Below are 57671 nucleotides of genomic sequence, written 5' to 3'. Positions count from 1 at the left end.
TGCGAGCTGTTGTAAGCACAATGGCTGACCCAACCAACCTGCGCCCAATACTATTAATTGGTCTTTATTTTTACCCGCCACGTAACATCACCCTTACAATTAAATAGAAATTTGTTCACTTCTCTCATCGCACACAATAGCGATTAAGATAAAGATATGATTAGATAAGAGTGCTTACTCTACTAAATAATAAGAATGTGTGCACTTATGTTACGAAATCTATCATTACGAAAAAAAATCCTGTTATTAATTGGTGGCACTATCAGTGTGCTGTTACTTATTGCCTCGGCTTACTTTGTGAACCATATCGCCGCCTTGTCTCGTCAAAGTATTGAACGTGAAGCATACAGCTACTTACAAAGCGAACAGCTGTCAATGCAGAGCTATTTTGCTCAATATGGCAAAGTTGTAGAAACTTTTGTGAATAATCCTCATCTCGTTAACTGGTTTGACGCATGGGATAAACGCGACCAAACACTCCAAGGCGCGCCAGGCTACGAAGAAGTAAATCAAGACTTTATACGCATTAGTGGCAATGATGAAAATATTCTCTCGGCATTTTTTGCCTCCGCCAAAACCGGTGAATATTTTAAAGAGCATGAACGTACTACCCACTATAATGGCCAGCCGTATTACGCTTATAAACGTGGTTGGTGGCAAGATGCATTAAAAATTAACCGTTTATATGTCGGGCCCATTTCAGTTGATTTAACCACAGGTAATGCCTCTGCGGTTGTGCAACAGCCTGTTTATAATAAGCAACGCGAACTAATTGGTTTTGGTGGCGTCGATTTACAACTGAATAAAATCAATAAAATGGTCGAAGATATTCGTTTTAACGGTCAAGGTTTTGGCTTTTTACTCGATGGCGACCAAAAAGTGGTGCATTTATCAAAACGTACCAACCATAAACTTTCAATCACCGATGAAGGTCCTAACGGTAAAGAGGGGTTAGAAGTACTTGAAAAACAATTTAGCGACACGCAAGGCTTCAGTTCGCTCAACCAGCAAATGAAAAATAACGTCGCTGGTGATGCCAAGGTAACCTTACAAGGACAAGAGTACTTTGTGGTTTATAACCGCTTACAATTAGAGCATCCTTATCTAAACTGGTACGTGGGTATTTTAGTGCCACGCACTATGATTGATGAGCCAGTAAATGACGCGGTCATGACCACCACCAGCTCGGTCATTATTATTTTATTAATCATCATGGCAATGATTTTGTGGGCTACAAAAATGATCTCACAGCCGATCATCACCTTGACCCATATCATGCGCGATATTGCTTCTGGGGATGGCGATTTAACCCAAAAAATTACTATTGATAGCAAAGATGAAGTTGGCCAGTTAGCTCATCATATGAATACCTTTATTGATAAGTTGCACGTTATGATGCTTAATACCGCAGCACAGGCTGAACAACTTACCGATGCGGCGGCACAATTAAAATCGGTTTCGCAACAAACTAATGACGAAATTCAACAAGAAAAACAGCAGGTTGATAGTGTTAGCGCTGCAGTAACCGAAATGGCGACCACGGTTATGGAGATCTCGCGTAATGCACAACACACCAACAATGCAGCTGAGGAAGTCCAACAGATCACCGCAGATGGCGCCACTCGCTCGCAAAATGCACAAAGCGTGATGACCGCCTTAGCTGACCATATTGGCGAAGCTGCTAAAGTGGTCGCAGGCCTAGAGCAAGAAAGTGGTAACATCGGCGCCGTAGTTGATGTGATCAATTCCATTGCAGAGCAAACCAATTTGCTGGCGCTGAACGCTGCAATTGAAGCCGCCCGTGCTGGTGAGCAAGGCCGTGGCTTTGCGGTCGTAGCCGATGAAGTTCGCTCGTTGGCCAGTCGCACACAAGAGTCAACTGATGATATTCGCAACATGATCTCACGCTTACAGCAAATTGCACAGCAAGCTTCAACTATGATGCAACAAGGACAAGAGCGCGCGCAAAGCTCGGTTACGCAAACTCAAGAAGTACTAGATGCATTGCAAAACATTGCTGACTCAGTGACTAAAGTACAAGATCAAAGTCATCACATTGCCACCTCAACCGAGCAACAAACGGTGGTTGCCGAAGATATAAATAATAGTTTAGCGGCAATTAATCACTTAGTGAACAGCACTGCAGATCATGCCCTTGAGCTTGCTGATGAAGCCAGGGACCTTAACGAGCTTGCCAGCTTACTAAATAAAACCGTTAATCAGTTTAAGCTTAAGTAAGCCAATATTGATAAGCAAAAGAGTGCTCCGGCACTCTTTTTTGTTGTAGATCAATATTCCCTCGACGCATCCTTTTTATACTAACGAAAATGATATAAAAGGTGCGCGTGATGATTAATTTACCCAAATGGGATCAAAGCTTAATAAATAAGTACAATGTGTCTGGACCAAGATACACCTCCTACCCCACAGCATTGTCGTTTAATGATGGCTATCAACAACAAGACTTGATCAGTGCAATTAACTCATCAAACAGTCGCAGCTTATCTTTATATATCCACATTCCGTTTTGCAGTCAGCTTTGCTATTACTGTGGCTGTAATAAAGTAATAACCCGCCATCAATCAAAAGCTGACTTATACCTAGATTATCTTGAAAAAGAAATCATCGCTCAAGCGCTGCTATTTGATAGCTATCAAGTACAGCAACTGCATTTAGGCGGTGGCACGCCCACTTTTTTAACAACCAGCCAAATGAGCCGTTTAATCGCGCTACTTGAGCTGCACTTTAAGTTTGCTCCCGATGCGGAGCGTGGCATTGAAATAGACCCTCGCTCACTGGCAACTGACATGCTCAGCCACTTGCGTAGCCTTGGCTTTAACCGTGTATCATTTGGCATTCAAGACTTTAATGATGATGTACAGCTTGCCGTTAACCGTCCACAAAGTGCTGATGCAGTAAAAAGTTTGATTGGTGAAGCGCGTGAACTCGGCTTCAAATCAATCAATGCAGATATGATTTATGGCTTACCACTGCAAACCCCTGAGAGCTTTAAAGAGACTATTGAGCAATTAATTGCCCTTAGTCCTGATCGTGTATCGGTATTTAATTACGCGCACTTACCGGATCGCTTTGCCGCTCAGCGAAAAATTAAGGATGCAGATTTACCTAGCGCTCACGATAAGCTCACCATGTTTAAGAATACCTTAGAACAAATGAGTAACGCAGGTTATCAGTTTATTGGTATGGATCACTTTGCAAAAACCAGTAATGAGTTAGCTATTGCACAAAATAGTCAGCAATTACATCGTAATTTTCAAGGCTACACCACTCATGGTGACTGTGATTTACTGGGTTTAGGGGTGTCATCAATTTCACAAATTGGCACTGCTATTTTGCAAAATCAAAAAGAGTTAAAGCATTACTATCACGCGATTGATAATCAGCTTGGCAGTGCAATCAGCAAAGGTATGAAACTTGATAATGATGACGTTATTCGCGCTGATGTGATAAAACAGCTTATTTGCCACTTTGAACTGAATATGCAAAGTATTGCTAATAGCTATCAACTCGACTTTAAAGATTACTTTGCCAGCTCACTGCAAGCTCTTGAGCCGCTAATAGCAGATGGCATGGTAACTATCAATGCAGACTTAATAACCGTCACAGCACGCGGCAATTTGTTTATTCGTATCATTTGTATGTGTTTTGATGCTCATTTACAAAAACAGATTAACGCGACTCGGTTCTCTCGGGTAATTTAATCTGAGTGCACAAGCATAAAAAAAGCAGACCGAGGTCTGCTTTTTTATTGATACTATAAAATTAGTTAAACACGACGTTTTCGCTACCAGGGGCTGCTTTAAACTCTTCAATGATTTTCTCACAGTCAGCTTTAATTTGCTCTGCATGAGTTTCTTCAGCACGCCAGCGAGCGCTGTCTTGTTTAAATATTTCTTTTTTCGAATATTTTTTACGAGCGTCATGAGTTGGCATTTCTTTTACCACTTCATACATCGCAAATATGCCTGGATAACGCCCTGGAAGGTCTTCGTCATCCGTAAAGCTGTATTGCGACATTAGCACCCAAATACGCAAACTCCCTTCTGAGAACTCACATTGCTCTTGGTGCATAGCACGGGCGATTAAATGAATGCTGTCTGCGAGCTTGGCATTTCGCTCTAAGCGTGACTTAGCTAACTTAGCTTGCTGCTTTACCTGCTCTTTCGCGATCAGTTTTTTTTGCGCACTGAGTTTATACAGTAATTGGCCAGCATAAAATGCCAGCCCCGCAATGATCACAGCGCCAACACTCAGAGCCAAGATCATTATGTTCATTATTTATCGTCCTCGTCATCTAACCATTCATTGGCTAAATCATTCGACAAGTAATGATCAAAGTCACTATTAGCTTCTTCGCTAAACTCTTCATCATCAAAATCGTCAGCTTCGTCTTCAATACCAAGCAATTCACATAACACTTGATGACGTGCAATACGGCTGTTGAAGTATTTAGCATCTTTACCTGTTAATAACTGGCCACTTTCATGTAACTCAACCAGCTTCAATAAGCGCTCATCATTTTCTAGCGCTTCTAATTCTTGCTCTGGTGAAAGTTCAGGCTGAACTACTTTTTTCAGTTCAACTTGTGGCTTCAAGTTACGTTTAAGCTCAATAACTGGTTCAGCTGCAACGGCAATTAAAGGGATTGGTTTTTTACTACCAACACGTTTATCTTTATGTTGCTGATTACTATTACTCTCAGGCTGTAAAGCGTCTATCGAATTACGTGAACCTGGCTTTGCACCTTTGGTCTTTTTAACGCGTTGTTCTTTCAATGCACGCATTTCTTTAAGCTTATCTTTGCTTAAACGAACAGGACCGTTAGACGGGATTTTACGTGACTTTTTAGTTCTACTCATATCTTGATCATCTCACTTAAGAGGTTTTGAGCAACGCGCATTTTAGCGTTGCGATGCTGGCCTTGCCAGAAGAATTCGGTTTGTGCGGATTGAGGTTGGGTAACTCGACTACTTGCGCACTTTCTATACATTTAAGTATAAACAATGGCTATTGTAACAGGACAAATAAAAAGGCGGTAGAGAAAACATCTCTACCGCCTGCTAATCTGAGCGCCATTTAACTGGACACTTCTCCCTTCGACTTTTTAGTCTTTATTATTGTTATTATTTTTGTTGTTCCATGTTGTTATTATTTTTACCTTCCGTGTAACATTCCATTTTGTTTTTATTTTAAACTTCCGTGAGATTTTATTATTCTCGGTCTTCATTGACTCTTTTTTAATATTCCTTCGGTGACATCAACCGATGTCTTATCCCCGATAATCACGTCACACTACTTTCCGTGTAGTTTAGTCCATTTTGTTCTTATTGTTTCAGCGACAGGGGTTAATTTACGCATTAATAATTTTGTTACAACTAATTTATATAATTTTTCTTACGCAATACAAATTGCAACATAACCAAAACATTAAATTACAATGAGTTATAATAAAAACAAAAATAAAAATAGGATTTGGCTTACAGCAGGATATGGTCAATGTCTTACAAGGAAAGAGGTAATATCGACAAAACAAAAAATACAAAAAAAGCAGCCTGAGCTGCTTTTTGTAACCACTATAGATTTTAGGATTAATAATAAAATTAATCTATACTACTTTAGTGTAGTCCACCTAAGTACTTAGAAAGCACTTCGATATCTTTGTCAGTTAGCTTTTTGGCAATATCTTGCATCATGCCATTTAAATCATTATGACGCACACCATCACGGAATTTCTCAAGCTGTGACTTGATGTATTCTGGATGTTGAAAAGAAATTTTTGGAAACTTAGCTAATGATGAGCCATTACCACGTGGACCATGACATGCTGCGCATGCTGGAATACCACGTTCTGCGTCACCTGCTTTATAAAGCATGGCGCCAACGTCAACGATATCTTTAGGTGTCTCACCTTCAGACATGTTAAGTGACGAAAAATAAGCAGCCAAATCTTTCATGTCTTGATCGTTCAATGGCATTGCCATCGCGCTCATGACTGGATCCATACGACCCTCTTTACCACCTGAAGTCATACCTAACTTCAATTCAGTAAGTTGCTTATAAATATAATCCGCGTGTTGGCCTGCAAGTTTTGGGTAGATATTAACCGGCGCATTACCGTCTGGGCCGTGACAAGCCGCACACGTTGCTGATTTTTCTTTACCTGCGTTTACATCGCCATCAAATGCTGTTGCGTTGCTTGCTGACAACGCACCAAGCAATATAGTTAAAGATAGTGCTATTTTTTTCATGGTGAATTCTCTGTTTCCGACCCTGTATCATCTACAATATGGATGTTGTGATTTATATATTCTACACGATAATAAATTCTCTGGCACGTTTTCTACTCATATTAAACTTATAAATTATAGGGTTTTGACCTAGATTAAGCTTTGACCATATCATTTTAGTTGATTTTAGGCTGTTATCTTAGTCCAAATGCGCTTTTTAATAGTGTAGTAATAGTATAAAATGCGCCCCTTAAGTGAACTTTAATTAAGTAAAGTTTACTCGCTGTAATACTTAATTAAGTTTCTAGGAGAGCCTGTGCTCAAATCTCGTATCAAATATAACACTGCATCGTTCGTTACCAGCGCTCCAGATATCACTAAATTGCCTGCTGATACGGGAATTGAAGTTGCCTTTGCTGGCCGCTCCAACGCCGGTAAGTCTAGCGCCCTAAATGCATTAACTGACCAAAAGCTGGCACGTACTAGTAAAACCCCTGGCCGTACGCAACTGATCAACACATTTGAATTAGCCGATGTTGATGATATGCGTCTAATCGATTTACCTGGCTATGGTTTTGCTAAGGTACCGATCGAAATGAAAAAGAAATGGCAAAAGTCATTAGGTGAATACCTGCAAAAACGTCAAAGTTTAAAAGGTATCGTGATCTTAATGGATATTCGTCATCCTCTTAAAGATTTAGACCGCGATTTAATTAATTGGGCAATTGGTAGTGAAATTCCAGTATTGGCACTATTAACTAAAGCCGACAAACTAAAGCAAGGTGCACGTAAAGCACAGGTGCTGCAAGTTCGTCGCGAGTTAAGCAGCTTAGAGGGTGATATTACCGTTCACGCGTTTTCATCTTTAAAAGGCACAGGATTACCTGAAGTTGCTAAGAAATTAGATGAATGGTTCCTAGGGCCAATTGTTGCAATACCACCTACTGATGTTGAACAAACGCCTGAATCAGATGCTTAATCACACGTTTAAGTAAAAACGCTGACCCGCAGATTGAATGAAATAGCCTTGCTTATCAGCTTGTGCTATTTCTGCCCACTGATAAAACACACTTCTTGATACCCGAGCACTACAGCCATACGGTAACTGTAAATACGGCACATCATTGCCCTGATAATCTTGTACTACTAAAGGTTGTTCGCAGGTTACTAGCCAAGTTCGCTGTAAATTATCCACACAACATAACACTTGCCCTTGCTCTGTCATTTCAAAGCGCCAATTTACGATTATAAAGGGAGCATCATGGACAGTAATAGCTATTTTTTCGATTGGTGTTTTTAAGTAAAAAGTATCCTGCTCTTTGCAAAGAACTGAGGCAAACAGCTTAACCATAGCGATACGAGTAATTTTACTGCCACCGTATAACCACTCACCTTGCTGATTGATGATAATTGGCAGCTCGCCACAATGCTGCGGCTGCCATTGAGAAAATGGCTTGCTTGGCTGCTCAAGTGCAGTGGCAAGCTCATTCAAAGAGTGCATTATTTAAGCTTGTTCATCGTTAATGAAAAACTAACAGGTACTGCCGTTGCTATCGATGGTAAACCTGCTAACTTTTGCAATTGCATAATGCCATCAATGACAGCAAAGTCTGCGCCATTTATGATAATTGGGCTCATTGATGAAACGCTGATATCCCCTTGCGATGACAAGTTGGCTATAACATCCAGTGTAATCTCTTTCTTAGCACCATGAAAATCAAGTTCAGCACTAATACCTTTAAATACATGTTGGCCAGGCTTAAGCGCTTTTAATTGCGTGCTTAAATTAGCTGTTATGGTTGCGGTTGGAAACTTCGCTGTTTCAAATAACAACTTGGTCATGCGTTCATTACGGATAGGGATCATCGTTTCAACTGAGCTCAGATCAATATCAACTGAGAAAGAGCCATCTTCAGCTAAACTACCTGACACATTTTTGAAGTGATGCACTTCAGCAATACTATTTGACTTAATAGACACAAAACTTACTTTGCTTTGATCATTGTTAACCTGCCAATCAGCACAGGCAACACCAGAGACTAATAGGCTTGATAACGAAAGACCTAATATCGCAATTGATTTAACCATCACGCATTCCTTTCAAAATGAAAATGAGATTCAATGGTATCACTTGTTCTATGAAGTGCAATCAATAGCATAATAAATAACAGAGACAAAAAAACGACCCAACAAATTAATGCTGGGTCGGTATAGCAAACTGGGGAGAAGCTATCAATACGAGCACTCTTTCGAGTGCATCATCAACAGGATGTCCTACAGGATGAGGACGACGCGGACTTTACCAAACTAACCATGATAAATAAACTAAATACAGGTACTAACTAGTCGAATTGATAAACATATAACTAATACTACAAATTGCATGTTAATTTAACTTAATATTAACATTGAATTTCAGCTCAAAATTTGCTCTATTAACTAATTAGAATAAAAACTCCACACACTTTGTCTGTAAACAGCAGTTCAAAGCGTGATCAAACACACACAATAAAAGAGCACTGATCATGAAAAAAATAACCACTCTATACTTATGCTGCCTGCTATTTATCTTCAGTAATAGCGCTAATGCAGGCTATACCCAAACTAAATACCCAATTGTATTAGCACATGGCTTGATGGGTTTTGACGATGTATTAGGTGTCGATTATTTTTATCGGGTACCAGCAAGCCTCAGTCGTGATGGCGCACAGGTTTTCGTCACGGCCGTATCCTCGCTGAATAATTCTGAACAACGAGGCGAGCAGTTACTACAGCAAGTTGAACAGATTATTGCACTAACTGGTACAACAAAAGTAAATCTCATTGGTCATAGTCAAGGTGCGCAAAGTATTCGCTATGTTGCCTCACTACGCCCCGACTTAGTTGCCTCAGCGACCAGTGTTGGCGGTGTTAATTTTGGTAGCCCTGTTGCTGATGTGGTGCGCCAAGGACTGACTCCTGGATCTAAGCTAGAAGGTATAGCTAAAACAGCCTTTGATGCATTTGGCGGGTTAATCGCATTACTCTCTGGCAATAGTCAGTTACCACAAGATGCGCTTGGTGCACTGGAGAGCTTAACCACTGAGGGCGCCCTGGCCTTTAATCAAAAATATCCAGAAGGCCTACCTGCTGAGCAATGCCAGCAAGGACCTATGTATGCCAGTAATGGCGTATATTACTTTTCTTGGAGTGGTACTCGAACTTTAACAAATATATTTGACCCATCAGATGCAGCACTGGCGATCACTGCAATACTGATCCCAGGCGATGACGATGGCTTAGTCTCTCGTTGTAGTAGCCATTTAGGTTATGTATTAAAAGATAATTACCGCATGAATCACCTTGATGAAGTGAATCAACTGATTGGCTTTCATCATTTATTTGCAACCGATCCACTGACAGTCTACCGTCAACATGCTAATCGCTTGAAAAAATTAGGCTTATAAACAATGAAGCAGTTGCTCATTTTAGTGTTAGTGATATCTATCACTAGCACAGCTATGATTTTTTTACTCAGCGACGATAAGCTTACAAGTGCAACGCCACCACATGTCGATCAACCGATGGCAATCGATAGCATTTTTGAACACGTTATTTTAGCTAGCCAAGAGTCCGGTGAGTTTAGTGCTTCGCAGGCTCTAAAACAGTGCGAAAAGTTAGCTGCATGCGAAATCAATAGTGAGCTATTTAATCGCTACCTCAGCTTTAAAATAGCGCTGGCAGAGCTGCAGCAACAACTCGCTCATTTGCCGCTAAGCGAACAATTAATTGCAATGATCGCTTTTCAACAACGCTACTTCAATGCAGCTGAAATCACTCTTTTATTTAACGATGATAATGAGTGGCAGCACTATACAATTGCCAAGCTTGAAATTAATCAGAACAACCATATTAGTGACGAATTAAAGCAACAATTGTTATCTAATTTAGAGGGCGAGCAACCTGAGCGTATTACCCAGGCACTTAAACCTAGTAACGATCTAAAAGCTTTAAACACTGAGCTAAAAGATGCCCTGCAACAACAAGACTACAATCAACTGGCAGCGGAATTTGGCGATGCTGCGGCAACAAGGTTAATCGCTCTAGAGCAGCAGCGCCAGCAATGGCAAACATTGAGTGAGCAACTCAAACAACAAATTAAACAGTTAAAACAACACTATGAGCCACAACAAGCAGAGCAAAAAATTACCCAGCTACTTGATGAGCATTTAACCACAAATCAAAAGCGACGGTTTTTAGTGTTATATCCATTGCATTAAATGAGTGACCTACTATGGCGTTAAGAAAGTAGCCGAATGGCCACCTTTTAAAAAACTGACTACCCTATTCACAAACATAAAAAAGCGCGGCTTCACTCAATGCAGCCGCGCTTATATGATTTAAAAAGCTCAGTGATTAATGGGCTTGTTGCCAATTATCTCCGCTATCAGCTTCAACCACTAATGGCACATCTAATTTCGCAGCATCAGACATTAACTGGCAAATTTCTGCGGTGTATTGCTCAACACACTCAGTTTTGATTTCAAATACCAATTCATCGTGTACTTGCATCAGTAATTTAACCGTATTCGGTGCTTGTTCATACACCCATTTGTTGACTGTTAGCATGGCTTTTTTGATGATATCAGCAGCGGTGCCTTGCATTGGTGCATTAATCGCAGCACGTTCGGCTCCTTTACGGCGCGCGCCATTACGGGCGTTGATCTCTGGTAAATGTAAGCGCCGACCAAAAATAGTTTCAACATAGCCATTTTCGGCAGCTTTCTCACGGGTTGATTCCATGTACTCAAGCACACCAGGGAAACGTTCAAAATACTTATCAATGTAATGTTGCGCTTCATGGCGCGGTACATCAAGTTGACGTGCTAAACCAAATGCTGACATCCCATAAATTAAACCAAAGTTAACCGCTTTAGCTTTACGGCGCATATCCGTGGTTACATCTTCTAACTCAACACCAAACACTTCCGCAGCAGTTGCACTGTGTACATCAAGACCATTGGCAAACGCATTTAACAAGCCTTTATCTTGCGATAAGTGCGCCATGATACGTAGTTCGATTTGGCTGTAATCGGCAGCCACTATTTTATAGCCATCTGCAGCAATAAAAGCCTCACGAATACGGCGTCCTTCTTCTGAACGAATAGGAATATTTTGCAGATTAGGATCGCTTGAACTTAATCGGCCAGTTGCCGTTACCGCTTGATGATAAGAAGTATGCACACGCTTCGTTTGCTCATTAACTATCAGTGGTAATTTATCAGTGTAGGTTGATTTAAGCTTAGATAAACCCCGGTGCTCAATAATAACTTTAGGCAGCGGGTAATCGTGAGCCAACTCTTGTAGTACTTCTTCAGCTGTAGAAGGTGCGCCTTTTGGCGTTTTTTTAATAACTGGCAGTTCAAGTTTTTCAAACAACAATACTTGCAATTGCTTTGGTGAGCTTAAGTTAAATGGTTCACCAGCAATCTCATGCGCTTCTTTTTCCAGCTCAATTAAACGCTCACCCAAACGCTGGCTGTGCGCGGCAAGCATTTTGCTATCAATCGCAACACCGGTACGCTCAATATCTGAAATAACGCTGACAAGCGGCATCTCTATATCTTCAAATACCGATTTAAGCTTTTCATCGGCTGCAAGTTTCGGCCATAATACTTGGTGTAAACGAAGCGTAATATCCGCATCTTCTGCGGCATAAGGTGCAGCTTTATCAAGTTCGATTTGATTAAATGTCAGCTGCTTTTTACCTTTACCAGCAATGTCTTCAAAACTGATATTTTTATGGCCTAAATATTTTAGCGCCAACGAGTCCATATCATGGCGAGTACCAACACTATTAAATACGTAAGATTCAAGCATAGTATCGAATTTAATACCCTTTAGCTCAAAACCGGCATTAGCCAATACACTCTTATCATATTTTAAATTTTGACCAACTTTAGCTTTGTTTTCATCAGCTAAAATTGGCCCGATCTTCGCCATCACCGTCTCTAAACTTAACTGTTCAGGCGCACCAGGATAATCATGGGCAACCGGTAAATACACGGCTTCGCCAGCTTTAACAGCAAAGCTCATCCCGACAAGTTTAGCTTGCATGTAATCAAGGCTGGTTGTTTCAGTATCAAAGGCAAATAGTTCAGCGGCATTTAATTGCTCGACTAAAGTATCTAATTGCTCTGTTGTCAGGATTGTTTCATAATGAGCATCAGCCACTTGCGGTAATTCATTCGCTTCACTAGGGATAGCCAAGTGAGTGTCTGCATCTTTTGGATTATCTAATAACTCAGCTAACCAGCGACGGAACTCACACTCGCCATACAAGGCAATCAGTTCATCGCGATTTGGCTCTTGCAATTTAAAGGTATCTAAGTCTGATTCAACTTCAACATCGCATTTAATGGTAGCCAGTTCATAACTTAGCGGTAAATGATCGACTGCGGCGGCAAGCTTTTCGCCGATCTTACCTTTGATCTCACCGGCATGATCAAGCACACCTTGTAATGATCCGTATTTTTGTAACCACTTAACCGCCGTTTTAGGGCCGCATCCATCGACACCTGGGATATTATCTACTTTATCGCCCATCAAAGCTAAGTAATCGATGATCAGTTCAGGACCAACGCCAAATTTTTCAACCACAGTGTCTGGATCAGAAATACTGTCGGTCATGGTATTGATCAAAGTGACATGCTCATTCACTAACTGAGCCATGTCTTTATCACCGGTTGAGATCAATACATGGCGCTGCTGCTCTGAAGCAATACGGGCGAATGTACCAATTACGTCATCAGCTTCAACACCCTCAATACTAATAAGCGGAAAACCCATCGCCCTAATAATATCGTGCAGTGGCGCTATTTGCGTGCGCAAATCATCGGGCATTGGCGGGCGGTTGGCTTTGTACTCACTGTACATATCATTACGGAAAGTTTTACCTTTAGCATCAAAAACCACCACCATATGGCTTGGATCATACTGTTTGATCAGGCTTTTCATCATGTTAACAACGCCGTAAATAGCGCCTGTTGCTTCACCTTTTGAGTTAGTTAAATGCGGTGGTGAATGATATGCACGGAATAAGTAGGAAGAGCCATCGACTAAAATAAGTGGATTTTCAGGGATCTGAGCCATGATGTAATTGGATCCTAAATGAGAGAAAACGAAATATCTGTAAGCATGCCATAAGGGCACGCATAAAACGACTGTGAATTAAGCTTTGTTTAAACCGTTAAATAAGAGTAAGTTGTGGATAACTATGTAGATAACACCCACAAGCTATTCCTCCAAAGTAATTTAAAACTACTTAGAAACAAGTTAAGTGTATGTTTTGTTTTAAAAAGATAATACGAGGTTCTTTTTTTATTATTTTTATCACAATGTGGAAAAACATTTTATTGCTTTGCTTGATTGTGGCTTTTTACAACTAAAAAACGGTTAATTCATTCCTTATAAATAACCGGACGAGCATTCTACCACAATGGATCAAAGATCATAGCGATCCTTTATAATTTTTTCCTATTAGCCAACTTTAAAAAAAGCATATAGCGCGTTTTTGCTCTGCCTCGAGTGGATTGATCAAATAAAAATAATCTTTAACTCATCATTATTGATGATCACAAAATGATCTTAATAAGGCCATAACAGTCAGCAAAAGTCATGCTAAACTTACTTTATGAATAATAAATAAGGGCATAGTATATGAAAAAAATAGCTGTAATTTTAGCAGGTTGTGGAGTTTATGACGGTGCAGAAATCAACGAAGCCGTATTAACGTTATTACATATTGCCAAAGCCGGAGCAAGCTACCAGTGTTTTGCCCCTGATATTGAGCAATTGCACACGATCAATCACCTGAGTGGGGAACAAATGACCCCTAACCGGAACGTATTAGTCGAAGCGGCACGCATTGCCCGTGGCGATATCAAAGCGTTAACACTGTTAGATGCTAATGACTTTGATGCTTTGATTGTGCCTGGTGGATTTGGCGCAGCTAAAAACCTGTGTGATTTTGCGATCAATGGTTCGCAAGCACAATTAAACCCTGAAATGCTCCGTGCTGCTAAAGCATTTGCGAATGCCAAAAAACCAGCAGGCTATATGTGCATTGCTCCAGCAATGATCCCATTGATCTACAGTGCTGGCGTAAAAACCACTATTGGTAATGATGTTGATACTGCTAACGCACTACAAAGTTTAGGCGCTCAACACATTGATTGTGCCGTAGATGATATCGTAATTGATGAGCAACATAAACTCGTAAGCACTCCAGCTTATATGTTAGCGCAGTCAATTTTAGATGCTGATGCAGGTATTGAAAAACTAGTCGCTGCGCTTTTGAAAATGAGCTAATTAGATGCTACAAAAACCGCAAATCAGTCATTCTAAAGTAGCTGCTTTGTTGCGCTGACGCAAAAAATAGTGTTTTTTCATAAGAAAAATACATCGTAGCGTTTTATAAATTGCGGCTTAGCGTTATAATCGTTCTAAATTCCGTCATCTATCGTGATTGATCACGTTCAAATCGAAGTGAGCAAGGCAAAATGAAAAAACTATCAGCAGCATTATTATTGCTAGCAACCACCGCATACGCACAGCCATATGATAACTCTATGACTGAAGATGCGATCAAAAAACGTATCGCGCCTATAGGTGCCGTTTACTTTGAAGGCGATAAAGCAGCAGTTGCTGAAGTGCCAACAGGTCCTCGTACCGGTGAACAAGTTTACCAAGCGGCGTGCTTTGCATGTCATGGTACTGGCGCACTTGGTGCACCAAAATCAGCAGATGACTGGGCTCCACGCTTAGCTAAAGGCGCAGACACTCTATTAAACCATGCAATTAATGGCTTTAACGCAATGCCACCACGCGGTACATGCATGGACTGCTCAGATGATGAAATAAGCGCAGCTATTGATTTCATGAGCAAAAAATAATACTTAATTCTGTACTTTTTTTTATAAAGGGCTGATTTTTTCAGCCTTTTTTATTATACAAATAAATATTAACCTACCTTTATCACTATTTATTATTATCATTTTCTAATACTATTGTCCGCTTGACGATTCAGCAAAAAAGTGAAAATATAAGACCAATAAATATACAATAATAAAAATCGGTTTAATGTCACTGGAAGATATAACAGCTTTACTACATAAGCTGGAGCATAAAAATAATCGTTTAAAAGCTCTAGTCCAAAAGTATAAGCAATCCCACCACTTACAAAATGCCCTGATCCAATTATCAGAGCAAGCTAGTTCTGTTGCCGAATTAACGCTACTTTACCCTGCGATTCATGATATTTTGCAAGATTATATGCCAAGTAAAAGTTTTTACGTGGTGCTGTTAAATCAATTTAGTAACACCCTTGAACTATCTTACTTTGCTGATGAAAAAGATGGTATCTCTGTGCCACTTAATCAAGATAATAATTTTATCCAAGGTGTCACTGGGTATGTGTTTAAGCAAGGTAAAACCACCTACTTCCAAGGTGATGAAATGCAGGCTGCTGCCAACAAGGGGTTATTTAAGTTACTTGGCACACCAGCAGAACATTGGGTAGGCGTCCCGGTATACCGAGAGCAAAGTATTATTGGAGTGCTAGTCGCACAAAGTTACGATAAACAACAAAGCTACTCTGAACAACAAATCGAGCTATTAGAAGTAATGTCGCTCTATTTATCAACAGCTATCGAACGAGTAAAAAAACGCGAACTATTAGAGTCTGAAGTAAAAATAAGAACTCGTGCATTAACACAGAGCAATGAAGCGCTTAACCTCGAAGTAGAACAACATAAAAAAACCCTCGAACGCCAGCATATTTTGTTTAAAATTTCAGAGTTAGCGACGCAAACAAAGCATATCAATGAAGTATATCAACAAGTACATGAAATAATAAAATCAATAACTTACGCTGAAAACTTATACATTGCATTGTATGATCGCGAAACAGGTTGGTTAAACTTTCCGTACTGTGTGGATGAATATAGAGATAATACCCAACCGCGTCCTTTCGCCAAAGGTTATAGCGAATTAGTATTACGTACCGAACAAACTCAGCTTATTGATTGTACTAGAGCACAAAAACTACTCAAGTCAGGCGAAGTCGAGCGACTTGGACAAGTCTCTGACTCAAACTCAGCAACCAGCTGGTTAGGTGCACCATTAAAAACTGCGCAAGGTGTAATTGGCTTAATAACTTGCCAAGCCTACAACCATAAGCATATTTTCAATCAAGACGACTTTGAATTAATTACCTTTGTATCACATCAGATAGCGACTGTATTACAAGCACATTTGGCTGCTCAAGCCTTAAAACAAAGTCATCAACAATTAGAGTTTCGGGTTGCTGAAAAAACCAAAGAGATCCGCCAAACCAATATGCATTTACAAATGCAAATTGAAGAGCGTAAAAAAATAGAGCAACAGCTGTATCATGATGCCCACCACGATCCACTTACTGGCTTGCCTAATCGCAGTTTATTTTTAACCCAATTAGAAAAAACTCTACAGCATTATCAACGTTACCCTGAACAACAGTTTGCTGTGCTGTTTATTGATTTAGACAAGTTTAAGGATATTAACGATCAACTTGGTCACCAAGCTGGTGATCAGTTTTTAATTAGCGTCAGTGAGTCTTTCTCACAATGTATTAGGGAGCACGATTTACTTGCGCGTTTAGGCGGCGATGAGTTTGTTATTTTATTAACTCATTTAACTGATCGTCAACAAGCCGAAGATGTTGCTAAGCGATTAATTGAACTAATGAAAAAACCATTTTGCATGAAAGGTATATGTGTACAAAGTGGTGCCAGTGTCGGTATTACCTATTCGAAAACAAACTACAAGCATACGGATGAAATTATTCGTGATGCTGATGCTGCCATGTATTATGCAAAAAATGCCGGTCGCAGCCGGTTCGAGTTTTACCATCCACTGCTTAGTGCCGGCACCAGCCCGTATGAGTTAGAAACCAGTCATCACTTAGACTCTTTACCAATGCATTTTCGCTGCTCTGAAATTATTACACTTGATGAACAGCATCAGTCAGAGTCGCTACTTGAAGCATTTGGTGAACACCCAGTACTTGGTAGCACTAGTTTTGAAATATTAAAGAAGTTTGCCGCTGATAAAGCACAACAACTGGAAGTGGAATTACAGTTATTAACTAAAGCGTGTCAACAAATCCAAACGGCACAACTGCAGATGGTGTTATTCCCTTGCTCGGGCTTATTACTGGAAAAAATTGAATTCCAGGCGTTATGCCAAACAATGCAAAACCACAACATAACGAAACAAATTTGTTTATTGTTTAATGAACAAGAGATCCGTTACGCCTCAGCGGTACAAATTAGTAATTTAAAAGTATTGAGTAAACAAGGCTATTCGATTGGCTTAAATGATTTTGCTAAAGATCGCTGCGAACTTAATTTACTATGCGATATTAATTTCGATTATTTATTACTTAGCTCTACCTTTAGTAAACGAGTGTTACAACAACAAAGCTTTGATTTACAACTACAAGGTGTACTAGCAATAACTAAGATAAAACAAATAAAAGTAATCGCGAAAGGCCCTTCAATATTAAATTATAGAGCCTTACTAGACACTCATGGTTTATCACTATTTATTGGTAGGCAGCATGCAATTAGTTCTACAGCAACACTCCCAGCTGACTCTTCGAACGAGCAAATTTTAAATTAACGATATGCGTCGCGGATAACCAGTTTATTATCCGCAGCTCAGATGAACTACTCAGGCTTTTTCAGCATAGCACGTAAATTAGCAACTCTGGCTTGGCCCTTTTCCATTCGTTCGGCTTGCGTATTTGGCGCTTTTTTATTTTCAAATGCTAAATCATCTTGCGGTAGCTCTTGTATAAAGCGGCTCAACTCTGTTTGTGATGTTTCGCCAAATTGACGACGAATTTTCGCATAGGTCATGGTCAGCTCTTGCTGAGCACGAGTGATCCCCACATAAGCTAAGCGACGTTCCTCATCAACGTTTTCTTCATCAATACTTACTTGATGCGGTAATAACCCCTCTTCCATGCCTACCATAAATACGTAAGGATACTCTAAGCCCTTAGAGGCATGCAGCGTTAGTAATTGCACTGCATCGGCTTCATCTTCTTCTTCGTTACGTTCTAACATGTCACGCAACGTTAACTTACTCACCACTTCAGCAAGCGTCAACGGCGGATTATCCGCATCACCTGTGAGCATATCGGTGATCCAACGGTACAACTCAGAAACATTCTTCATGCGCATTTCTGCAGCTTTCGCACTCGGTGATGACTCGTATAAATAAGCTTCGTAATTTATTTGTCTGACTAAATCTTTTACCGCTTCAAGGGTATCACCACGTACCGCATTATCTGACAGCTCAACCACCCAACGTGCAAATCCCGCTAACGAGTTTAAACCGCGACCTTTTAAGCGATAACCTAAGTCATTATCAAAACAGGTGGCAAATAAACTGGCATGTTTTTCATTGGCTAGGGTACCCAACTTTTCCAGCGTAACTGTGCCTATTTCACGGCGCGGAGTATTCACAATACGTAGAAACGCATTGTCGTCATCTTGATTCACCAATAAGCGCAAGTACGCCATTATATCTTTGATCTCAGAGCGTGAGAAAAACGACATTCCGCCACTGATCTTGTAAGGTATTCGGTTACTCATTAACGACTTTTCAAAGCCACGCGCTTGGTGATTACCACGGTATAAAATAGCATAATCTTTATAACTGGTGCGTTTCATAAATTTATGCGAGATGATCTCAGCGACGACCCGCTCTGATTCATGCTCTTCATCACGACAGCCAATCACTTTGATCGGCTCGCCATTTTCTAACTCACTAAACAGTTTTTTATCAAATTCATGAGGGTTATTGGCAATCAAGATATTAGCAGCTTTTAAAATACGCTTCACACTGCGATAGTTTTGCTCAAGCTTAATGAGCCGTAAACCTGGAAAGTCTTTGCTTAATAACACTAAGTTTTGTGGTCGAGCACCGCGCCATGAATAGATTGATTGGTCGTCATCACCTACCACGGTAAAACGCGCACGCTCACCCACAAGCAACTTAACTAATTGATATTGACTGGTATTGGTATCTTGATATTCATCCACCAGCAGGTAACGGAAACGTTGTTGCCAACGCTCACGCGAGGTTGCATTATTGATCAGTAATAAGGTGGGGATCATGATCAAGTCATCAAAATCCAAAGCATTATAGGCGCGTAACTGGGTTTGATAACGCGCATACAATTGCGCAAATAGCGCTTTTTGTGGCTCTCGCGCTTCGCGAATCGCTTGCTCTGGTAAAATAAGCTCGTTCTTCCAGCTGCCTATTTGCATTTTTAATAGATTGAGTAAATCTTTGTCTTTTTTTAGCTCTTCTTCAGTTAAGTCAGCAATTAATTGCCCAGTATCTTGATCATCAAATAATGAAAAGCCAGGTTTAAAACCCAGCGTTGTTAGTTCTTTTTTAATGATTTCAAGGCCTAAGGTATGAAAGGTAGATACCCACAAGCCTTTTGACTCTTTTTTACCTAACGTTTGAAAAACTCGCTCGCGCATCTCTTTCGCCGCTTTATTAGTAAAGGTCACCGCGGCAATATTACGTGCTTGATACTCACATTTTTGTACTAAGTAAGCGATTTTATTAGTAATTACACGAGTTTTTCCTGATCCCGCCCCCGCCAGCACTAGGCATGGACCACTAATATATTTTACCGCTTCATCTTGTTTAGGATTGAGTTTCATATCGACCAAAGAGATTGCATTAAAGACGGGCAATTTTAACGTAATCACTACAATACGCCTAGCCAATAAGGTAACATTAGCCATTATCATTTACGCGACAGTAAGGGACAGACATGATCAACCCAGCAAAACTTGAAGAAATTGCCAAACAGATTTCCAGTAACATGCCGCAAGGCGTTAAAAACCTTGCCGATACGTTTGAAGCGAAAACCAAACAAGCTATTCAAAATAAGCTTGCTGAGATGGACTTTGTCAGCCGTGAAGAATTTGATGTACAAAGCCAAGTACTAATTCGCACCCGCGAGAAGCTCGTTGCATTAGAAGCGAAAGTTGCACTACTTGAGCAACAACTCAGTAGTAATAAGCAAAGCGAGCAACCCGAATAATACCGTTTTAGTTATTACTTCAGGCAGCTTCGGCTGCCTGATTTGTTTTACGCCTTGCATACACGCGAACACCTATATACGATACGTATACGTTTTATATATAGGCACTGTTATGGGTATCGTAAAAATCAGCGATCAACTGCACGAAGAGATCCGCAAAGCCAGTACCACTATGGTACGATCTATAAACTCTCAATCTGAATACTGGATAAAGATAGGCATGCTAGCTGAGCTTAATCCAACCATGACCTACTCCGAAATAATCAAACAGCAACTTGCACAAGCCGATGTAACAGCTGGAGAATCTTTGCATGAGTGAAATAATTATTAAAACTCCCGCACAAATAGAGCTAATGCGTGAGTCTGGTCGCCTACTGGCAAAGGTGTTTGCCTATTTAGATCAACAGGTCAAAATCGGCATCACCACAATGGAGATCAATGATTTAGTAGAGCGCTATATTGTTGATGAACTTGCTGCACGTCCTGCCAGCAAAGGCCAATACGATTATCCTTATGTGTTAAACAGCTCAGTAAATGAAGTAGTCTGCCATGGTTTTCCAGACTCTAAACGCGCATTAAAATCAGGCGATATCGTCAATTTAGATATTACCCTTGAGAAAAATGGCTTTATTGCCGATTCAAGTAAAATGTATATGCTTGGTGAGGTGTCACCGTTGACCAAGCGCTTAGTCGAAAAAACTTATCAAGCAATGTGGCAAGGCATCAAGCTCGTAAAACCGGGAGTGAGGTTAGGCGATATTGGCAACGCTATCGCTAATTTTGCCCATACTAATGGCTATAGCGTTGTACGTGAATACTGCGGACATGGTATTGGTGAGCAAATGCACGAAGAGCCGCAAGTTTTACATTATGGTAAACGCAATACCGGCGTTGAACTTAAAGAAGGCATGACCTTTACCATTGAGCCGATGATCAACCAAGGGGCGGCAAAAGTAAAAACTAAACCGGATGGCTGGACTGTGGTTACTCGTGATAAAAAGCTTTCTGCGCAGTGGGAGCACACTATTGTCGTCACCGCTGACGGCTATGAAGTACTGACTTTACGCGAAGAAGAAATTGCCATTGCGACGATATAAGTCAGGTTAACACCATGGCCATTTTATTAGTAAATGATCCATTGCCCCATTTGAGCTTTCAAAAATTCGCACCCGATCAACGCTTAACTGATTGGGTGCAGTGTTATTGGAAAATAGGTTCAACAACCACACAAACAACACAGTTCTTTACAGAAAAGCTCTACCCTGATGCAGGCGCAAGCCTAACAATTGATTTTAGCAATGCGACACCCGTTATTACCTTCGCATTTAATCGTCAAACGCAGGCAACAACTTTCAGCAATCAGGATTATTTAGTCAGTATTCGTTTTGCGCCTACTGGTGCTTATCACTTATTAGGTATAACGCTACACGAGTTAGCTGAAGAAAATTATCTACTCGGTGAAGATTTTACCCCAAGCTGGTATCACAGTTTAATAGCATGTGTTGAACAAATGCAAAGCAGTCCACTAACCAGCCAACTGTATTTACTCGAGCAGTGGTTACTCAGCCAAGCAATCAACAATCAACTCGTAAAAAGCAATACCATTAAAGTGATCAAGCAGCTTATTCAACTCAATAATTCCACTAGCTGTATAGGCAAACAACTTGGCCTGACACGACGTACTCTTGAGCGTCGCTTAAAAAAAGAAGCCGGGGTTAGTCCAACTCAATTACAGCAATTTTACCGACTAAAAGCCGCACGCATGCTACTTGCTGACAGCCAAACACCGATAACAGATATAGCCTTACAATGTGGCTATTATGATCATGCTCACTTTTGTCATGCCTTTCATAATTCTACTTTTGAAACACCACTGCAATATCGCAAGCGAAAAACACCGAAAGTATAGAGGGTGTTTTCACCATATAAAAAAGCCAAATGAAAAAAGCACATCGACTTAGCCTTTAAAACTAAGATTACAATTATTGAAGGTAGCCGCCGCCCAGATAGGGCGCAGTGCTTAGGTTACGTACTTATTCTACTACGTAACGTTCAAATACTTTAAGCCCTGAACTTTTATAGTTAACATCAACTTCATCGGCACAAGTTACTACTGACTCTAAGTCGTGTAAGTGACCATTTGCAAGACCATAAACCCATCCATGAATAGTCAACTCCTGACCACGTTGCCATGCTTCTTGGACTATATTAGTACGGCATACATTGCGTACTTGCTCTATCACGTTCAATTCAATCAGGCTATTGAGGCGGTCTTTCTCAGCGAGTGCATTAATCTTTGAGGTGTATTTCTCTTTTACATCACCGACGTGACGAAGCCAGTTATCAATTAAACCAAATTTAGCATCGTTAAGTACAGCCTGAACCCCACCACAACCATAGTGGCCAACAACCATAATATGCTTTACTTTCAACACTTCGACAGCGTACTGCATCACTGACAAACAGTTATGATCGGTATGCACCACTACATTCGCTACATTACGATGAACAAATAGTTCACCTGGCATTAGATCTACAATTTCATTAGCAGGTACACGAGAGTCAGAACAACCAATCCACAGATACTCGGGGTTTTGTTGCATGGATAGGATTTTAAAAAATTCCGGATCATCTTTACACGTTCGTTCAGCCCAGCGTTTATTATTTTCAAATAAGTTTTTTAACTTTCTCATTTCATCTCTTTTCTGTCTTTGGCGGTAGCTTGGATCAGGATATTACGTGGCGTTAATTGTTTTTCGCAAAACGTCTGCACACTGACTTGGTAACCTTGTTGTTGCAAATATAAAGCACGATCGAGCACAAGCCAAACCTCAATTGCTCTTCTAAACACATGACGGACCAGTTCGATGCGTTCAGTGACTTTTTTGCGCATTTTGCCTTTTATTAAAAAGTATTCATAATCAATACCTTGCGGTATATCTAGTGCCTTTTTATCTGCTGCCCATGCACAAAAAGCTTTAAATGAATCTGAAAAAATAGCTTTATTAACTGAGGGGACACTGACATAATTTTGTTCGCTGGTGAAGCTTTTGCGCAAAGCATCAAAACCCAATCGCCATTGCACTTCAGTTTTACGAACTTTATCTACCCGAGAAGGCGCTGTCACCGTTTCTTGTAGTGCTAATTTTAAATCACGATGCGTTAACTGCAGTTGGCTACGCTTACCGGCATCGCTCATAGCTTGATAATCATTCGGGGTGAATAAGTGATAGCAACACGGCGATAGACTGATTTTTTGCGTTTGCGCGCTAGCCGCGTTACTCATAAACGTCTGATGTAATGCCCCGCAGGCATGCAGCGCCACTGCATGTTGTGATTGTTGAAAATACCCAGTTACATCATCTTTGAGCACATCGGCTTGACTAAAGTGCATGGCTAACCCTTGTAGCTGAGCACTTTGCTGGCCTTGCTCACATAAATGTTGTTGCAATTCGATGCTGTGCACACTCGGCGCACGGTTAAATGCCAGCATACGTCCTAAATGGCCTTTACCCGCACACCATTCTAATACAGGTAATTGTGATTCTTGGCCAAGCGCACAAACAAAATCTTGCAGCTGCGCAAACTTGCGCCCTTTAATACCATTGCTGATCCAAAACGGATATTCGCTACGCGTAGTGGAGGCTTGAGGTAAGTAACACAATGTAGCTAAGTTATTGACTACGGGAATATACGGGCTAAAAAATTGATACAAGGCATCTTGATTGCTATCGAGATCGGCAACTTGTTGATCGCTCAACAGCGTTAATGGTTGTTCTAATTCAGGCCATGGCAGCTGATCAAAATCGAATGCAGTGCATTGCCAATAATGGCGAGTTCTATGTAATAAGTTATCTAGGGCTGTAAACTGCTCAGCAAGGATCATGTGATTTTAGCGATGGTCATTTCATTTATGCATTATACGCTTTTTCTGAACATCAAGCGTAAATAAAGTGGTATAGATAACAAACTAATTATAATTGCCGCAATAAGCATCCACGACATTTTAATTTGTTCAGGTTCAACATACTGGTAAATAAAGCCATCTTGCGCCTGATTAAATTCGTCTTGCTCAATCCCGTATAGGTCAGCAATCAACCGCCATTTCGCTATCGACATAGATCCTAAATTAGTGCCAGGTGGTAAAATATAATCACTCAATACTTCAGCTTCATAGGCAAGCTGAGAAAAACTTTTATTGGGTGCGTATTGGTGTTGAGTTAATGCAATTGTTTCATCCATATGCATCATTGCATAGCGCCAGCCCTTTAAGCTGGCCTGATAAAATGCTTCAACTGTTTGCGGATGTTGTTCGAGCATATTCTCTGTGGTGTAAAGAATATCGCTATACACATTAATTCCATACTTCTGCGGGCAAATAAGTCTATAGTCGATGCCTTGCTCACGCATAATATACGGCTCATTAGTCACGTACACTTGCATCGCATCAATACTCCCAGCTAACCAATCCGCACTGCTGTTACCACTTTCATAAGAAGGTAAATTATTCGTTTGGATACCACTGCGTTCGAGCATTACCAATAATTCGGCATTTTCTTTGCGGCTGATACTGCTGAGACGCTTATTGACAAAATCCCGAGGATGAAAAATATCGGAGCTTTTTTTTACCATCCAACAATAAGGAGAAAATTGTAAAATAGCAGCCATTGCCACCAAGGGTTTACCTGCGATCCGTTGCTGTAAAATACCTGAGTGCCCGACCCCGAAGTGAGCTTTGCCCGCCAACACTTTAGTGAAGGTATCTGGGTTATCAGGATCTGCCGGTAAAATAGTGACGTTTAACCCTGCCGCTTTGTAAAAGCCTTGTTGCTGAGCCATATAGTAACCAGAAAATTGAAATTGATGCGTCCACTTTAGTTGTAAAGTCACATCCGCTGACGCAAAACTTTGCCCGCTGAGTATAAGCAAAGTGGCATAAAGCTTAAGTTTCAGTCCTTTAAATGACAAATCGTGATCTAATAAGTTAGCTAATATTGCTATAACTATAGATAAGATATTCGATTAACCCAAGACTTTAAGTTTGCAAAGAGACAAAAAAACACCTCAATTGAGGTGCTTGCTTATACTAAAACCACTTCAAGATACATAATTCGTATCTTGAAGTGGTTTTAGTATATATCTTTAATTATTAACCGCTTTCACCCTATCGATGGGACGTTGAGTAGTTAAAAATTGGGTAAAACACGGATTCAGTGTTTCATCTTGCACACTGTAACCTAAGCGATTTAAATGCTCGTTGAATACCTCATACTGACTAGGCTCAATCGCAAACCCTGCTAATACATTGCCCATCGAACCACCATGATTCCGATAATGAAACAAAGTAATATTCCAATTGCTGCCTAAAGTATCTAAAAAGCGCGCCAGTGCGCCTGGATATTCAGGAAATTCAAAGCGTAATAACCGCTCATGCATCTGCTCAGGTGCTTTACCACCAACCATATAACGAACATGTAATTTAGCCAGTTCGTTATCTGATAAATCACAAAATTGATAGCCATTGGTGGTTAAATCAGCTGTGAGCTCATCTAACTCTTGCTGACCTTGGCGCAGTGCAACACCAACAAATATTTGCGCTTCACCAGGGCCTGCGTAACGGTAGTTAAATTCAGTAATAGCGCGACCACCTAATGAGGCGCAAAACTGTTTAAAGCTGCCTTTTTCTTCATTGATGGTTACTGCTAACAACGCTTCGTTTTTCTCTCCCAGCGCAGTACGCTCAGCCACATAACGTAAGCGGTCAAAGTTTAAGTTTGCGCCAGATAACACAGCTGCTAAATGCAGCCCTTTTTGGCCTGTTTGCTGACACCATTTTTTCAGCCCAGCCGTTGCCAGCGCACCTGATGGCTCAGCAATCGCACGGGTTGAAACAAAAATATCTTGCATCGCCGCACATATTTCATCACCGGTTACAGTGACTACTTCATCACAAAACTTTTGCGCTAAGCGAAAGGTTTCGGTACCAATAATTTTTACCGCAACACCATCGGCAAAACTGCCAACCCGTTCAAGCTCGACGGGTTTGCCTGCTGCAAGTGCAGCTTGTAAACAGGCACTTTCATCAGCTTCTACACCGATTACTTTGATATCTGGGCGCAATGACTTTATATACACGGCCATACCAGCAAGTAAGCCACCACCACCAACTGGAATAAATACCGCATCAAGTTGATTAAGCTGCTGCATTAATTCACGTGCAACCGTGCCTTGCCCTACAATCACATCAGGATCATCAAATGGAGGAACAAATATGCCGTCGCGCTGCTCAGTAAGTTCCAGTGCATAAGCTTTGGCAGCATCAAAATGATGACCATGCAAAACCACTTCGCCACCAAGCGCACGTACCGCATTGACTTTGATTTCAGGGGTCGTCACTGGCATTACAATCGTTGCTTGATGCCCTAAGTGTGATGCACTGAGCGCCACCCCTTGAGCATGATTACCAGCTGAGGCGGTGATCACCACTGAACCGGCTGGCAGTTTAGCCAGTTTGTTGTATGCACCACGCAGTTTAAACGAATAAACTGGCTGCTGATCTTCGCGCTTTAGCCATACTTGATTACCAAGACGAGCACTGAGTTCAGCCATTTCGCTAACCTCAGTAACTTTTGCCAGTGGTTCCATATTAGCCTGGATAATAGCGCGAAAATAATCGAGCTCTTGAGAAACCATAATTAACTAAGCTCCTCCAGTTTGGCTAAATCACGCACCGCGCCTTTATCAGCACTGGTTGCAAGTAGCGCATACGCTTTTAGCGCAGATGATACATAACGTTCACGATCGAGTGGTTTGTACGCTTGTTTACCACGAGCAAGTTGCTTTTGCTTACGCGCTTCAAGTTCTTCATCTGTTAACGCTAACGTGATTTCGCGGGTAGCGATATCGATAATAATTTTATCGCCGTTTTCAACGTAAGCAATGGCACCGCCACTGGCCGCTTCTGGTGAAACGTGGCCAATTGATAAACCTGACGTACCGCCCGAGAAGCGACCATCGGTTATAAGTGCGCACTGCTCAGCCAAACCTTTTGATTTTAAGTAACTGGTTGGGTAAAGCATTTCCTGCATGCCAGGTCCGCCTTTCGGTCCTTCGTAGCGAATAACGACTACGTCACCGGCTTTTACTTCGTCATTTAAAATGCCTTCAACTGAATCGTCTTGTGATTCATACACCACGGCGGTGCCTTCAAAGTGTAGCATTTCATCAACCACACCCGCGCTTTTCACAATACAACCATCAACAGCTAAATTACCCGATAGTACCGCCAGGCCGCCATCTTGGCGAAACGCATGTTCAACGCTACGGATACAACCATGTTCACGGTCATTATCGCCTTCATCCCAACGACATTCTTGGCTCATTGCTTTGGTGGTACGAATGCCCGCAGGTCCAGCTCGGTAAAACTTTTGCGCTGCTTCGTTGTTTGGATCAGTGGCATCCCATTTTTTAACTAGCTCTGCCATAGTCATGCCAGCAACATGATTTACCGACAGATCCACTAAGCCAGCTTTGCCAAGCTCGCGAATTATTGCCATCATGCCACCAGCACGATGAACATCTTCAATATGGTATTGCGCGGTTGCAGGCGCTACTTTACATAAGAAAGGTGTTTTACGAGATAACGCATCAATGTGCGACATATCAAAATCAACACCGGCTTCTTGCGCAGCTGCAAGTAAATGCAATACGGTATTTGACGAGCCACCCATAGCAATATCAACCACCATGGCATTCATAAACGCGGTTTTATTAGCAATGGCGCGCGGTAGTACATCTTTATTATCTTTTTGGTAATACTCACGGCATAAATCAACAATTCGTGCACCGGCTTCAACATACAGTTGTTTACGATCTTTATGAGTCGCAAGTGTAGTGCCGTTACCTGGTAGTGCGAGGCCAATTGCTTCGAGTAAACAGTTCATTGAGTTGGCGGTAAACATGCCCGAACACGAGCCACACGTAGGACATGCTGAGCGCTCTACTTGCTCTGAGTCAGCATCACTTACTGATTCATCAGCACCTTTTACCATGGCATCAACTAAATCTAGTTTGATATCAATATTGGCAAGCTTAGTTTTACCTGCTTCCATTGGGCCACCAGACACAAAGATTACTGGAATATCTAAACGAAGTGCCGCCAGCATCATTCCTGGGGTGATTTTGTCGCAGTTAGAAATACATATCATTGCATCGGCACAGTGACCATTTACCATGTATTCAACTGAGTCAGCAATTAAGTCGCGCGATGGTAATGAATACAACATACCGCCGTGGCCCATGGCAATACCATCATCAATGGCGATAGTATTAAATTCTTTTGGCACACCACCCGCTTGAGTAATGGTTTCTGCCATAAGCTCACTGAGTTGGTTAAGGTGCACATGACCCGGTACAAATTGCGTGAATGAGTTTACAACCGCAATAATCGGTTTGCCAAAATCGCTATCTGTCATTCCTGTTGCACGCCATAATGCACGAGCACCTGCGCGCTTTCGACCTTCAGTTGTTGTTGCACTTCTTAATTTAGCCATAGTTACCTCAGTGTTTGCAGTTACTTTTAATATGTAACTGACATCCTCATTCTTAAATTTTTATTGCTAGAGGGAAAGACCCAATAGCCCTGTTGATTTAGTTTTCACAGCAAACTACATTGCTTGCTGTTGTAAATTTTCTAGTGTTACTTGCTTAACGTCCACCAGCTTATTGAGCTGCGTGGTTAATAAGTGAATTGGCTTATCACTGTCGACCGTCATAGCCACATAATACTGACCATCATCCATATTCAATTGAAAATGGGTTAAATCAAAACCACGATGACGAACTACACGCAAAAAGCGCTCAACGGCGATACTTTGATTTTTTAAAGCGACTGTTAAACTGTGTTTCATTTTCCACTCTCCGTCATCATTTCGTCATTCGCGGCACCTGGCGGTACTAGCGGCCAAACATTTTCTTTATCGTCGATACAGGCATGTACTATATAAGGACCTTTACTATTTACTAATGCTGTAATTGCATCATCAACTTGGTTAGCGTGGGTGATCGTTTGCCCAGCAATACCAAATACGGCAGCCAATTGCACAAAATCAGGGTTGTCTGATAAATCAGTTTCAGAATAACGCCCTTCAAAAAATAACTCTTGCCATTGACGAACCATACCTAAACGTTGGTTATCCAAAATTAATATTTTTACCGGTAAATTGTTACGACGAATAGTGGCTAACTCTTGAATGTTCATCATGATTGAACCATCACCAGAAACAGTGATCACAAAATCATTTGGTCGAGCTACTTGCGCACCAATGGCCGCAGGTAAACCAAAGCCCATAGTGCCTGCACCACCACTACTTAAGTGGTTGCTTGGATGACTAAACTTCATATGTTGTGCCACCCACATTTGGTGCTGGCCTACATCACAACACACAACGCCTGTACTTGGCATCCGCTGGCTTAGTTGGCTTAATAAATACGGGGCATATACTTTTTCGCCCGGATAGTCATAGCGCCATGCATGTTCAATCATCATCTCTTTGGCATGATCACGCCATGCTTGTTCAGTTACAAAGCACTCTAATTGCGGCAATGAGGTTTTTAAATCAGCAACTAACGATGCTTTAGCTGGTTTACGCTTACCAATTTCAGCAGCATCTATATCTAAATGGATCACTTTTGCTTTAGCCGCAAACTTGCCTAAATTACCTGTTACACGATCATCAAAGCGCGCACCGATACATACGAGGACATCACACTCTTGTACCGCTAAATTTGCAGCTTGGCCGCCATGCATGCCCAACATACCTAAGTTATATTCGTAATCAGGTAATACACTGCCCAATGCTTTTAGCGTTGAAACCGCAGGCATTTGGGTTTTTTCTAAAAATTGCATTAGCTGTACTTGCGCATCAGCCGCCTGTACACCGCCGCCAACATAGGCAACAGGCCGCTTGGCTTCGCTTAATAGTTGGTTAGCAATAGCCACTTGCTTTAAATCTAACACCGGTAAGTAATCATCAGCCGCAAGCCAAGGATGAAAAGGCACTTGCGCCATTTGAATATCTTTTGGTATATCTACTAACACAGGGCCTGGACGACCTGATTGCGCTAAATGCATGGCTTCTTGCAGTATTTCGGCTAAATCTTCAGGACGTTCAACCATATAACTGTGCTTAGTGCAGGATAATGACATACCTAATACATCAATCTCTTGAAACGCATCAGAGCCTATGGCAGCAGTTGGTACTTGGCCTGTGATCGCAAGTAATGGCACTGAATCCATCATCGCATCAGCAAGCGCGGTGATTAAGTTAGTAGCCCCAGGGCCTGAGGTCGCAAAACACACCCCAAGTTTACCCGTGCTACGAGCAAAACCAACCGCCGCAAAACCTGCACCTTGCTCATGACGAGTGAGATAATGCTTAATTGGCGCACCATACAGCGCATCGTAAATTGGCATGATTGCCCCACCAGGGTAACCAAATACTTCTTTTACGCCGTGTTTGGCTAATAAATCAATTGTTAACTCTGCGCCTGTCATTAAATAATCCTCATTCCTCAGTGACATATCTATACTTAACTATTGCTAAACCCTGAAACTAAAAAGCCCCCCGACTGGTTAAGTGCGGGGGGCTTTTATAATGCTTTACGTATTTTTAAAGCACTAAGTAGCCCCCGCGGTAATAATAATCACCACGACGTTAATTAGGACTAGGTTTAGTGCGTTTGTAAGCATGTAATAAATACCAAAATTTGTTAGTTTACGAAGGAATATTAACTCCCCCGCTGTCTTTTTATATTAGTACCGCGATGGGAGAGCTAAGTCAACCTTAAAATCAATCTAAAAAACCGCTCGCCACCTGACTTTAAAGGCATAAAAATTCAATATGAAAGCCTATATAGATTAATTTACCTCATATATGGAACTATTGATATTTCATACCTCGTTATAACCAATTACTGGTTTGATTAATTTTTGACGAAATCACAATAAATCATTCCTTTTAAATCATCTAATTCAGGAAATGACTAGCTATCCTTAAGTGTTTCTTAAGTCTTGGACTCTACTATGCAGGTATTAAATTATTATTATTGAGTTCTCAATTTATGTTGGTAGGCCAATTTTTCAGTTCAGGTTTTAAAAAGCGCTTCTACATTACCTGTAGCGCCAATACTTTTATTATTGCATTGGCATGTTATTACTGCTTAATAATCAATATTCCTTTTATGCATGGTGCATTCAACGCAATCACCACACTGCCCTCTTTTTCATGGTTATTTTTACTCTCAGTACCGTTACTGTTACTTTGCTTACTAATTATTTTCTTTTCATTATTATCTAGCCGCTGGCTACTCAAACCAATTAATTACATATTATTGTTAAGCTCATGTGCCGCTCTTTACGGCACTTTAAATTATGGAGTAGTATTTGACTATTCGATGATTCAAAACACCTTTGAAACTGACGGTCATGAAGCGGCAAGCTATCTGAACTTGCAATTTATCATGTTCTTTTGTTTATTTGCCTTAGTGCCGCTATTGGTTTTAATTAAAACCAATATTCGTTTTAGTCCGCTAACCAAAGAGCTGGTAAGTCGCAGTAAACTCGTACTTAGCTGCTTTGCTCTAATCGCCGTAATTGTGTTGAGCTTTTATGCTGACTACGCCGCCACCGGACGTAATAATCAATTATTAAAAAAAGAGTTAATTCCATTTCAATACTTAAGCAGTGGCTATAAATATATTCGCGATCAATGGCTGGTCTCTGACGAACCATTTCAAATTTTAGACCCAACGCCAGTATTAAGTGCATCACAACACACGCAAGTAACCGTTATCGTAGTCGGTGAAACAGCACGTGCTGAAAATTTTGCTTACCAAGGTTATACACGCGACACCAACCGCTTCACTCGACCTTTCAAAGTAACGTACCTGAACAATGTAGTGTCCTGTGGAACCGCAACAGCAGTATCTGTTCCTTGTATGTTCTCACGACAAAGCCAAGCTGAGTTCTCACGTAACGAAGCTGATAACCAGCAAAACATTCTCGACATAGCCCAAAGCGCTGGCGCTGATGTGTTGTGGATTGATAATAACAGTGGCTGTAAAAATGTCTGTAATCGCGTTACTAACATTACCATCAAGGTAGATAACTCTGCACTTTGTGAACAACAGCATTGCTATGACGAAGCGTTACTAGCACCACTTAAACGTAAACTAGCTAATCTAAGCCAAGCCAATACGGTCATTGTATTGCATATGATGGGCTCTCATGGACCCACTTACTTTCAACGCTACCCAGATCAATTTAAGCAATTTACACCAACCTGCGACCGCAGTGATATACAAAACTGTAGCACTGAGCAGTTAGTTAATACTTATGACAACACCATAGCGTATAGCGACTACGTAAACTCATTAATGTTAACCGAACTGAATAACTTACCTGACAATATTGATAAAACCTTTGTATATATTTCAGATCACGGTGAGTCGCTCGGCGAAAACGGCGCCTACTTACATGGCTTTCCCTATAGTTTTGCTCCTAGTGGCCAAACACATGTCCCAATGTATATATGGGCTGCCAAAGGTAATCAACGCATTACAGAAAGTTGCTTGAAGAGTGTTGATCAACAACAAGCAGCTTCTCACGACAATATTTTTCATACATTAATAAGTCTAATAGGCATCAAAAGTAAAACTTATGAACTACCTTTAGATTTAGTAAGTAACTGTAAAACAATCAATAACAAAGTGAAGAACAATAATGAATAATTCGAAAACGGTACTCAAACGTCAAGGACTACTACGCCTTTTATTTACCTTACGCCATACTTTTAATGGCTTAAAATGGATGACGCGATTTGAAGCTGCATTTCAGCAAGAACTCGCGCTATTTTTATTACTTGGAGTGTTTGCATGGCTGGCGAATATTCCCACCAGCGATAAACTTATTTTAATTGCCAGCTTGCTGTTTGTACTGTTCGCTGAATTAGTCAATACTGCGATTGAAGTAGTAGTTGATCGTATTGGTACAGAACATCATGAACTCTCTGGGCTGGCTAAAGATATTGCCTCTGCCAGTGTATTTATAGCGATGCTAATAAGCACACTTATTTGGTGGGCTATTTTATGGGCATAACTGATAGATTTAGTGTTGCGCAACTAAAAAATAAACTCGGTCCATACTGGGTATTGCTAACATTTTTTAGCTTATCGCTAACTATGTTAACCCTGGCTCGTTTTAGCTTAAGTGTATGGCAAGGTGAGCGAGTATTTAGCTCTCATGCTTGGCTAAATATTTTTATTGGCGGCTTGCGCGTTGATACGGCTACCTTAAGCTATATTTTAATGCCGGCATTGTTGTTGATTATTATCAGCACATTAATCTCTAAACAGCACCTTATCCGTGGCATTATTAAATACTATTTACTGCTAATGGCTGCTCTGTTGATCTTCTTTGAAGTAATCACTCCGACCTTTATTAATGAATATGACTTACGTCCAAACCGCTTATTTATTGAATACTTAATATACCCAAAAGAAGTCTCTCGAATGATTTTTGCAGGGTATAAAATAGAAGTATTCGCCACTTTACTATTCTTGATCGTCGGAGTAAAACTGGCTACAAAAGTTTTTACCAGCCAATGGCGTAGCCACTGTCAGTTGCCAATCATAAAACACTCCTTATTGGTGATTAGCCTACTGTGCTTAACCGTTCTAGGTGCACGTAACTCACTAGGTCATCGACCGTTAAACCCTGCAATGGTGGCATTTTCAACCGATCATTTACTTAATGATCTTAGCCTTAACTCATTGTATAGCGTAGCCTTTGCAATTAAACAACTCGGTAACGAAAAATCAAGCCAAGACTTTTATGGTGCAATACCAGAAGAGGAATTATTAGCCTTAGTGCGCGCGAGTATGCAAAATGAACAAGCTGTTTTTAACGATGCCAGCGCTCCAACCAAAACCTTTCATCAAGCGGCGTATCAAGGGAAACCCAAAAATCTAGTCATCATTTTACAAGAAAGTTTAGGTGCTCGCTATGTAGGTACTTTAGGCGGTTTACCTTTAACTCCTAATATAGATAAGCTCTATCAGCAAGGTTGGGGGTTTGATAATTTATACGCCACAGGCACACGCTCAGTACGTGGTATAGAAGCTGTTATCACTGGCTTTACCCCGACGCCTTCTCGCGCAGTAGTAAAGCTTGATAAATCGCAACGTGATTTTTTTACCATTGCTGACTTTTTAAGTAAACAAAATTACCACACCCAATTTATTTACGGTGGTGAAAGTCACTTTGATAATATGCAAAGCTTCTTTTTGGGTAATGGCTTTCAACACATTGTAGATAGTAATGACTTTGCCAATATTGATTTTAATGGCTCATGGGGCGCCTCTGATGAAGATCTCTTTAACCAAGCGGATATTGAACTGACTAAGTTACAACAACAAGGTAAACCTTTTTTTAGCTTGGTATTTTCCAGCTCTAATCACAGCCCTTATGAGTTTCCAGATAATAAAATCACCTTATACGATAAGCAAAAACAAACTCGCAATAATGCGGCAAAATATGCCGATTATGCATTAGGCACCTTTATCGAAAAAGCAAAGCAATCAAGTTACTGGGACGATACCGTCTTTATAGTAATTGCCGATCATGATTCGCGCGTATCGGGCGCAAGTTTAGTGCCGATTGAGCACTTTCGTATTCCTGCGGTTATTTTTGGCAAGGGTATCAATGCCAAGCGTGACCATCAGCTTGCCAGCCAACTTGATATTCCGACAACATTATTATCCTTAATTGGAGCCAGTGGTGAACATCCGATGATAGGTCGCGATCTTGCGCAGCCAATCGCTGATAACAAACAACGCGCAATGATGCAATACGATAAAAACTTTGCCTACATAACCGGTAATAGTGGTCAAGGTAATAAGGTCGTAATTTTACAACCACAAAAACCAGCAACCACTTATATATACACACAAGATAAATTAGTGCCCACCAGCAACGACCCACAATTGGTGAAAAAAGCACTGGCACATGCCAATTTAGGTAACTTAGCCTATCAAAATGGTTGGTATCATTAACGCACTGATGCCTTGCTAAAGCAGCAAGGCAAACCGTGTTATTTAATTAAGTTAAGATCATGAAAATACTCGTAATCGAAGATTCTGAACCGCTTAGGCGCAGCCTAGACGTAGGCCTTAATAATCTCGGTTTTACCGTGGACGGTACCGGTGATGGTTCACAAGGTTTAAGTATGGCACTGTGTGGCGACTATGATTTAATCATTCTCGACTTAATGCTACCAAGTGTTGATGGCATGAGTATTCTCAAAGCACTGCGTAGCAGCTCGAGTCAAGCTCGGGTATTAATTCTATCCGCTCGCTCTGAAGCACAAGACAAAATAAACGGCTTAATGAAAGGTGCTGATGATTATCTAACGAAACCGTTTTCGTTTGAAGAATTACATGCCAGAGTACTGGCGTTGTCTCGGCGAGGCCAATTACAAAACCAGCAAAACACACTCTGTGTAGGTGAATGCGTGTTAGATTTGAGCTTAAAAACACTGCATTATCAGCAGCAACCCATAAACCTTACTCGCAACGAATATAAAATCATTGAGTGCTTATTTAGTGCCAAAGAACGGGTATTAGGCCTTGAGATGATCAGCGAAGCCGTGGTCGGCCAATTTGATATGCTGTCAAAAAATGCCCTAGAAGCACATATTTCAGCGATCCGCAAAAAAGTACGACTACTAGGCGGCGAACTACCAATTAAGAATAAACGTGGATTTGGTTATGTCGCTTCTCAAAACTGAGTTGCCAAAAACTAAACGTCACTCTATCAAGCGTAAACTCGTCAATAATATTAGTGCCGTACTGTCGATTATTCTGGTTACTATTTTTTTAACTGTCGATTTGAGCGTTGATTCTTGGGTTGAAAACCAATTTCATCAATCGTTAACTAATAAATCTAATTATTTAAAAACCTTAGTGAAAGATCATAATGGCAAACTAGAGTTTGATTTTGCTGGCGAATTTATGTCTGAATATGAGCAGGCTAATGCCAGCGAATTTTATCAGCTATGGCACGAACAACAGACGTTTGAAAAATCAGATTCATTGCAACTATATCAAAATATTGATTTACCCAATTTCGCTATCCCCATTAACGAATTTAAAATTATTGATTACACTTTGCCTAACGGTGAAGAGGGTCGCGCCATGATCAGCCACTTCATTGCCCAGCAAGAAGACGAAGCAGCACGCGGCAGCGGTCATTTTAAGACCATGGTTTTAACTATCGCAGCCCCTATTTCATCATTAAATAAAGTATTGCTGATCATTGATGTGGTTTTTATTCTGACCTGCATTATCGCAGTTTTTGGAGTACGTTATTTAGTCACTCGAATCGTTAATCGTGGCCTCTTTCCACTGAACAACTTAAATGAACAAATAAAATTACTCGATATCACTGGCGCCTCACAAACTATCAAAAGCGACTTTCAGGTAGAGGAAATTGAACCTATTCGTAATGAGCTGAATAAATTTATTACCACCAATCAACAGCTCTATCAAAATGAAAAACGCCTAACCAGCGACATCGCCCATGAATTGAAAACGCCAATTTCTGAGCTGATCAGCTTGTCAGAAGTGGCACTGCGCTACCCTGATGATGAGCGTATTAGCGCCACATATACCAGCGATATATTGGCTATATCTCAGCGTATGAAAACCATCGTCAATAACTTGCTGCTATTACAGCGCGCTGGTAGTAGCGCTGTAGAGCTCAATTTAGAAAGCGTTAATTTAAGTGACTTTATTACGCAATTAAGCAATGAACTGCAGTTTAAACATGCCGATATTAAGCAGCGCTTACTGCTAAATGTTGCAACTGAGCTGATGATCACCGCTGATCGATTTTGCCTGCATACCATTTTATCTAACTTGCTCGATAACGCATTGTTTTATGGGCTTAGCACCCAACCTATCAACTTACAGGTCGAACAAACTGAATATCACACCAAAATCACGCTATGTAACGCTTTAGCTAAGCCTTTAAGTGAACAACAACTAGAGGCTATTTTTGCCCCCCTTTACCAGCTTGATAGCTCACGAACGAATAACCAACGCCACGGCTTGGGACTAGCGATAGTGAAAAGTTTATGTAATCTCAATAACTTTACCATCAGCGCAAAAAACAAGCCAAACTCTCGCTTAGCATTAATTTTAACGTTACCCAATTAAGCGTATTGGTTTAATATGGATATATACCCAACCAATAAGGACAATTATGAACCTCACTCAGCGTATTAGCAGTTACTTTATTTTATCCCTTTTACTGTGTATTAGTTTTGCTAGCCACAGTGAACCTGGGTTGTGGCAATTAGAAAAAAATGGTGTTAAATCATATTTGTTTGGCACTGTGCATGTCGGTGATGCCACCATGAAAGGACTACCTAAAAAAGTAACCGACGCGCTTGATGCCAGTGATAAAGTAATTGTTGAAGTCAATGTTAGTGCAATTAGCCCGATGGAAATGCAGCGCCGCTCAATGCCTTTTATGATGCTAAAAAATGGCAAAACACTGCAAACTGAGCTTTCGGAACAAAACTATAAGAAGCTTGACCAATACTTCAGCAACAAATCAATTGATATTGCGATGTTTAACAATATGGCGCCATGGGCCGTAATGGTTACTATGTTGCAAATCGAATTTCAAAATATTGGTTTTTCCGATCAATATGGCATTGATAAGCAAGTACTTGCCTATACAAAAACCAACAATATACCAGTTGGCGAATTAGAAACTCTCGAATATCAAATGGAGATGTTTAATAATCTATCGTTGTTAAGTAACGAAATGATTGAAGAAACGTTTGAACAGCTTGCCGACGTTGAAACCTACTTTATTAGCTTAGTTAATGCATGGAAAAATGGTGATATGGCGACCTTAACTAAGTATTACAATGAAAGCTTTGACGACAGCAACTACGGTGAGATCAGCGAACAAGTAATGCTGATTGAACGTAACAATAATTGGGTAAGAGAGCTCACGCCTCGCATCGGTAAAGAAAAACTATTTATCGCCGTAGGCGCCCTGCATTTGCCAGAACAACACGGTTTGTTAAAGCAATTTCAAGATCAGGGATTTAGCGTAACTCGCTTATAAATAGAGAGATACTCAATTTATTTTTGCTGCTTGTTAAGTATTAGTAAATATAACTTCCTTAGCAGATAGACAGGTCTTTCTGCTAAGGTTGTGTAGCTGATATCTGACCTTACTATTTGGTTGATAAATGTAGGAACGTTTTTTTCATTTCTAAATTCAACATGTCGCAATCATGCACTTATTCAAAATGGGTAAGGCTTTTATTTGAATACATAGATAAGTTGAGGCTGATGATGATGTAACTGTTAATCTTGTCATCACGCTATTGATAAATACTCCCCTTTAGACATTAGGTCGGTTAAGATGATGTTGGATTATAGTAGCAGCAAACTAAATACTTTAAATAATGCGATATACTTTTTTAGATTTTGAATTCGACAGTAACAACTTAATACTCAGCAAAAATGGCGACGATATTGATATTCGTCCTAATGAAGCTAAGCTATTGGCGTTACTGCTTTCTGATTCCACACAAGTTTTTAGTAAAGATGCTATTTTAACTAAGGTTTGGCACGATAAAGTGGTGTCTGAACAGGCTGTATTTCAAAATATTAGCCATCTAAGAGCTGTTTTTGGTAATAGCGCGATTAAAACTTTCCCTAAGCGTGGTTATCAATGGCAATTGAATACAAGCCAAATACAAACAGCAGTAATAACTGAGCCTCGATCTGTAAACATTACGACTACTACAATTAAAGCTAAGCCAATTGCAACTATGCCATTGACACAAAAAATCGGTGCTAACGCAACGTCTGACATAAACTCAAGCGATATATTTAAAGTTGGCCCTGCAGAAAAAAAGCCTATGGGATTTTATGCTTTGCTCACAAGTTTACTGGTTGTTTTCGCCACAGCAATCTTAATCCTATTCCCACATAGTTCTGATAAAGTCGCCGCACCTGCTGCAATTGGCATTGCTTATATACCTTTTACTCAAAGCCTTAGTAACAACACTATAAAGCTCGCTGATGATGAATTTTTTGATTTTACAGAACTACCCCAACTAAGCCCTTTGCACTTTGAAACATCGATTGAGAGTGAATATCCAAAGCTTGCTGATAAGCATCCACTGATACTAACCGCCAACGTACGTACCTATAATTCACTCACCTATCTAGATTTTATCTTGAAAGGTCCTATTACGGACTGGCGCGGACAATTAACAGGTTCTTCCAATCAAGCAGTGATAAGCAAGCTAATACAGCACTTATCACAAGATTACATTTATGACTTATTAATGTCACCACAGTCACTTGAAATAAGGCTGGCTAAGTTATCTATCGCCCATAAAAGCAAACCTAACGACTTAATTAACTTAGGCAAGTTGGCGATGCTTTATATTCAAATGGAAGAGTTTGAAAAAGCCATGGTAATGGCTGATAAACTTGCTAATTTTGCTATTGAAGCACAAAACACACAACAATTAGGTAACGCCCTATTACTACAAAGTGAAATTTTAACAAGAAAAGAATTGTTTGAGCTCAGTTCAGAAAAACTCGCCAGCGCAATTTCTCAATTCAAAAAGATTAATGATGCTAAGCGCCTAGCAGATGCCTGGTTTGCTCAATCTTGGTTAGATCACCAAAATAAAAACTACAATGCGGTGAAAGCAAGTTTGCTCAAATCCGCGCAATTATCACTGCAGGTTAACGATATACTGCGTGAATTAGATGCTCTCACTTACCTTTCAGTTTTAGCTTATAAAAATAAGCAAGCAACAGACCAATACCTTTATTTACAACAAGCTGAACGTAAAATGAAAGCGTATAACTTGCCACCATATCACTTTGCTAAAATCCCCTTTCATTATGCTATTTTTGCCCAAACGCCAGCAGACAAAGAACCTCATTTTAAACAAGTACTCGACTTTACCAAATTAACGCCTGACCACTGGGTTGCGCAAAGTAGCCGCAAGAGTTTGCTACAATATTACCTTGATGAAAATCGCTTGGCGGAAGCCAAGGCATTGATTGATAATTTATCTGTAACGACTACATCTATTGATAGTCCACAAAACTCTTATCTAAAAACTTTATTTGCCCAAGCCAGTAAACAAACAAAGGACTTTAATCGCTTAGCAAAACGCACCTTTGAACAAGCGCAACTTTCTGGTGACAGAAACCTGAGTTTGGATGTTGCGTTGTTATTATGTAGTGATAACAATGACCCTGAAAATTACGACTTCTATTCTCAATATATTACTGAGCATGCGGGTGAGAATTGGCGACGTTATAATAAAGATAAATTACTTACGCTTAATCTTTAAAAACGCTATTTAAAAATTTTTTTGCTCTTTTTTATCGAGCTAGTAAGGGTAGCAAGCATATTTCAAGAGCCACGCTAAAAAGCTACCCAAGTAGTTTTTGCTTTTTCTAACTAGGTATTAACTCGCTTTCAAGGATAACCAATTCAGTTTCCAATTATTGTCGCGAGATTTTAGGGTTAGTGTATTCTTACCTTGTTTCAACTTAACCAGAGAGCCTTGCTGAATTTGCCATTTATCGTAACCGCCGGTTTTAAGTACTGGGTTTTCAGCCAATTTTTTTTCATTACTATAGACGTCAAATCCTTTGGTATCTCGTTCGGCTGCAACACGATATTCAAGTTGGTAAAACCCTGCTTTGGCGACATTAAGCTGATAAGTAATAACAGCGTTTTTACCTATAGCATCTGGCCCCGTTAAGACGCTACCAAAGCGCTCACCATCAGAGCTAAAAGAAATTACACTATCACTAAATTCGACTGCCCATTCAGCTTCTACTTTACCGGGAACACTTATCCAACCTGGTTCAATGGTTATCGGCTTACTGTAGTGACTTTGCAGATGCTGTTTAACAGCCACCACGGTATAGTCATATTTATGTTGCCCAATATTTTTATCTGTAAACGTTGTTTGAGTCAGGTTGCTTGCAAGTAACTTAAACATACCACCAGAAAGTAAATTGCGATAAACACGATAGCTATCGACATCACTGTCCTCACTTTTATCCCACGTTAGCGTTACCGAATCGTCTGTTTGCGTTAATACAACATTAGTCACTTGGGCTGGAATAGCAGGCTGATTATCTCGGCGCTTTTGCTCTTGTTGTTGAGCAAAAATTAACTCACGTTGAAATTTTTGACTGCTTTTAGCTAGTTTGGGGGCGGCTCCATCAAGTGCGAGTCTAAAGCCATCAACGCCGCCAGCAAAATCTTCTGGAATAGCGCCTCGACTAAATAGCGGACTATGACTCCAATGCCAACTACCACCTCGAGCAGCACGCAGCTCACACTCGTCACTTACGTAAGCTGAACCATCATTAGCGATATGCTTGTAGCCTCGCACATAACAATCAGCTAAGAATTCTTGTACATTACTTAATACATCAAACAAACCAAAAGCATTAGGCTCATACATACCAACAATGCTGGCGTAAGCTGAGTGATCATTACAATGGGCAATATCGCCACTCCAGTTGTAATAGCTAGTATTACTGTCGCGCTGCAAGATACTTTCACCGTATAAATCGCCAACATTGGCATAGTTACACACTTGTGTATTATCAGGATCGTCACCAAAATAATAATCGGTTTTAGTGCCAGCTCTTGCGGCATATTCCCACTCAGCCTCGGTTGGTAATCGATAAGGCTTACCGGTCTCCTTCGCTAACCATTTTGTATAAGCCTGTGCCGCTTGCCAATTGATACAAACAACGGGCTGAAATTCGCTGGTATTTAAGGCATTAGTTTCCCAGTTGCCTTTTGAATACTGTAAGAACCACCCGTTCATTTCATGTCGGCATTCTTTTGGTGCAGCATAATTTGTTGCCGCAATAAAACGACGAAATTCACTTACGGTTACTTCATATTTACCCAGACTAAATTCTTTAACATTGACGTTAGTAACAGGCTGGGTACTTTCTTTTTTAGTAGATCCCATAGCAAAACTGCCAGCAGGAATAGTGGCCATAATCGGCTCTATCGGTTTCGTTGTTGCATGGCCACCAGCGTTAGCAAATTCGTCAGCATGAAGATGAGCGCTGCCAATAGCACAGCAAAATGTAAGTAAGTAGTTATTGAGTTTCATTGGTACATCCTTTGTTATTCGAATTGGTATAACTAAGCCATAACAATGAAATAGTGAATGGTATTAATCTTAGAAAAAACCTACCTTTAGAGTTAAATAGAAAAATCCTAGATTAATTTTATCGAGAATAAAGTGATACCCATCTTAATATTCTCATTTAGGACAACAACCAGAAAGCTGACTAATTTGCTCTATTTACTTTTCAACAATATCTATTCTACTTACAGAAAAAACTGTCAATGGGCTGTAAAACCTAAATTTAATACATGTGAATGACTGCAAGTTAGCAGCTTGCGAATTACTGACTGGGGATTTATACGAAGTTAAATACTAGGCTAAGGATTTTTAGCAATTACTCACGTTTGCTCGTCGCTTTCTATGTAAATACTCACAATACCCTTCCTGCGATTCTGGCCTCCCGACTGCACCATGAAAAAAGATCTTTAATTGAATTATTCACAAAGAGGTTAAGAGGCGCTGCGCTTTAGAGTAAGTAAACGAATTTGTTTATTGATTTAGAATTGACCATCACTATATAAAAACGGCCAAAAAGAACACTAGTGCCTATTGCCAGAGTTAAGGCTCATATATGTTATGTGTTGCCACGCTCCGCTGTCAAAGATGAGCTTTCATCCAACCTCTCGAAGTCATATTTAACCTTAGATACGACAAACAAGTCACACTGAACAACTGCCGCATCATTTAAATTAAAAAGGACATAATTATGCCCTTTAGTTAAAGAGCTTTTATAAATAATCCCGTCATACCCTTTCGATTTAATAAACTCTGATATTATTTGCGTCGGCGCATATTCTGATTTGGAATCAGATTCCGTTACAGGCCAAGAAAAAGCAATATCCATCGCAGCCCACACAGCGTCAATTTTCTGCTCAATAGAAGGTTCGTCGATGTAAAAATATGGGTACTGCTCGGCCTCAGCAGTCTCCGAAAAATCTATCAACTTCATATCCTTTGTCAAATGCAATTTAGCGATTGTTACGGGTAATCCAGGCCAAGGCCTCACTTCGTGTACCGCAGTTTCTGCATCTGCTGCTACATATAAACAAGGGTTCCCTTTTAAGTTCGCTCTCCCCTCTGAGGGGCTATTGCTCAAGGGTTTCATTCGTTTGAATGAATAAGGAATACGCTTATCAACATGGAACTCTTGTTCTGCACTATCAGTAGCCTTTTCCTTATCGCATCCAGTTTGTGCACGCCATACCACAGAACCAGATTTCAAGGTTTTAATCCTGTCATTACAAGTGTCATTAATTGAATTTAGAAATTCACTCGACTCATGATCTAAAATGTAGCGCAACTTAGAGCACGCTTTTTTAGAAAAGTCAGAATAGCTTAACCAAGATTTGAAGCTCATTCATACTCCTTAGTTTGTAGTAACACATCACCGCGCATAGTGACGTTCTTCCACAAAGTTATTCTACTACTAGTATCTAAATCAGGTGAATATTATATTCTTGGCCAGCAATTATCACCAAAATACCTGAATGCATGAGATGGTCTATCAATTTTGATAAATGTAACCTGAGCTGTTACTTCCATTGAGCTATCCTTGTCATATAAAAATTTAATCAAAGAGCACGTTCCTCTTTTATACAAAAGGCGCGTTCTCTTATTTACATTACTCATTAATAACAAATTATGTAACTGTTTGCTATCCGTATACCCAAACCACCTCTAGATGCAGAATTCAGCGTTTCACAGGGGGTTTGATATCACGGAGTTACTTTGCAAGAATGGCTGTTGGGTTTCGTTGCACTCAACCCAACCTACGGCGATAAATTTAACGCCGAGCTGCTCTGGTTTTTCCTAGCGCCTGGCCCCTAAAACCTAAAACCTTTTCCTTACCTAAAATCAGCCATATCTAAATAGTGCTCTATCCCGGTAATTTTATCCTTAGCGTGATGATTGACATAAATCACTGTGCTACTGCCGGCAGCGCATATTTTTTCGATTAACAGTAAAACACGCTGCCGATTGGCTTCATCAAGCCCCAAACATGGCTCGTCTAAAATCAGTAATGTGGGGTGTTTTACCATAGCGCGGGCAATCAATAGCATGCGTTGGTCACCAAAAGACAGTTGTGTAAATGGCGTGTTTTTTAACTCACTCAAACCTAATAATGCTAACCATTGTATGGTGATATCAAGCTGAATTTGAGTTGGCTTTTGATACAAGCCAATGCTGTCGTAAAAGCCTGACACTATGGTATTGAGCGCCGAAATACTAACCCGATATTCCATGTGCAAAGCATTCGAAATATAGCCAATATGCTGCTTGATTTGCCAAATACTTTCACCACTGCCGCGTTGATAGCCAAACACTTTAATATCATTGTTATAACACTGCGGGTTATCGCCAGTGATTAAGTTAAGCAGGCAGGTTTTGCCGGAGCCGTTTTGACCACTGAGCTGCCAATGCTGTCGTGCTTTGATTGTCCAATTTAAGTGGCTAAAAATAACCTTGCCACTGTAACTGACCATAGCATTTTGCAATCGTACTAATTCAGGCTCATTAAACTCTGGGGCACTGTGTGCCACGTCTTTGCTAGGAATCGTTAAATCAGTTTGTTGTAGGTGTAATAATTTAAATAAATCATCGCGCTGCTTAAGGTCAGGTGTTGCTAGTTGCTGTTGTAATTCGCCATTTTTCACATAACCATAATGCGTAATAAATACGGGGATTTCATCTAACCGATTAACCACAAAGACCATGGTCATGCTGGCACTTAGTTCGATTAATACGCTACGTAATAGCTCAACGCTTTGCACATCCAAACCGTCAAACGGTTCATCAAGCACAATCAATTCGGGGCGATTACTCAGTGCTTTAATTAACATTAGTTTAAGTGTTTCCCCAGTTGAGAGTGCGCGCAAACGTTGCTTAAGCAATGCCTCAAAAGCAAACCCTGTAATTAACTGCTGACATAGCTGTTGATCAAAATATGGGCATGATTGCTGATAAATCAGCTCTGACACCAATTTAGGGCTGGTTTTACCATCGGTGATGTCGTCTTGATCAGCTAATAACTCAGCAGTAATCAATTGCTTTTGCAGATCTGAAGAGACTATTTCTGTACGCTTAAAATCACAACTTCGTGTACCACTGACAATATTAGCTTGATCGAGTAATACTGCTGTTATGGCTGATTTTCCTGCTCCGTTACCGCCAAGCAGCACCCAATGCTGAGCGCTCTCAACCTGCCAAGTTAGATTACTTACGAGAAAACTTTCGCGTTCATTGGTACCAAGGTTAGCCGTCACATTATTGAGTTTAATTGACTGCACAGCGATCCTTTTTAGCTTTTAAATTAATTAGTTTGAAAATACATGACTTTTATTAGCATGGCTATAGAATAAAATTCACGCGGTTTAAACCTTTTTAAATCTGCTAACGTCTAACCTATAAAGCCATTAACAACGAGTAAAAATAATGAATACACTTAGTATCTCTAGTTTAGCCGTAATCCTATTAACCAGTAGTTTAGCTGCTCATGCTGAGCAAAAAATTGAACAGACCTTTGATGTCACTGCCAAGCAGGCATTGGCGATCAACGTGCCCGTTGGCAGCCTAGAACTTAGCACCCATCAAGGTCACCAAGTAACCGTATCGATTGAGCTAAAAGCGAAAAATGATAATTGGTTTAGTGATGATGTTGCACTTGAAGATATCACTTTAAAACATCAACAAAGTAGCGATAAGCTGAGCCTCTCGATTGATAATGACGATGTACAACAAAGCTGGCTGGTAAGTATACCAACAACCATGGCGATAGATTTAGAGCTAGGTGTGGGCGATATTGAAGTAAATAATTTTGCTAATACTGCCAGCATCGATGTCGGTGTGGGCGCAGTACGGATCAGCAGCGCGTTAGCTGACTATCAAACGATCACCCTAGATAGTGGTGTTGGCGACACCAAAATAGCAGGCATGAAAAATGATGCTAAACATAGCCGTAAGCTGGTCACCTCAACTAGTAAATATAACGGTGACGGCCAATACCGCATTAACGTTAAAGTCGGTGTAGGTGATATTAAAATCAGCCACTAAAATTATCAGCCCTCGTTAAATACATTCATGAGGGCTTTTTTAATATCCGCAACCGAAAATGGTTTATAAACATGTACATTAGAGCCAAGTTCATAAGTTCGCTCTAAATCACTTGGCGCAGTGTTGGCGGTGATCACAATGATCGGAACCGTTGAATTTAGTTCTTGGCGGATGATATCTATCGCTTGAAAGCCATCCATCACCGGCATGTTCAAATCCATAAAAATCACATTAAACTCACTTTCAGTAATTTTTTGTGTTGCTATTAAACCGTTTTCAGCCACTTCAACCGTGTAATTAAGCTCGGTTAAAATTCGCGATAAAATTGTCGCGTTTAATAAATTATCTTCCACAATTAAGCAATGCAGTTGTGCGGGTAAGTTGCCTTGATTCGTTAGTAGTGCAGCTTTAGATAATGGCAAACGGATCTTAACCTGTGCACCATGCGGTATGACATCTTTAAACTCAATGCCGCCTTGCATAGCACTAACAATATGTTGCACACGCGCTAAACCGGTTTGTAAGCCCTGAAAATCATTGCCCTGTTCGATGCTATGATGATTTAAATATGGATAGCATTGAGCAAAACCAACGCCGCTATCAGCGACCACAATTTTAATATGACCATCTTGGTAACTAACGGATATTGAAACCTGCCCAGTGCTAGTAAATTTAATGGCATTACTAAGTAGTTCGGTAATGATTTGCTGCAATCGTAAATGATCAAACTCTGTATAGCGATCTAACTCAGGACTGAGTTTTACTTCAAACTTTAACTGTTTGTTATCACAGGCAAACTGAAAAGGTGTAATAGCCGACTCAAGCGTGGTTATTAAATTACGCTTGATAAATTTTAACTGCCATTGCCCAGTATTAAACTGCTGTAGTTCATATAACTCATCCAGCATACTTACAATTCTGCTGGCACAATATTTTGCTTGTTTTTGCAATGCTTGCTGAGATTCTGATAGCTGAAGTTGCTCAATCGAGTCTACCAGCCCTTGTAGCGGTGTTCTAAATTCATGACTTGCCCGTGCGATAAAGCGCTCTTTATAAGTGCTTATCTGCTCTGCTCGCAACTTTTGTTGTTGATATTTATTAATCGCAGCGGTAATTTGCAGCTCCATAGGCTGAAATATAAATTTCAGCTCAATGAATAGCAACACTAAAGTTAATAGCCAAAAAGCCAGCTCTACGTTGGACAGCACTCGGGTTTTGAACTTTGCTTGTTGTTCAAATAGCGTAACTGCACCATCAAGATCCTTGAGCAAGCGTTCAACCTCAGCAATTGTAAATCGCTTTTCTGCTTTGCTTGCACTAGGAGCATTTAACAGTAGCTGCACTTTAGCCAAATACGCCAGCGACGTTTGCACAAGGTTAATTGGTGATGAAAAATAATAAGCAACTAACTGGTCGTCTAAATATAAATAATCGCCATTAGAATGCTGTTGCACTAAAAATTCATGCCCAGCTCTAAACTCTGCGCTCGCTTTAGCTAATACATCACGGTGTAATCTAATATTGCTACCAATATCAGTAACCATGGCATTACTATGCCAAGCGATTTTTTGTGACAACATCCGCTGCTTACCTGCAACATTGATAATATGAGCATCGTCTTTTTGCACAAAAAACATAAACTGAATAAGCAAAGCACTCGCGCTCGAGAGAATCGCTATCGCTAATAACGCCCAACGATAACGCGACCGAATATTAGCAATAATTTGAATCATAATAGGCCCTATTTTTTTTAATAAGTGTAGACCAAAGGGAATAAAGCGACACTTTACGCAATGATATTATTAAAAAAATAAACCCCGCTTCAATGCGGGGTTTATCAATTTTGCTTTTATAATTACCGATTTTCTAAACGATTATAATCAAATAAACCGTATTCAACACCACGGTACTGCTTGGCAACTTTGTGCAAAATATCACTGTACTGCCAAAATTGCGGATGTGTTCGGCGAATTGCAAATTTACTTTTCAGTGCTCTGTAATCGGCTTCTATTTGCATCAATGGTAGTTGCTCGGCAAATGATGCAAGTTGTTGTGGATTATTCAAATACCAAATTGTTTCAGGGTAATCACCAATGAAACCAGGCACAATGGTGACGGTATCTTCTGCATAAGCGCGCTGCCCTTCCTCGTTCAATAAACTAGAAATATTATAATGGGCATTGTGATGGATCATGGTATACGCTTGATGCTCTGCAGCACCGTCTTTCACTAATATAAACGAGATTTGCGGCAGTAAATTAATTGCTTTTGCAGGCATATTATTTAACTGCTGTAACGGCTCTGGTACTTGTGTGTAATCAAAGCGCGGACTTAACACCGGTTTTAGCGTTTGTTTAATTAAGCCATATAACTCGTGTTGTTGATCCTGTGTTTTGTAGTCAATACCAGTTGGCTGACTAAACTCATCACCACTTTCAAAGAAATTAGTTAAACTCGGTGGTGCTTTACGATACCAGTTTGCTTTTAACTCTTTACGCTGAGGTTTAGGTAACAGTGCTAAAAAGTTTTGCTCGCCTTCTAGGCGCAAAAAATCCATGTATAAGCGAGTGATCAACTGATGGCCAACATTACCGTAGACATCAAACCCGGCAACTAGTAAATAATGTATCCGCTCAAACAGTGCGTAATCTAATACCCACATGGTTTTTGGCTCTTGGCCAATAAAACCTTTAACCACAGTCGCACTATCAAAATGGCGGAAAATAGTCAGAGCAGCATTATCATTCACCTCGTCACCACGCCATAATAGGTCGGTGGTTAGGTTTTCACCATTTTTGAACATGCTATTTGCCAACGTTGCCTTGGCTTTAAGGTAAGTATTCTGACGTTTGGCGTATTTGACCCAGCTAGATATAGGTAAAGCGTTGCTTTCTTCAGCCGCAGGCAATGCCAAGGCATCTTCATGTTGTAGCAGCATTTCACCCACTTCTGGCGTTGCCGCTTTAGCAGGATCAGCAAATGCCACCCAAAAATGATCATTAATAACATTTAATGCGATTTGACCACGACATACAGGTCCTTTAATAAAGCCCATAATAATTAATTCAGCTTCATCTAGCATGAATTGATATTTAGATTTAACCGGCATGGCGGCAAACACTTTAAATGGGTTGGATGCTATTTCTGGCAAGTAACTTGGCATGCTGTCAACGTGATAATCTGGCGCAATAAACTGGCTGTACAAGCGCGCTAACTTACTGTCATTCAGTGCCAGTGGTAAATGCGTTTTTGCCAAAATAGTCGAACGGTCATGCATTAAGCGATAATACACACGTTCCACTTTAGGATCATCGTAAGGGCGGCGGGTATTTATTAACTCAATGTCCTGCCCTGGTGGCGTACTCGAACGCACCAATTTAAAAAAGCTTTTTTCATCATCTTGAGCAAAATAAATATGCGCTAAATACCAATGTTCAAACACATAACGTGCTGTTAATTGATACTTTAAATCGTCTTGGTTTAAAAAGCTCTCCCAGCGTTGTGCTTGAGCTAAAGCAGCTTTGCTTGGCGGTTTAATATGCGCCATTTTACCGCCCTCTTTAAGCCACTTTTCAAGGTGCTTAAATTCAGTACGCGAAATACCAGGTAACCCATATGGCATCCCGGAATGAGGTTGACTGTTGGCAAGGCTGTCAAATTCTCCTATAGTGGCGCAGCTTTGCGAGCGATCCAGAGAAAAATCAAACTCATCACCTAGAATCTCATCATTTGGTAGCGGTGAGCTCATTTTTAACACTAAACTGTTGTACAACACGCTACCGGCAAGATTTGCTTGCTCTGTTTGCGCTCGTTCATTCAATACAGGGGTAAAGTCTTTATCACGCCACTGGCTAGTATTCGTTGCATCAAAAAGTAAGCGGCTGGGAGTCGATGCTAATAAACGAGTACCATTGTAAACACGTTCCTTACTTAGGCCGCGGTCAATTCCTTCTGGAGATGAAAGTTTCAGTTGGCATGGTGCATCATAGCAGCCATGACAAACCACACAGCGACTCTCGATCACCGGTTGTACATGTTGTAAAAACTCAGCACCGCTACCTGAGTTATGTTCAACCATACGCTGCTGTGTTTGCTCTGGCCCGAATAGCTCATTGTAATGAGCGGCACCTAAATAAGCGCAGCCACTGAGCACAATAATTAGTGCACTCAGCAAAAAAGACTTTCTCATCGAATTACTCGTCCTCATCGCCCAAGTCAAACGTCGGCATCATATCCATTTGTGGGGACACAAATGTTTGCTCTGATTGGGTCTCGAGTACTGCGCTCAATAATGGTCCACGCGTTAAAGTTAGCTGTGCTTGATGTGCATCGCTTGCTAAGTCTGCAAACGCCGGGTTATGGGCTTCTACAATATAATCTGAAATAGTAATAGCAATGCTGCTATCCGGTGCTGGATTTTGACAAAGCTGGGTCAGTAAATCGTCATCTAAAAGTACGCTTATTGAAAGATCTGGAGTCGATAAATCTCGCTCATTTAAGGTCTCATCAAAAAGAAATAACGGAAGGGTTAAACTACTATCTTGCTCTAATTCCATGTGCTGCTCTCAAATACTAAAATCGTTAATATGACAGCATTATAGCAAAAATTAATTAAATTTAGCTAAACTGACTGCTGATTTACAGCCTGTTTAGCTATTAAAGATAACCTACATTAAATATTATTTACCAAGGCAGGGTTTCACCATTTGAATGCCAAAAACCACCGCTATTACTGAGATTTAGTTCATCAATACGCTGTGTTAAGCGCTGTGCAGATTCCTCTGCTGAGATATCGCCTGCAAAATTAACCATTTGCGTTTGCACAAAACCCGGATGAAATAAACCAACAGCAATTTTTTTACTTTTTAATTCATGAGCTAAGCTCACTGATGCGGCATTAAGTGCAGCCTTTGACATACGATAACCAATATAACCACCAGAACCATTATCGGCAATAGAACCCATACGGCTGGTGATCATAGCGACTTTAGCATCAACACCTAAACTGTGGATCAAAGCATGAGTCACTCGGATCGGTGCTACCGCATTGACCGCAATTTGTTGATTGATGGTATCAAAATCCATCTCTGCCATACTTTCATTATGGAAAATACCGGCATTGTTGATCAACACATCAATCTTATGACCGTGCAATTGGCTCTCAAGCGTTTCGATATCTGCTGCATTGGCAACATCAATATTACTGATCACAGTTACATCTAACGCTTTAAGTTCGGCACTAGGGCTTCGCACCACGGCCGTAACCTGGTAACCCTTTGCTAAATATTGCTGACATAAATTAAGGCCGATGCCACGATTAGCGCCTGTAATTACCACATGCTTTGTCATACTTTTACTCCCATTCTATATACACTCTATAACTGAGAGCTTGGGGCAAACAAAAATAAAAAAAGCACCTAAGTGCTTTTTTAGTTAATTAAATTAAGCATAACTAGTTACATTTCACATCATTCATAGCGGAGGTCATAATTGAAAACACTGCGCCTTGTGGATCGGTGATCACACTAAAGCGGCCCACCTCGGGAATATCGGTTGGTGCCACACACACTTCACCGCCAAGTTGCTGAGCCGTTGCGACATAGTTATCACAATCATCGACAGCAAAATAAATCATCCAGTGAGCAGGAATTTCTGCAGGCCATTCATCGGTCATCTCAATCATCCCTGCAACGGGTTGGTCAGCAACAGTGAATAATGTGTAGCTCATTCCTTGCATAGGTTTTTCAACGCTCTGCCAACCCAATAACTGGCAATAAAACTCACGGCTTGCAGCACTGTTGCGGGTTGCCAGTTCATGCCAATAGGGAGTATTAAGTTCACCTAAACGTTTGCAACCTTTATGTTGATTACCTTGCCATAAGGCAAATAATGCACCACCAGGCTCATTTAGCAACACCATGCGACCCGCGTCCATTACATCATGAGGACCGGCGATAATATCAGCACCTAATTGTTTGGCTTTTTCAGCTACTTCATCAATATTATCTACTGCAATATAGGCTAACCAATGACTTGATGTCGCTGCGTTTTTTTGTTCGTTCGGCATTTGATACATGGCAGCAATATCATCACCTTGCTTTTGTAACATAGTGTAATAAAGACCATCACCAATGGGTTGATCATCAGCCCCCCAAGCAAATAACTCAGTGTAAAAAGCTCTGCCGCTTTTCCAGTTGGATGTACATAACTCTGACCAACAGAAAACCCCGTGGGGGTGATTACTTTGTGTGTCACTCACGATTCAATCTCCTTAAATAGTACATCTACTAAAGTTAAAAGAGGAAAGCCATTTTAGCCAATTTTATTTGTATCGTAAGGTGATCTTTATAGCAAAACAAACAACGAATGATTTGAACCCGACCTAAATACAGCTGCGATAGTGTAATATCACTTATTACGGTTAAACGAATCGATACTTTTGCGGGCACTGGCCACATGCTAATTTATAAAGCTGAAATTTGGCCTTTTAACACCCAAATCGAGACTTTAAAAGAGCATTCACCGGCCCTTTTTAGTGGCTGTGCCCACCACCAAGCGCTTTACCATTAGCATCATAAAAGCCAGACGCACCATGCTCGATAAATCCTAAGTTAATCATTTTGGCTAAAAATGGGTCGCCTTCGTTATCACCGATATCCGCATAGTCAGTCGTTTGATAAGCATCCCATAGGGCAAATTGCTGCTGTATCGGAGCTTTTTTAAAGTCCACAGTGCCCAACGTTAATGTTTGAGTAAGTTGCGGTTTACTAATACTCATTGCGCTTACCAGCTTTTGATTTACCAACCATGCAAGCTCAATCGTAGTATCACCTTGCACTAATTGATAATGCTGTATTTTCTTGCAGCCATCACCTTGCTCATCAGTTAAAGTCATCTTGGCAATAAAATCATCATTAACTAATTGGTATTTAGTACTCCAATCTTGCTGACCTTGCACCTCTGAAGGTTGATATTCAATACCACGCTGCGGTGTTTGAAAGTAACGAATTGGCCGAATTTGCTGATTACTCAACTGTTGCCACACTTCAACTAATTCAAGGCCTTGCTCTGCAACCTGATGGGGTGTTCGCCATAATGTAAACTGTTGAGATTCAGCCACAGCTTTGCCCGCAACTTGCTTACTAACCTGATAGCTTGCTTGCACATATTGACTGTCCAACGCGCACTGCGTGGCACTGGCCAATGGACTTATTAACGCTAAAGATAGGATAATTTTTTTCACTGGATTCTCTTTTCGATTTAATACCGTGGGTCACTGTAATGTGTTTATTTTGCAGATTAATGACAAAGAGCAACTCAGTTTTGAGTTGCTCTTTAGTAAAGCGTATTACATGACAATTACTTAATTTGTAACTTTAGCATCCGCTTGTTTTACTAAGTCAGCTGCATAATCCATCACGTGAAAAATAAAGCTCTGCTCGTTAGTACCTGTTACCAAATGCGCACCAGGGCCAATTGCATAAACACCAACATCTTCACCAGCATGAGTTTCAGATGACAGCGGCACAAGTGCTTCTTGGTGGAAACCTGGACTTTGTGTATCCACATCGGTTAAATCAACACGACCGGTTACTGGGGCAAAGTCGTAACCTACATCAGCATCCGTTTCCTGACCTAAATCTCTAAAGCCGCCACCATTAGCATAACCTACAGTGGTGTATGGCATGTTATCGGCAGCAAGTGTTGGCTCGGTTTCACCAACGGCAACCACTTTACCTAAAATTGGATTACCGCGTTTTGGGTAGCCTGCGATAGTAAATACATGGCTGTGATCGGCAGTAACAATAATCAGCGTATCTTCAATGCTGGTTTTATCAAGCGCTACTTGCACCGCTTTTGATAACTCAATGGTATCGCTTAAAGCGTTATAGGCATTGCCCGCATGGTGAGCATGGTCAATTCGTCCAGCTTCAACCGTTAAGAAAAAGCCTTTCTCGTTGTTATCCAATACATCCAGTGCTTTTGCTGTCATCTCTGATAACGATGGTTCACCCGCAATATCATTGCCACGGTCAGCTTCGTATTGCATGTGAGATTCATTAAACAAGCCAAAAATATGTTTAGTATTAGTCACATCAATCGCATTAAAGCCCGCTTGGTCCATTACATATTGACCATTTGGATACTGAGCTTGCCATTCAGCAGTTAAATCACGGCCATCAGTACGATCGCCTTCTACCGAGCTTACTGCATCGGCTGAATTATAGGCTGCGTCTTTTGGTAAAAAATGACGACGACCGCCCCCCATTACCACTTCAAGACCATCAACATCGATCCCAGCAAAACGCGCTTCTAAGTTCTTTTCAAAGTTAACCAGTTGCGATGCAATATCTTCACAATTAGCCGCTTCCGACTCAGGCATATCTGAAACATCTTCCCAATTGCGGTTTGCCGCTTTTGCATACGTTGCAGCTGGTGTGGCATGGGTAATACGTGCCGTTGAAATAAGTCCCGTTGATTTACCTGCAATTTCCGCAAGCTCTAATGACGTTACTAATTCATGGCCTTTACCTGATAAACAATTACCATTAACCACTGCTTCATCAATACCAATAACACCGACATCAGTTTTTACGCCTGATGCCATTGCTGTCATCGTACCTGCAGAATCAGGTGTTTGTGCATCAACATTATAAGTTTTAGCAAACCCTGAAAACGGTAGTGTTTCAAAGCTTAACTGATGTTCTTCACCCATTTTGCCCTGTAACTGACCCGCTAAAATACGCGCAGCTGTTACTGTTGAAATCCCCATACCGTCGCCAACAAACAAAATAACGTTTTTCGCTTTGCCAGACTCTTTAACAATATTAGCAATATTATCTTGGCTACTAGCTAATTTAGTGTGTGCTTCTTTATACCAAGTATTGGTAGTAAGCGGCGCTAACTGTTGTGGATTCAATGAAGTTTCAGGATCGTTACACACTACAGTGGTTGTAGTTACTTCATCTGCATCAAGCTCACCATTTTGATTGCTGTCGTCACCTGTTAGGGTTTCAATGCCACCATTGATACATTGCTCAGAGCCAACTGCAAGCGTATTTTTAACCGTCAGTGACTCAATTTTATCGTCATCATCAGAGCAACCCGCTAACGCAACAACCACAGCAAGAGATATTAAGTTAAGTTTTTTCATTGTAATCACCATTATTCTTCTATTAGTTCGAGCGCTTGACTGATAATGTGGAAAATAACATTTTGCTCCACAACGCCTTGTGCCAACTGTGCCCCAGGGCCCTTAGCATGCAATGAAATATCTTCACCTGCATGAGTTTCCGAGCTAAGTGGGACTGCTGCTTCTTGATGAAAGCCCGGTGTTAAGGTATCAACACCACTTAATTCAACACGCCCAGCAACTGCTGCGGCTAAATATGAAGCGTCTGCATCTGTTTCATCACCTAAATCTCTAAAGCCCAAGCCATTTGCGTAACCGACTGTGGTATAAGGCATACCGTCAGCTGCAAGGGTTGGAGTATCGCGACCTACTGCTACAACTTGACCCAAAATTGGGTTACCGCGTTTTGGATAGCCAGCAATGGTAAATACATGGCTGTGATCCGCAGTGACTAAAATAAGTGTTTCATTCGGATCGGTATTTTCTACTGCTGCTTTTACCGCATTGGCAAATTCAATTGTGTCATTTAATGCGTTGTAAGCATTACCGGCATGGTGGGCGTGATCGATACGACCCGATTCAACCGTTAGGAAAAACCCTTTTTCATTATTCTTTAAGATATCAATCGCTTTAGTCGTCATTTGCGTTAATGAAGGCTCACCGGCAATATCATTACTGCGATCCGCTTCATATTGCATATGCGATTCATTAAATAATCCAAATACACGTTTGGTATCGCCATTTATTGCGTCAAAGCCGGCCTGATCAGTAATGTATTTACCATCGCTATACATTTGCTGCCATTGCGCTGTTAAATCACGTTCATCAGTACGATCACCTTCGACTGCACTCATAGCATCATTAGAGTTAAATGCAGCATCTTTTGGTAAGAAATGACGACGACCGCCACCCATCACCACTTCTAGACCATCAACATCAACACCCGCAAAGCGCGCTTCAAGATTTTTTTCGAAATTAACTAATTGCGACGCAATATCTTCACAACCTGCAGTGACTGCATCTGCAGGCATGTCGGAAATATCTTCCCAATTACGATCAGCTGATTTTGCATACGTTGCAGCTGGCGTTGCGTGGGTGATCCGTGCAGTAGAAATAATACCTGTGGCTAGGCCTTTAATTTCTGCAAGCTCTGTAGCTGTAATTAATTCATTACCTGCTACAGTTGCACATTTGCCACGTTCAATGTCTTCGTTAACACCAATAACACCAACATCCGTTTTAACACCTGAGATAATAGCCGTCATGGTGCCTGCTGAATCCGGTGTTTGCGCATCGACGTTATACGTTTTTATTTGTGCCGAATACGGAAATTCTTCAAAGCTCAAAAAGCCCTCTTCTCCTAAAGCGCCTTGTTTTTGGCCTGCAAGGATACGTGCTGCGGTGAGGGTTGATATACCCATGCCATCACCAACAAATAGAATTACGTTCTTTGCTTTAGTGGCTGGTGTTGCATTAGCCATCGTTTCTTTAGAGGTTAATTTAGCCTGTGCAGCGCTATACCAATCACTTTTCATTTGGTTATCAGGTAACACACCTGCATTAGCACCCGCTGACAACGCCAGTGTTAAACCAATTGCAGTCGCAATTTTATTAATTTTCATTTTTAAGTTCCATTGATACGATTTGGTCAAGAATGTCTGTAGTAATGAGAGCATCATATTAGGTAGGTTTTGTTACTTAAAAAGTATCTTTATGTTACATAAAAATTAAAAGTTATATTATTTTTGTTTGTTATATCATAACGTTACAATGGTTCAGCGGTAAGCGGTAAGCGGTAAGCGGTA

At 40.7% G+C, this 57671-nt stretch carries 46 protein-coding genes (1 of these 46 running past the window's edge); 20 read left to right on the top strand and 26 right to left on the bottom strand.

What is annotated here, in order from left to right; translation table 11 throughout:
- Positions 1-81 carry the start of an NADP-binding protein gene (locus H5183_RS10810; protein WP_145238452.1) on the bottom strand. It extends 693 nt beyond the left edge of the window, so the window shows 81 of its 774 coding nt (coding positions 1-81); it begins with the start codon at positions 79-81; its stop codon lies beyond the left edge, outside the window.
- 126 nt (positions 82-207) lie between these two features.
- Between H5183_RS10810 and H5183_RS10805 the strand changes: the two genes are divergently transcribed.
- Entirely contained in the window at positions 208-2238 is a 2031-nt protein-coding gene (locus tag H5183_RS10805) for a methyl-accepting chemotaxis protein (protein ID WP_145238449.1), read from the top strand.
- A gap of 110 nt (positions 2239-2348) precedes the next feature.
- Positions 2349-3722 (top strand): oxygen-independent coproporphyrinogen III oxidase, encoded by a 1374-nt coding sequence (hemN, locus tag H5183_RS10800; protein WP_145238446.1) that lies wholly within the window; start codon positions 2349-2351, stop codon positions 3720-3722.
- A 61-nt stretch (positions 3723-3783) separates the two neighbouring features.
- On the opposite strand, the gene H5183_RS10795 is transcribed toward hemN, so the two are convergent.
- The 3 genes from H5183_RS10795 to H5183_RS10785 all read right to left on the bottom strand — a co-directional run bounded on the left by H5183_RS10795 (position 3784) and on the right by H5183_RS10785 (position 6269).
- On the bottom strand, positions 3784-4296 hold the full coding sequence (locus H5183_RS10795; protein WP_220493612.1) for a DUF2489 domain-containing protein: 513 nt from the start codon (positions 4294-4296) through the stop codon (positions 3784-3786).
- Positions 4296-4880 (bottom strand): Der GTPase-activating protein YihI, encoded by a 585-nt coding sequence (gene yihI, locus H5183_RS10790; RefSeq protein WP_145238440.1) that lies wholly within the window; start codon positions 4878-4880, stop codon positions 4296-4298. Before yihI ends, H5183_RS10795 begins: the two co-directional genes overlap by 1 nt.
- A gap of 756 nt (positions 4881-5636) precedes the next feature.
- Entirely contained in the window at positions 5637-6269 is a 633-nt protein-coding gene (locus H5183_RS10785) for a cytochrome c (RefSeq protein ID WP_145238437.1), read from the bottom strand.
- A gap of 295 nt (positions 6270-6564) precedes the next feature.
- Here H5183_RS10785 and yihA point away from each other — a divergent pair, with 295 nt between their 5' ends.
- The gene (yihA, locus tag H5183_RS10780) at positions 6565-7227 is read left to right on the top strand and encodes a ribosome biogenesis GTP-binding protein YihA/YsxC (protein WP_145238434.1); all 663 of its coding nucleotides are present in this window, start codon (positions 6565-6567) and stop codon (positions 7225-7227) included.
- On the opposite strand, the gene H5183_RS10775 is transcribed toward yihA, so the two are convergent.
- Both H5183_RS10775 and H5183_RS10770 read right to left on the bottom strand, forming a co-directional pair.
- The gene (locus H5183_RS10775) at positions 7228-7749 is read right to left on the bottom strand and encodes a DUF1285 domain-containing protein (RefSeq protein WP_145238431.1); all 522 of its coding nucleotides are present in this window, start codon (positions 7747-7749) and stop codon (positions 7228-7230) included. It abuts the gene before it with no gap.
- Positions 7749-8336 (bottom strand): YceI family protein, encoded by a 588-nt coding sequence (locus tag H5183_RS10770; RefSeq protein ID WP_145238428.1) that lies wholly within the window; start codon positions 8334-8336, stop codon positions 7749-7751. The genes H5183_RS10775 and H5183_RS10770 overlap by 1 nt, the downstream gene beginning before the upstream one ends.
- Positions 8337-8773: 437 nt before the next feature.
- Between H5183_RS10770 and H5183_RS10765 the strand changes: the two genes are divergently transcribed.
- Positions 8774-9694 carry a triacylglycerol lipase gene (locus tag H5183_RS10765; RefSeq protein WP_145238425.1) on the top strand — a complete coding sequence of 307 codons (921 nt, stop codon included), beginning with the start codon at positions 8774-8776 and terminating at the stop codon, positions 9692-9694.
- A gap of 3 nt (positions 9695-9697) precedes the next feature.
- Complete coding sequence (locus tag H5183_RS10760) at positions 9698-10507, top strand: lipase secretion chaperone (protein ID WP_145238422.1); 810 nt, start codon at positions 9698-9700, stop codon at positions 10505-10507.
- A 136-nt stretch (positions 10508-10643) separates the two neighbouring features.
- Here the strand turns inward: H5183_RS10760 and polA are convergent, their stop codons facing one another.
- A complete protein-coding gene (gene polA, locus H5183_RS10755) occupies positions 10644-13379 on the bottom strand; it encodes a DNA polymerase I (RefSeq protein WP_145238419.1) in 2736 nt (911 codons plus the stop codon).
- A gap of 567 nt (positions 13380-13946) precedes the next feature.
- Here polA and elbB point away from each other — a divergent pair.
- The 3 genes from elbB (at position 13947) to H5183_RS10740 (ending at position 17948) form a co-directional block, all read left to right on the top strand.
- A complete protein-coding gene (elbB, locus tag H5183_RS10750; protein WP_145238416.1) occupies positions 13947-14597 on the top strand; it encodes an isoprenoid biosynthesis glyoxalase ElbB in 651 nt (216 codons plus the stop codon).
- Positions 14598-14788: 191 nt separating this feature from the next.
- A complete protein-coding gene (locus tag H5183_RS10745) occupies positions 14789-15181 on the top strand; it encodes a cytochrome c5 family protein (protein WP_145238413.1) in 393 nt (130 codons plus the stop codon).
- Positions 15182-15374: 193 nt separating this feature from the next.
- The gene (locus H5183_RS10740; RefSeq protein ID WP_392352781.1) at positions 15375-17948 is read left to right on the top strand and encodes a diguanylate cyclase domain-containing protein; all 2574 of its coding nucleotides are present in this window, start codon (positions 15375-15377) and stop codon (positions 17946-17948) included.
- 47 nt (positions 17949-17995) lie between these two features.
- Here the strand turns inward: H5183_RS10740 and rep are convergent, their stop codons facing one another.
- Positions 17996-20014: a DNA helicase Rep gene (gene rep, locus H5183_RS10735; RefSeq protein WP_145238754.1), complete on the bottom strand. Its 2019-nt coding sequence runs from the start codon at positions 20012-20014 to the stop codon at positions 17996-17998.
- A 113-nt stretch (positions 20015-20127) separates the two neighbouring features.
- On the opposite strand from rep, the gene ubiK reads away from it, so the two are divergent.
- The 4 genes from ubiK (at position 20128) to H5183_RS10715 (ending at position 22309) form a co-directional block, all read left to right on the top strand.
- Positions 20128-20400: a ubiquinone biosynthesis accessory factor UbiK gene (gene ubiK / locus H5183_RS10730; protein ID WP_145238407.1), complete on the top strand. Its 273-nt coding sequence runs from the start codon at positions 20128-20130 to the stop codon at positions 20398-20400.
- 112 nt (positions 20401-20512) lie between these two features.
- Positions 20513-20719: a ParD-like family protein gene (locus tag H5183_RS10725; RefSeq protein ID WP_145238403.1), complete on the top strand. Its 207-nt coding sequence runs from the start codon at positions 20513-20515 to the stop codon at positions 20717-20719.
- The gene (gene map / locus H5183_RS10720; protein WP_145238400.1) at positions 20712-21497 is read left to right on the top strand and encodes a type I methionyl aminopeptidase; all 786 of its coding nucleotides are present in this window, start codon (positions 20712-20714) and stop codon (positions 21495-21497) included. The genes H5183_RS10725 and map overlap by 8 nt, the downstream gene beginning before the upstream one ends.
- Before the next feature lie 14 nt (positions 21498-21511).
- Positions 21512-22309, top strand: coding sequence for a helix-turn-helix transcriptional regulator (locus tag H5183_RS10715; RefSeq protein ID WP_182731682.1), 798 nt, complete (start codon positions 21512-21514; stop codon positions 22307-22309).
- Between the two features lie 124 nt (positions 22310-22433).
- On the opposite strand, the gene can is transcribed toward H5183_RS10715, so the two are convergent.
- The 7 genes from can to ilvG form a co-directional block, all read right to left on the bottom strand.
- Entirely contained in the window at positions 22434-23093 is a 660-nt protein-coding gene (gene can / locus H5183_RS10710) for a carbonate dehydratase (RefSeq protein ID WP_182731681.1), read from the bottom strand.
- Entirely contained in the window at positions 23090-24286 is a 1197-nt protein-coding gene (locus tag H5183_RS10705; RefSeq protein ID WP_182731680.1) for a methyltransferase, read from the bottom strand. Before H5183_RS10705 ends, can begins: the two co-directional genes overlap by 4 nt.
- Before the next feature lie 32 nt (positions 24287-24318).
- Entirely contained in the window at positions 24319-25353 is a 1035-nt protein-coding gene (locus H5183_RS10700; protein ID WP_404936104.1) for an ABC transporter substrate-binding protein, read from the bottom strand.
- 189 nt (positions 25354-25542) lie between these two features.
- Entirely contained in the window at positions 25543-27093 is a 1551-nt protein-coding gene (ilvA, locus tag H5183_RS10695) for a threonine ammonia-lyase, biosynthetic (RefSeq protein ID WP_182717671.1), read from the bottom strand.
- Positions 27094-27095: 2 nt separating this feature from the next.
- A complete protein-coding gene (gene ilvD / locus H5183_RS10690) occupies positions 27096-28952 on the bottom strand; it encodes a dihydroxy-acid dehydratase (protein ID WP_182731678.1) in 1857 nt (618 codons plus the stop codon).
- 114 nt (positions 28953-29066) lie between these two features.
- Positions 29067-29309: an acetolactate synthase 2 small subunit gene (ilvM, locus tag H5183_RS10685; protein WP_182731677.1), complete on the bottom strand. Its 243-nt coding sequence runs from the start codon at positions 29307-29309 to the stop codon at positions 29067-29069.
- On the bottom strand, positions 29306-30955 hold the full coding sequence (gene ilvG, locus H5183_RS10680) for an acetolactate synthase 2 catalytic subunit (protein ID WP_145238374.1): 1650 nt from the start codon (positions 30953-30955) through the stop codon (positions 29306-29308). Before ilvG ends, ilvM begins: the two co-directional genes overlap by 4 nt.
- Before the next feature lie 566 nt (positions 30956-31521).
- Between ilvG and H5183_RS10675 the strand changes: the two genes are divergently transcribed.
- From H5183_RS10675 to H5183_RS10645, 7 genes are all read left to right on the top strand, one after another.
- Positions 31522-33189 carry a phosphoethanolamine transferase gene (locus H5183_RS10675; protein WP_182731676.1) on the top strand — a complete coding sequence of 556 codons (1668 nt, stop codon included), beginning with the start codon at positions 31522-31524 and terminating at the stop codon, positions 33187-33189.
- Positions 33182-33556 (top strand): diacylglycerol kinase, encoded by a 375-nt coding sequence (locus H5183_RS10670; protein WP_145238368.1) that lies wholly within the window; start codon positions 33182-33184, stop codon positions 33554-33556. Before H5183_RS10675 ends, H5183_RS10670 begins: the two co-directional genes overlap by 8 nt.
- Positions 33547-35511 carry an LTA synthase family protein gene (locus H5183_RS10665; protein WP_145238365.1) on the top strand — a complete coding sequence of 655 codons (1965 nt, stop codon included), beginning with the start codon at positions 33547-33549 and terminating at the stop codon, positions 35509-35511. Before H5183_RS10670 ends, H5183_RS10665 begins: the two co-directional genes overlap by 10 nt.
- Positions 35512-35570: 59 nt before the next feature.
- A complete protein-coding gene (locus tag H5183_RS10660) occupies positions 35571-36245 on the top strand; it encodes a response regulator transcription factor (RefSeq protein WP_182731675.1) in 675 nt (224 codons plus the stop codon).
- A complete protein-coding gene (locus H5183_RS10655; protein ID WP_182731674.1) occupies positions 36226-37674 on the top strand; it encodes a sensor histidine kinase KdpD in 1449 nt (482 codons plus the stop codon). Before H5183_RS10660 ends, H5183_RS10655 begins: the two co-directional genes overlap by 20 nt.
- 46 nt (positions 37675-37720) lie before the next feature.
- The gene (locus H5183_RS10650; RefSeq protein ID WP_145238356.1) at positions 37721-38599 is read left to right on the top strand and encodes a TraB/GumN family protein; all 879 of its coding nucleotides are present in this window, start codon (positions 37721-37723) and stop codon (positions 38597-38599) included.
- Between the two features lie 346 nt (positions 38600-38945).
- Positions 38946-40865, top strand: coding sequence for a transcriptional regulator (locus tag H5183_RS10645; protein WP_182731673.1), 1920 nt, complete (start codon positions 38946-38948; stop codon positions 40863-40865).
- Positions 40866-40982: 117 nt separating this feature from the next.
- On the opposite strand, the gene H5183_RS10640 is transcribed toward H5183_RS10645, so the two are convergent.
- The 3 genes from H5183_RS10640 to H5183_RS10630 form a co-directional block, all read right to left on the bottom strand.
- Positions 40983-42665, bottom strand: coding sequence for an SUMF1/EgtB/PvdO family nonheme iron enzyme (locus H5183_RS10640; RefSeq protein ID WP_145238352.1), 1683 nt, complete (start codon positions 42663-42665; stop codon positions 40983-40985).
- A 592-nt stretch (positions 42666-43257) separates the two neighbouring features.
- Positions 43258-44040, bottom strand: a complete 783-nt coding sequence (locus H5183_RS10635; RefSeq protein ID WP_220494570.1) for an RES family NAD+ phosphorylase — start codon at positions 44038-44040, stop codon at positions 43258-43260.
- A 487-nt stretch (positions 44041-44527) separates the two neighbouring features.
- On the bottom strand, positions 44528-45970 hold the full coding sequence (locus H5183_RS10630) for an ATP-binding cassette domain-containing protein (RefSeq protein WP_182731672.1): 1443 nt from the start codon (positions 45968-45970) through the stop codon (positions 44528-44530).
- A gap of 145 nt (positions 45971-46115) precedes the next feature.
- Here H5183_RS10630 and H5183_RS10625 point away from each other — a divergent pair, with 145 nt between their 5' ends.
- Positions 46116-46733, top strand: coding sequence for a hypothetical protein (locus H5183_RS10625; protein ID WP_182731671.1), 618 nt, complete (start codon positions 46116-46118; stop codon positions 46731-46733).
- Positions 46734-46738: 5 nt separating this feature from the next.
- Here H5183_RS10625 and H5183_RS10620 read toward each other — a convergent pair whose 3' ends face one another.
- The 8 genes from H5183_RS10620 to H5183_RS10585 form a co-directional block, all read right to left on the bottom strand.
- Positions 46739-48466 carry a response regulator gene (locus tag H5183_RS10620; RefSeq protein WP_182731670.1) on the bottom strand — a complete coding sequence of 576 codons (1728 nt, stop codon included), beginning with the start codon at positions 48464-48466 and terminating at the stop codon, positions 46739-46741.
- A 122-nt stretch (positions 48467-48588) separates the two neighbouring features.
- The gene (locus H5183_RS10615; RefSeq protein ID WP_182731669.1) at positions 48589-50922 is read right to left on the bottom strand and encodes a fatty acid cis/trans isomerase; all 2334 of its coding nucleotides are present in this window, start codon (positions 50920-50922) and stop codon (positions 48589-48591) included.
- Between the two features lie 4 nt (positions 50923-50926).
- Positions 50927-51289: a hypothetical protein gene (locus H5183_RS10610; protein WP_182731668.1), complete on the bottom strand. Its 363-nt coding sequence runs from the start codon at positions 51287-51289 to the stop codon at positions 50927-50929.
- 127 nt (positions 51290-51416) lie between these two features.
- Positions 51417-52082 (bottom strand): SDR family oxidoreductase, encoded by a 666-nt coding sequence (locus tag H5183_RS10605; protein WP_145238338.1) that lies wholly within the window; start codon positions 52080-52082, stop codon positions 51417-51419.
- Positions 52083-52185: 103 nt separating this feature from the next.
- Positions 52186-52992, bottom strand: a complete 807-nt coding sequence (locus H5183_RS10600; protein ID WP_182731667.1) for a VOC family protein — start codon at positions 52990-52992, stop codon at positions 52186-52188.
- A gap of 273 nt (positions 52993-53265) precedes the next feature.
- Positions 53266-53976, bottom strand: a complete 711-nt coding sequence (locus tag H5183_RS10595; RefSeq protein ID WP_182731666.1) for a hypothetical protein — start codon at positions 53974-53976, stop codon at positions 53266-53268.
- Positions 53977-54096: 120 nt separating this feature from the next.
- The gene (locus tag H5183_RS10590) at positions 54097-55887 is read right to left on the bottom strand and encodes an alkaline phosphatase (protein ID WP_182731665.1); all 1791 of its coding nucleotides are present in this window, start codon (positions 55885-55887) and stop codon (positions 54097-54099) included.
- A gap of 11 nt (positions 55888-55898) precedes the next feature.
- A complete protein-coding gene (locus tag H5183_RS10585; RefSeq protein ID WP_145238328.1) occupies positions 55899-57488 on the bottom strand; it encodes an alkaline phosphatase in 1590 nt (529 codons plus the stop codon).
- Positions 57489-57671: the final 183 nt, after the last annotated feature.

The organism is Pseudoalteromonas sp. SR44-8 (genome assembly GCF_014163635.1).
GTDB classification, from domain to species: domain Bacteria; phylum Pseudomonadota; class Gammaproteobacteria; order Enterobacterales; family Alteromonadaceae; genus Pseudoalteromonas; species Pseudoalteromonas rhizosphaerae.
The sequence above is the reverse complement of the archived record's forward strand: the minus strand, read 5'-3'. Positions and strand labels throughout refer to the sequence as shown.

Coding starts and splice junctions, on each gene's coding strand:
- H5183_RS10805 (WP_145238449.1), top strand. CDS start 208: ATGTTACGAAATCTATCATTACGAAAAAAAATCCTGTTATTAATTGGT.
- hemN (WP_145238446.1), top strand. CDS start 2,349: ATGATTAATTTACCCAAATGGGATCAAAGCTTAATAAATAAGTACAAT.
- H5183_RS10795 (WP_220493612.1), bottom strand. CDS start 4,296: ATGAACATAATGATCTTGGCTCTGAGTGTTGGCGCTGTGATCATTGCG.
- yihI (WP_145238440.1), bottom strand. CDS start 4,880: ATGAGTAGAACTAAAAAGTCACGTAAAATCCCGTCTAACGGTCCTGTT.
- H5183_RS10785 (WP_145238437.1), bottom strand. CDS start 6,269: ATGAAAAAAATAGCACTATCTTTAACTATATTGCTTGGTGCGTTGTCA.
- H5183_RS10775 (WP_145238431.1), bottom strand. CDS start 7,749: ATGCACTCTTTGAATGAGCTTGCCACTGCACTTGAGCAGCCAAGCAAG.
- H5183_RS10770 (WP_145238428.1), bottom strand. CDS start 8,336: ATGGTTAAATCAATTGCGATATTAGGTCTTTCGTTATCAAGCCTATTA.
- H5183_RS10765 (WP_145238425.1), top strand. CDS start 8,774: ATGAAAAAAATAACCACTCTATACTTATGCTGCCTGCTATTTATCTTC.
- H5183_RS10760 (WP_145238422.1), top strand. CDS start 9,698: ATGAAGCAGTTGCTCATTTTAGTGTTAGTGATATCTATCACTAGCACA.
- polA (WP_145238419.1), bottom strand. CDS start 13,379: ATGGCTCAGATCCCTGAAAATCCACTTATTTTAGTCGATGGCTCTTCC.
- elbB (WP_145238416.1), top strand. CDS start 13,947: ATGAAAAAAATAGCTGTAATTTTAGCAGGTTGTGGAGTTTATGACGGT.
- H5183_RS10745 (WP_145238413.1), top strand. CDS start 14,789: ATGAAAAAACTATCAGCAGCATTATTATTGCTAGCAACCACCGCATAC.
- rep (WP_145238754.1), bottom strand. CDS start 20,014: ATGAAACTCAATCCTAAACAAGATGAAGCGGTAAAATATATTAGTGGT.
- ubiK (WP_145238407.1), top strand. CDS start 20,128: ATGATCAACCCAGCAAAACTTGAAGAAATTGCCAAACAGATTTCCAGT.
- H5183_RS10725 (WP_145238403.1), top strand. CDS start 20,513: ATGGGTATCGTAAAAATCAGCGATCAACTGCACGAAGAGATCCGCAAA.
- map (WP_145238400.1), top strand. CDS start 20,712: ATGAGTGAAATAATTATTAAAACTCCCGCACAAATAGAGCTAATGCGT.
- H5183_RS10715 (WP_182731682.1), top strand. CDS start 21,512: ATGGCCATTTTATTAGTAAATGATCCATTGCCCCATTTGAGCTTTCAA.
- can (WP_182731681.1), bottom strand. CDS start 23,093: ATGAGAAAGTTAAAAAACTTATTTGAAAATAATAAACGCTGGGCTGAA.
- H5183_RS10705 (WP_182731680.1), bottom strand. CDS start 24,286: ATGATCCTTGCTGAGCAGTTTACAGCCCTAGATAACTTATTACATAGA.
- ilvA (WP_182717671.1), bottom strand. CDS start 27,093: ATGGTTTCTCAAGAGCTCGATTATTTTCGCGCTATTATCCAGGCTAAT.
- ilvD (WP_182731678.1), bottom strand. CDS start 28,952: ATGGCTAAATTAAGAAGTGCAACAACAACTGAAGGTCGAAAGCGCGCA.
- ilvM (WP_182731677.1), bottom strand. CDS start 29,309: ATGAAACACAGTTTAACAGTCGCTTTAAAAAATCAAAGTATCGCCGTT.
- ilvG (WP_145238374.1), bottom strand. CDS start 30,955: ATGACAGGCGCAGAGTTAACAATTGATTTATTAGCCAAACACGGCGTA.
- H5183_RS10675 (WP_182731676.1), top strand. CDS start 31,522: ATGTTGGTAGGCCAATTTTTCAGTTCAGGTTTTAAAAAGCGCTTCTAC.
- H5183_RS10670 (WP_145238368.1), top strand. CDS start 33,182: ATGAATAATTCGAAAACGGTACTCAAACGTCAAGGACTACTACGCCTT.
- H5183_RS10665 (WP_145238365.1), top strand. CDS start 33,547: ATGGGCATAACTGATAGATTTAGTGTTGCGCAACTAAAAAATAAACTC.
- H5183_RS10660 (WP_182731675.1), top strand. CDS start 35,571: ATGAAAATACTCGTAATCGAAGATTCTGAACCGCTTAGGCGCAGCCTA.
- H5183_RS10655 (WP_182731674.1), top strand. CDS start 36,226: ATGTCGCTTCTCAAAACTGAGTTGCCAAAAACTAAACGTCACTCTATC.
- H5183_RS10650 (WP_145238356.1), top strand. CDS start 37,721: ATGAACCTCACTCAGCGTATTAGCAGTTACTTTATTTTATCCCTTTTA.
- H5183_RS10645 (WP_182731673.1), top strand. CDS start 38,946: ATGCGATATACTTTTTTAGATTTTGAATTCGACAGTAACAACTTAATA.
- H5183_RS10640 (WP_145238352.1), bottom strand. CDS start 42,665: ATGAAACTCAATAACTACTTACTTACATTTTGCTGTGCTATTGGCAGC.
- H5183_RS10635 (WP_220494570.1), bottom strand. CDS start 44,040: ATGAGCTTCAAATCTTGGTTAAGCTATTCTGACTTTTCTAAAAAAGCG.
- H5183_RS10625 (WP_182731671.1), top strand. CDS start 46,116: ATGAATACACTTAGTATCTCTAGTTTAGCCGTAATCCTATTAACCAGT.
- H5183_RS10620 (WP_182731670.1), bottom strand. CDS start 48,466: ATGATTCAAATTATTGCTAATATTCGGTCGCGTTATCGTTGGGCGTTA.
- H5183_RS10615 (WP_182731669.1), bottom strand. CDS start 50,922: ATGAGAAAGTCTTTTTTGCTGAGTGCACTAATTATTGTGCTCAGTGGC.
- H5183_RS10610 (WP_182731668.1), bottom strand. CDS start 51,289: ATGGAATTAGAGCAAGATAGTAGTTTAACCCTTCCGTTATTTCTTTTT.
- H5183_RS10605 (WP_145238338.1), bottom strand. CDS start 52,082: ATGACAAAGCATGTGGTAATTACAGGCGCTAATCGTGGCATCGGCCTT.
- H5183_RS10590 (WP_182731665.1), bottom strand. CDS start 55,887: ATGAAAAAACTTAACTTAATATCTCTTGCTGTGGTTGTTGCGTTAGCG.
- H5183_RS10585 (WP_145238328.1), bottom strand. CDS start 57,488: ATGAAAATTAATAAAATTGCGACTGCAATTGGTTTAACACTGGCGTTG.